Origin of the sequence: Actinomadura mexicana (genome assembly GCF_900188105.1) — a bacterium.
In the GTDB taxonomy this organism is placed as follows: Bacteria; Actinomycetota; Actinomycetes; order Streptosporangiales; family Streptosporangiaceae; genus Spirillospora; species Spirillospora mexicana.
The window spans coordinates 278,320-333,884 of record NZ_FZNP01000007.1 but is presented as its reverse complement, the minus strand read 5'-3'; the positions used below and the strand labels follow the sequence as shown (position 1 = coordinate 333,884).

Genomic DNA, 55,565 nt, shown 5'->3' with positions numbered 1-55,565 from the left:
CGGGCGGCTGGACGACGAGCACCTGTTCTACCTCCAGGCGCGCGGCATCACCTTCGACGCGGCGCGCCGCATGGTGGTCCGGGGCTTCCTCGGCCAGCTCGTCGAGCGCATCGAGGTCGTCGAGGTGCGCGAGAAGGTGCGCGAGGCGATCGAGGCGGAACTGGACCGGGGAGCGGCCAAGTGACCTACGTGAAGGTGTGCGCGCTGGACGAGGTCCCCGCAGACGGGGCGCTCGGCGTCGAGGTCGACGACACGCCCGTCGTCATCGCGCGGAGCGGCGGCGACGTGTTCGCGCTGAACGACATCTGCTCGCACGCCGAGGTCTCGCTCTCCGAGGGCGAGGTCTACAACGGCACCATCGAGTGCTGGCTGCACGGGTCCTGCTTCGACCTGCGCAGCGGCAAGCCCACCAACCCGCCGGCCACGCAGCCGGTCGCCACCTACAAGGTCAGGGTCGAGGGCGGCGAGGTCTACGTCTCGCTCGCCGGCGACGACTGACCGCACGACGAAGGACTACACGCACTATGGCCACGCTTGAGATCCGCGACCTCCACGTCTCCGTCGGCGACGGCTCCGACGGCGCGAAGGAGATCCTGCGCGGGGTCGACCTGACCGTGAAGGCCGGCGAGACCCACGCGATCATGGGGCCGAACGGCTCCGGCAAGTCCACCCTCGCCTACGCGGTCGCCGGCCACCCGAAGTACGAGGTGACGTCCGGCTCCGTCACGCTGGACGGCGAGGACGTCCTCGCCATGTCGGTCGACGAGCGCGCCCGCGCCGGGCTGTTCCTGGCCATGCAATACCCGGTCGAGGTGCCCGGCGTCTCGGTGTCCAACTTCCTGCGTTCGGCGGTCACCGCCGTGCGCGGCGAGGCCCCGAAGCTGCGCGAGTTCTCCAAGGAGATGAAGGCCGCGATGGACGCCCTGTCCATCGATCCGGCGTTCGCGCAGCGCAGCCTGAACGAGGGCTTCTCCGGCGGCGAGAAGAAGCGGCACGAGATCCTGCAGCTGGAGATGCTGAAGCCGAAGGTCGCCGTGCTGGACGAGACCGACTCCGGCCTCGACGTCGACGCGCTGAAGGTCGTCTCCGAGGGCGTCAACCGGTTCGCCTCCGGCGACACCGGCGTCCTGCTCATCACCCACTACACGCGCATCCTGCGCTACGTGAAGCCCGACTTCGTGCACGTGTTCGCCGCCGGCCGGGTCGTCGCCGAGGGCGGGCCCGAGCTGGCCGACGAGCTGGAGAACGAGGGCTACGAGAAGTACGCGAAGGCGGGCGCGACCGCATGAGCGAAGCGGACCGGGGGGCGTGGGGGGTCGCCCCCCCACAGGGACCCGGCATGAGCGAAGCGGACCGGGGGGCGTGGGGGGTCGCCCCCCCACAGGGAGGCGGCATGACGGAAGCGGACCGGGGGGCGGGGGCGGCCGCCTCCGCACGGGGGACGGGAAGCCTTCTCCCCGAGGAGCTGAAGAAGGACTTCCCGCTCCTGCAGCGCACGGTCCGCGGCGGGCGCCCGCTGGTGTACCTCGACTCGGGGGCCACGTCGCAGAAGCCCGTCCGGGTGCTGGACGCCGAGCGGGAGTTCTACGAGCGGCACAACGCGGCGCCGCACCGCGGGGCGCATTTGCTCGCCGAGGAGGCGACGGAGGCCTACGAGAACGCCCGCGCCTCGATCGCCCGGTTCGTCGGCGCGGCGCCCGCAGAGATCGTGTTCACCAAGAACGCCACCGAGGGCATCAACCTGGTCGCCTACGCGATGAGCAACGCGGCCACCGCCGGGCCCGAGGCCGAGCGGTTCGCGGTCGGCCCCGGCGACGAGATCGTCGTCTCGGAGATGGAGCACCACGCCAACCTCGTCCCGTGGCAGCAGCTCTGCCGGCGGACGGGCGCCACCCTGCGCTGGTTCGGCATCACCGACGAGGGCCGCCTGGACCTGGACGACCTCGACGGCATCGTCAACGAGCGCACGAAGATCGTCGCGCTGACGCACCAGTCGAACGTGCTCGGGACCGTCCCGCCGATCGAGCGGATCGTGGAGCGCGCCCGCGCCGTCGGCGCGCTCGTCCTGCTGGACGCCGCGCAGTCGGTGCCGCACCAGCCCGTGGACGTGGCCCGGCTCGGCGCCGACTTCCTGGTGTTCTCCGGCCACAAGATGCTCGGCCCCACCGGCATCGGCGTGCTGTGGGGCCGCGGCGAGCTGCTGGCGGCCATGCCGCCGTTCATCACCGGCGGCTCCATGATCGAGGTCGTCCACATGGAGGAGACCACGTTCATGCCGCCGCCGCAGCGGTTCGAGGCGGGCGTCCCGATGACCGCGCAGGCGGTCGGGCTGGGCGTGGCCTGCGAGTACCTCGCCGATATCGGCATGGCCCGCGTGCACGCCCACGAGGAGGCCCTGGTCGGCTACTCGCTGGAGCGGCTCGGCGAGATCCCCGGCGTCCGCGTCATCGGCCCCGGCACCACCGAGGCCCGCGGCGGCGCCGTGTCGTTCACCGTCGACGGCATCCACCCGCACGACGTCGGGCAGGTCCTGGACGAGCTGGGAGTCGAGGTCCGCGTCGGCCACCACTGCGCGTGGCCGATCTGCCGCCGCTTCGGCATCCCGGCGACCACCCGCGCGACGTTCTACCTCTACAACACCCTCGGCGACGTGGACGCGCTCGCCGACGGGGTGAGGCAGGCGCAGAAGTTCTTCGGCACCGCCTGAGGAACACGCTTTGCCGCGCCCGGGTTGTAGCGAGAAAGGTTTGGAAAGGACGCCATGCAGCTGGAGGCGATGTACCAGGAGGTCATCCTGGACCACTACCGCAACCCCCTGCACAAGGGGCTGCGGGAGCCGTTCGAGGGGGAGGCGCACCACGTCAACCCCACGTGCGGCGACGAGGTGACGCTGCGCGTCCACCTGGAGGGCGGAGGCCAGGACGCCACGGTCGCCGACGTGTCCTACGACGCCATGGGCTGCTCGATCAGCCAGGCCAGCGCCTCGGTGATGTCCGACCTGCTGATCGGCAAGTCCGTCAAGGAGGGGATGGCGGTCGGCGAGGAGTTCCTGGCGCTGATGCAGTCCCGCGGCCAGGACGTCGCGCTCGACGAGGACGTCCTGGAGGACGCCGTCGCCTTCGCCGGGGTCTCCAAGTACCCCGCCCGGATCAAATGCGCCCTGCTCGCCTGGATGGCGTGGAAGGACGCGACCGCCCGCGCACTCGGAGAGGCATCATGACCGACACGCCCGCGACCGACACGCCCGCCCAGGAGGCGCCCGAAAGCGAGGCGCCCGGAACAGAGGCGCCCGCGAGCGCCCCTTCCGCCGCGGAGGAGGAGATCCTCGAGGCCCTCAAGGACGTCGTCGACCCCGAGCTCGGCATCAACGTCGTCGACCTCGGCCTGGTGTACGGCGTCGACCTGTCCGACGAGGTCGCCACCCTGGACATGACGCTCACCAGCGCCGCCTGCCCGCTCACCGACGTGATCGAGGACCAGGCCCACAGCGCGCTGGAGGGCCTCGCCAAGGACGTCAAGATCAACTGGGTGTGGCTCCCGCCGTGGGGCCCCGACAAGATCACCGACGAGGGCCGTGACCAGCTGCGCGCCCTCGGCTTCAACGTCTGACCCGCTCGACGCCGTCCCGCACGACGCCGTCCCGCACGACGCCGTCCCGCACGACGTGGTGAGGCCGCGCCCTGCCCGGGCGCGGCCTCGCGCGTCCGGGAGCCCGGCGCTCCCCGCGTCCCGCCCGCCTTGGCATGGGTCGCCGGTGCGCCCGGCCCCGGCGAGCCGCTGCCGCGGCGTGACTGTCTCGCGCCACGCGGGAGACGGCCGAGCAGGAGTTCGACCTGCCGATCGTCACTCTGGCCGTGCGTGCTCGGCGGGGGCGCGGGTGGCGCCGTCCCGCGGCTTGGGCGGCCAGAGGGTGGTCGTGACCGGCCACAGGAACCAGATCGCCAGGACGACTCCGAGGCGCCCCAGCCATGCGTCGAGGGCCTGCGTGCGGTCGGCGTCGCCGACCAGGGCGATCATCGCCAGGAGCAGCGCGCAGGCGATGGCCGTGGCGAGGGCGGCCTTGCCGAACTCGCGCCACTCGTAGCGGGCGCGCGCCGCCCCGTACCGCGGTCTGCGGGCGGGCGGCGGTCCGCCGGCGAAGCGGTGGGCGAAGCGCTCGTCCGCCCAGCGCATCATGCTGTGGCCGAACGCGACCGAGTAGCCGAGGTAGGCCGCCGACAGCCCGTGGGCGGCGCCGGCGGCGGCGCCGCCGCGCAGGTCGATGGCCGTGGCGGCCAGCAGGACCAGGTCGACCAGCGGGACGCACAGCAGGAGCGCCGCCCCGGCGCGGCGCAGGCGCAGCGCGTAGCGGGCGAGGAGGCCCGCGGCGAGCAGGACCCAGAAGCCGATCTCGCATCCGGCGATCACCGCTAGGAGCACGTGGAATCCCTTCTCGACGGCCGAGATCCCATCGTCCGCCCCGGGACGGGGGCGGATCGTCGTCTGCGGTGAGGTTTCGCGGGTCGTCCGAAGGATGTACGCGCGCTCCTCACCTGGACGGACGAGCCATCCCCGTGGGGATGCTGTGATGGACCCGTGCACAGGCTCCGACGTCTCACCACCCGCCAGGACGCGCTGATCGCCGTCGCCGCGCTCGCGGGCGGTCTCGTGGTGCTCGCGGCGCACGGGCACACCGTGTGGTCCGAGGGCTGGAACCCCTCGTTCGGGCTGCGCCTGCTCCCGCTGATCGGGCTGTGCGCGGCGATGCCGCTGAGGCGGACGGCCCCGCTCACCGGGCTGCTGCTGGCGACGCCGTTCAACTTCGCCGACGTCGCCTTCGGGCCGAGCCTCGCCACCGCGATGATCTACGGGGACGCGCTGTACGCGGCGAGCCTGTACGGGCGGCGCCGGACGGCGGAGTGGCTGCTCGGGGCGACGCTCGCGGCGAGCGCGGCGGTGGCGGTCGCGGCGGCGGTGGCGCTGCGCGGCGTCGCGGTCGGCGTGCTCGGGGCGTCGGTCGCCGGGGTGGTGTGGGTGACGCCGGTGCTGACCGCGATGGCCGTCCGGGAGCACCGGTCCCGGGCCGAGACGGAGCGGGAGCGCGCCGAGCAGGTGGCGCGGCTGGCCGAGATGGACCGGCGGGCCGCCGTGACCGCCGAGCGCGCCCGGATGGCCCGCGAGCTGCACGACGTGATCGCCAACCACCTCAGCGCGGTCGCGCTGCACTCCTCGGCCGTGCTGAAGGTGCGGGGCCTGGACCGGGAGGAGGTGGACCGGGCGATGGAGGTCATCCGGGAGAACAGCGTGCAGGGGCTCGCCGAGATGCGGCGGATGATCGGGCTCCTGCGGGAGGGCGACGACGCGGACCCGGCGGCCCGGCCGCGGCTGGCGGAGCTGGACCGGCTCGTCCGGCACACCGCGCGGTCCGACCTCTCGGCGCGGCTGGAGGTCGCGGGAAGGCAGCCGGAGCTGCCCGCGGCGGTCGAGCTGGCCGCCTACCGGATCGTCCAGGAGGCGCTGACGAACGCGCTGAAGCACGCCGGGTCGGGGTGCGCCGACGTGCGGGTGGAGTACGCGGGCGGGCACGTGGTGATCGACGTGCTGAGCCCGCTCGGCCGGGACGTCTCCCGGCTGCCCGGCACCGGCAGCGGCCTGGTCGGGATGCGCGAGCGCGCCGTGATGCTCGCCGGGAGGTTCGCCGCCGGGCCGGACGGCGGCCGGTGGCGGGTGCACGCCGAGCTGCCCGTCGACTCGCTGGGCGGGGCGGCGTGAGCGCGGGGCGGGGCGGCGTGATCGACGTCCTGGTCGCCGACGACCAGGCGGCCGTGCGGGCGGGGCTGGTGCTGATCCTCGGCGCCGCGCCGGACGTGCGGGTGGTCGGCGAGGCCGCCGACGGGGCGCGGGCGGTGGAGCTGGCCGGGGAGCTGCGGCCCGACGTGGTGCTCATGGACGTCCGCATGCCCCGCCTGGACGGCATCGAGGCCACCCGGCGGATCTCCGCGTTCACCGACGTGCTGGTGCTGACGACGTTCGACATGGACGAGTACGTGTTCGGGGCGCTGCGGGCGGGCGCCGCCGGGTTCCTGCTCAAGGACGTCGACGCCGACAGGCTGGTGGAGGCCGTGCGGACGGTCGCGGCGGGCGAGGGCATCATCGCCCCCCAGGTCACCCGGCGGCTGATCGGCGCCTTCGCCGCCCGGCCCGCGGCCCCGGCGGAGGTGCCGGGGCTGGCGGAGCTGACGCCGCGCGAGCGCGAGGTGTTCGCCTGCCTGGGGGAGGGCCTGTCGAACGGGCAGATCGCGGCCCGGCTCGCCATGGCGGAGACGACCACCAAGACGCACGTGAGCCGCATCCTCGGCAAGCTCGGGTTCGCCAGCCGCGTCCAGGCGGCCATCCTCGCGCAGGAGACGGCCGTTACGGGACTCTCCGGCCTTGATCCACATATGGGATCATCCGGGACGGTCTAGGCCCGCAGCGGCGATCTCAGCGCGAGATGGCCCGGATCGGGTCGGCCGCCCGGCCGTTGCCGAGGCAGCGGCCGACCTCGTCCATCACGACCAGGTCGTCGGACGCGTCGTCATGCCCGGCGCCGGGACGTGCGTCTCCAGCCGGTGCGCCAAGCCGACCCGCAGCTCACCGGCCGGTCGGCGACCGGTCACAGCCCGCGGCCGCCGGCGATCGCCGACAGCAGGTACGTCACGCCGGCGACGGCCGCCAGCCACGCGTAGGCGGTGATGTCGGCGCCGCGCAGCGCCTGCACCACGAGGCCGCCGACGACCGCGACGGTCAGCACGTCCCCCGTCATGGCGGCGGCGCGCAGGTGCGCGCGGGCCCGGGTCCCCGACCCGAACCCCTCACTGAGCGGCAGCGCCGGCTCGTCGCGGCGGTAGGCGAGGTACGCCGCGTACCCGGCCAGCGCGGCCAGCGCGACGAGGGCCGTCCCGGACCGCCCGTCGGCGGCCAGCACGGCCCCGACCACCACACCGGCGCCCAGGACGAGCCCTGGGACGGCCCACCGGGTGAGACTGCGGCGTTCGGGAGCGATCCACATGTGCTCATCCTTCCCGATCGGCGCACCGGGCGGTCCGGCAACGCGCCGGGCTGTATCTTCTCGCTTCGTGGCGCAATTTCGAATGAACGGCTCGAAGATGCTCGCCGTCGACCTCGGCGGCGAGACGATCCGGGCGCTGAACGGCGCGATGGTGGCCTACGAGGGCCAGATGGCGTTCAAGCGGCAGGGCATGACGGGCGGCGAGGGCCTGCGCGGCGCACTCAAGCGCAGGATCGCCGGCGAGGGCATGACCCTCATGGAGATCACCGGGCAGGGGACGGTCTACCTGGCGAGCGAGGCGACGGAGGTGACGCTCGTCCAGCTCACCGGCGACACCCTGTTCGTGGAGTCGGAGAGCCTGCTGGCGCTCGACGGGAACCTGAACACGGGCGTGCAGTTCGTGGGGCTGCGGGGGATGGGCACCGGCCAGGGCCTCGCCACCACCAAGGTCGAGGGGCACGGGACGGTGGCGGTCCTGTCGCAGGGACCGGCCATCGCGCTGGAGGTGACGCCGCAGACGCCGCTGTGCGTCGACCCGCACGCCTACGTCTGCCACCACGGGCAGCTTCAGCAGGACGTGGTCACCGACGTCAACTGGCGGACGGTGATCGGTCAGGGATCGGGGGAGAGCGTGCAGTTCCGGTACCAGGGGCACGGGCTGGTCTACGTCCAACCGGCCGAGCGCGGCGGGATTCTGGAGATCTGATGCCCGGCTACCAGTCGATCAACTCCAAGATGCTCGAGGTCCGGATCGGACCGGGGCAGGAGGTCTACAGCAAGCGCGGCGCCATGCTGGCCTACACCGGCCCCGTGTCGTTCGCCCCGACCACCACGGCGGGGCAGGGCATCGGCGGCACGCTCGGGCGCGCCGTCGCCGGCGAGCACAGCGCGATGATGCACGTGACCGGCCAGGGCAGCGTCATGTTCGGCCACGGCGGGCTGCACGTGTCCGTCGTCGAGCTGAACGGCGCCGACACCCTGTACGCCGAGGCCGACCGGCTGCTGGTGCACGACGCGACCCTGCAGGTCGGCACCATGTTCATGGGCGAGCAGGGCGGCGTGCGCGGCATCGTGCGCGGCGCGGTCACCGGGCAGGGCCTGTTCACCACGACGCTCACCGGGCACGGCGCGTGCGCGCTGCTGTCGCACGGCGGCGTGATGGAGCTGCCGATCACCCCGCAGCGTCCCGTCCACGTCGACCCGCAGGCGTACGTGGCCCACCGCGGCCAGGTGCAGAACAAGCTCACCACGGCGGTGGGGCTGCGCGACCTGATCGGGCGCGGCTCCGGCGAGGGCTTCCAGCTGGAGCTGAGCGGCTCCGGCGTCGTCTACGTCCAGGCCAGCGAGAGGAAGATCTGACCGTGAGCACGTTCGGGACGCGGACCTGGAACCCCACGACGCTGCCGTCCAACGACAACGTCAACCCCTACGCCTTCAGCGTCGACCTCAACGGGCAGTGGTTCGCGCAGAAGGGCAAGATGATCGCCTACTACGGGCAGATCAGGTTCGAGGCGCTGTCGGCCGGCCCGCTGGACTCCCTCGTCGCGCACACCTTCAACTCCCCGCTGTACGCGCAGGACTGGATCGTCGCGCAGGGGCAGGGCAAGCTCGTCCTCGCCGACCGCGGGTTCGACGTCAACTCCTTCGACCTGGAGGAGGGCAACCTCACCGTCCGGGCGGGGAACCTGCTCGCCTTCGAGCCGGGCCTGGAGCTCAAGCAGTCGATCATCCCCGGGTTCCTGACCCTGATCGGCACGGGCCGGTTCGTCGCCGCCTCCAACGGCCCCGTGCACTTCGTCGAACCGCCGATCCGCGTCGACCCGCAGGCGCTGCTCGGCTGGGCCGACTGCCCGTCGCCGTGCCACCACTACGACCACTCCTACATGCGCGGCGCGTTCGGCGCCGCCCGGATGATCTTCGGGATCGGCGGCTCGTCCGGCGAGGAGCACCAGTTCGACTTCACCGGCAAGGGCACCGTGATGATGCAGTCGTCGGAGGTCGTGATGAACGAGGACGTCCTGCTGCGCGACCTCGAAGGCCAGATCGGGCTGGTCGGCACGTCCGGCCTTCAGCGCCTCCAGCACACGATCACGCAGCGGCTCTCCGCCGAGCGCCAGGGCTGACCCCCGGGGGCCGGACGGAGCACGTCCGGCCCCCGGGCCACCGGGTCAGGACTGCGGCTCCTGCGCGGGCTTGATCACGTGGAACGGGACCCCGAAGGGGTCGCGGACCCCCGCCGCCCGCCCGTACGGGGTGTCCTGCGGCTCGGAGTCGATGGTGCCGCCGCCCGCGCGGACCCTTCGGACCGCCTCGTCGGCGTCGTCGACCGCGAAGTACGTCGTCCAGGACGAGGCGGGGCGGTCGCCGCCGCCGAGGGCGATCTGGGATCCGCCGAGGATGCCGCCGACGTAGCGCCCGTCGCCCGCCCGATGCAGGACGGTGTAGTCCATGTCGCCCTCCATCGGCTCCAGCTCGTAGCCGAACACCGCCTTGTAGAACTCCCCGGCCGCGGCCGAGTCGCGCGTGACGAGCTCGTTCCACGCGTACGAGCCCGGGACGTTCACGATCCGCGAGCCGGGGTGTGAGCGGCCCTGCCACAGGCCGAAATGCGCGCCCTGCGGGTCGCGCAGGACCGCCATGCGGCCGAGGTCCATCACGTCCATGGACGGGACGACGACCTCCCCGCCCGCGTCGGTGGCCCGCTTGGCGAGCCCGTCGCAGTCGTCGGCGGCGAAGTAGACGCTCCACCAGTACACGTCCGCCTCGCCCTCGGGGTTCTGCATCATCCCGGCGACGGGCTCGCCGCGCAGGTTGCACATGTTGTAATGCCCCGCCTCCGGTCCGGCGTCCTGGAACTGCCAGCCCATGAGGGTCCCGTAGAACGTCCTGGCCCGGTCGAGATCGGGGACGCCGATGTCCAGCCAGTTGGGCGTCCCGTCCGGCACGTTGCCCGTGACGTGGGTCATCCGACTCACACTCCTTCGTGCTGGGGACCGTGGCCCCGGTGTCGTCCCGCCGCACGCTCGCCACTTCCCATCCTGGCCCCGCCCTGCGCGTCTACACATCGGATCCCGGCGGGCTCCGCCATGGCCGGGACCGGTCCGGCTTCACGTACACTGGGCGAATGGTTCCGCTCCCGAACTGACAGGCCGCCCAGCGCGCCCCGGTCACAGGACCGCGCGGCGCGCTTCTTCGTGCCTGTCCACCCGAGCCGTCCGTCAGGGGAGCCCTGTCACTGTGATCATCGCGAAAGACATCGAGCTGCGCGCCGGGTCCCGGCTGCTGATCGAGGCCGCCAGCTTCCGGGTCAACCCCGGCGACCGGGTCGGCTTCGTCGGCCGCAACGGCGCCGGCAAGACCACGCTCACCAAGGTCCTGGCGGGCGAGGCGCTGCCCGCGCAGGGCGCCGTGACGTCCTCCGGGACCATCGGCTACCTGCCGCAGGACCCCCGCGGCGTCGACCTGGACGAGCTGGCCCGCGACCGGATCCTGTCGGCCCGCGGGCTGGACGAGGTGATCCGCGACCTGCGCGCCGCCGAGGAGGCGATGGCGACCGCGACCGGCGCCGGGCGCGACAAGGCCGTCCGCCGGTACGGGCGGCTGGAGGAGCGCTTGCACGTCCTCGGCGGCTACAGCGCCGAGGCCGAGGCCGCCTCCATCGCCTCCAGCCTCGGCCTGCCGGACCGGGTGATGACCCAGCCGCTCGGCACGCTGTCGGGCGGCCAGCGGCGGCGCGTCGAGCTGGCCCGCATCCTGTTCTCCGGCGCCGACACCCTGCTGCTGGACGAGCCCACCAACCACCTGGACGCCGACTCGATCGTCTGGCTGCGCGACTTCCTGAAGGGCCACCAGGGCGGCCTCGTCGTCATCAGCCACGACGTGGAGCTGCTGGACGCGGTGGTCAACCGGGTGTTCCACCTGGACGCCAACCGCGGCGTGATCGACATCTACAACGTCGGCTGGAAGAAGTACCTCGACCAGCGGGAGACCGACGAGCGGCGCCGCAAGCGCGAGTCGGCGAACGCGCAGCGGCAGGCCTCGACGCTGCTGTCGCAGGCCGACAAGATGCGGGCCAAGGCCACCAAGGCCAAGGCGGCCCAGCAGATGGACCGGCGGGCCCGGCAGCTGCTGGCGGGCGTCGAGGGCGAGCGGCAGGCCGACAAGGTGGCCAAAATTCGCTTCCCGGACCCGGCTCCCTGTGGCAAAACCCCCCTCACCGCGGAGGGTTTGTCGAAATCGTACGGATCTTTGGAGATATTCACCGACGTGGACCTGGCCATCGACCGGGGCAGCCGGGTCGTCATTCTGGGCCTGAACGGCGCCGGGAAAACGACCCTCCTGCGGCTGCTGGCAGGGGTCGACAAGGCCGACACCGGGACGGTCGTGCCCGGGCACGGGCTGCGGATCGGCTACTACGCGCAGGAGCACGAGACGCTGGAGGTCGAGCGGTCCGTCCTGGAGAACATGCAGTCCGCCGCCCCCGGCATGGCACCGGTCGAGGTCCGCAAGATACTCGGCTCGTTCCTGTTCTCCGGGGACGACGTCGACAAGCCCGCCGGGGTGCTGTCCGGCGGCGAGAAGACCCGGCTGGCACTGGCGATGCTCGTGGTCTCCAGCGCCAACGTGCTGCTGCTGGACGAGCCCACCAACAACCTCGACCCGGCGAGCCGCGAGGAGATCCTCGCCGCGCTGCGGACGTTCGCCGGAGCGATCGTCCTGGTGACCCACGACGAGGGCGCGGTCGAGGCGCTCGCACCGGAAAGAGTGATTTTGCTCCCAGATGGTGTGGAAGACATCTGGAGTGACGAGTTTGCCGATCTGGTGGCCCTCGCGTGACCTGCGGAGTGACTTCCGCAGATCTTTTCTGGCCGAGTGGGTAGCCGAACCGGCGGGAATGACTGATCATGGCGGGGGATAACGCAGCGGTCACCACATCACTACGGGAGGTACTCGTGGCCGAGACCCTGAAGAAGGGCACCCGCGTGACCGGTGCCGAGCGCGACAAGCTGGCGGCGGACCTGAAGAAGAGGTACGACTCCGGCGAGAGCATCCGCGCCCTGGCAGCCGCCACCGGCCGCTCGTACGGTTTCATCCACCGGATTCTGACCGAGTCCGGCGTCAACCTGCGCGGTCGCGGTGGCGCGACCCGGGGCAAGAAGTCCTGACCGGACACCGGCCCCCGGATGAGCGCACCGCCTGACCCGGCGCCGCGACCGACCGAGTAAGGTTCGGTCGCGGCGGCGGACAGGATTGCGGGTCCCGCCCCGTGGACGGCGGGGCGGGACCCGAACGCTCATCGGAGGGAAGACCCATGGGGGACGCGACCACGGCCGGCAGGCCGGAAACGGCCACGGCGCCGGAGACGGCGGAGTCCGTCCCGCCCGGCCTCGACGAGGCGGGCCTGCGGCTGGACGTGGACGGCGCGGTCGCGACCGTCACCCTGAACCGGCCCGAGCGGCGCAACGCCATGACGTTCGCGACCTGGCGCGGACTCGCCGCGATCGGGCGCTCCCTGCCCGCGGGCGTGCGCGTCGTCGTCCTGCGGGGCGAGGGACCCTCGTTCTCGGCGGGCATCGACCTCGGCATGTTCTCCGGCGGCGCAGGCGGCGAGGGGTTCACCGGCGGCGCCGACGCCGAGGGCACCGACCGCTTCATCGCCGGGCTGCAGGAGGGCTACACCTGGCTGCGGCGCCCCGACATCGTCTCCGTCGCGGCGGTGCACGGCCACGCCATCGGCGCCGGCTTCCAGCTCGCGCTGGCCTGCGACATCCGGGTGATCGCCGAGGACACCCGGTTCTGCATGAAGGAGCCCGCGCTCGGGCTCGTGCCGGACCTGACCGGCACCAAGCCGCTGGTCGAGATCGTGGGGGTCGGGCGGGCGCTGGAGCTGTGCCTCACCGCCCGGACGGTGCTCGCCGACGAGGCGGCCCGGATCGGGCTCGCCGAGACCGTCGTCCCGCGCGAGGGCCTGGACGGCGCCGTCCGCGACCTGGCGGACGCCCTGCTCGCGGTGAACCCGGGTGCGGCCGCCGCGACCAAGCGGCTGCTGTGGCAGGCCGCGGAGAACACCCTCGACGAGCAGTGCGCCGCCGAGCGCCGCGAGCAGATCGGCCGCCTCCGCGAGGTCTTCGGCTCGTGAGCGGGCGGGCCGGGGGAGGGGCGTCCCCCGGACAGGGCCCGCCGCGCCGCGCTACCGGAGCGACTCCCGGCCGCCCCGCGCCAGCGGCAGCAGCACCCTGCTGACGCCCGGCCGCACGTCGACCCTCGTCCCCGCCGGGTACCGGAGGGTGTAGTCGTAGTCGGTGGACAGCACGATCACGCCGAGCCGGTGGCCGGCCTTCACCGTGTAGTCGGCCGGTTCGAGGTCCCACCGGAAGGTGTAGGTCCGCCCCGCCTCGATCGGCTCGGTCCGGGCGAAGCCGTGCCGGTTCCGCGCGTCCAGCCACCCCCGCGTGATGATCTTGTAGGGGGCGGTCTCGGTGTGCAGCGCCTGCCGGATCGTGCAGCCGGAGTCGCCCGGCACGCCCTGGCCGTAGCAGACCTCCTCGCCGGTGTTGACCCGCGCGCCCGTGGGACGGGTGTCGGTGCCGTAGTCGACCAGCAGTGCGGTCAGGTACGGCGACCGGCCGTCGAGGGAGGCCCGCAGCGACATCGAGGGGACGCCGTCCACCCGGACGGGCTTCGCCAGCGGCCCGGTCAGGTAGGCGAGCCGGTTCGGGTCGGCCAGGTCCTCGCCCACGAGGAGCTGCTCGGCCGTGCGGGTCCTGCCCGCGTCCGTGAACGACTGGGCCGCGCCGGGCCGGGGCTTGGGGCCGAGGACGCCCGGCTGCCCGGACGGGCCCGCGTTGAGGCCGACCGGGACGGTGCGGGTGCCGGGGACGGGCCAGTCCTCCGCCGTCTCCCACGTCCCGTCCGCGTGCTGGACGTCGACGCGCGGCTCGCGCTCGATCCCGTTGCGGACGCCGTACAGGTAGCGGTCGAACCAGTGCAGCGTCTGGCGCAGCCACTCCTCGACCCGCCAGCGGAACGGCGTGGAGTGGTTGCCCTGGTGGAGCCACAGCTTGCGCGGGACGCCCGCCTCCTTCAGCGCGTTCCACCACTGCACGGAGTTCTTGATCTTGACGTTCCAGTCGTTGAGCCCGTGCACCACCATGACGGCGGCCCGCACCCTCCGCGCCTGCCCGACGTAGTCGCGCTCGGCCCACACCGCGGAGTAGTCGCCGGTCTCGCGGTCCTGGGCCGCCTCGATAGCGTCGATGACCTTCGCGCAGACCTCGGGGTCCTCGCGGGTCAGCACGGCCTTGGCCAGGACGTCCAGGTCCTCGCCCTGGTAGCCGCCGGGCGCGACCACGCCGCCGCCCGCGCGGTAGTAGTCGTACCAGCTGGAGATGCCCGCGATCGGCACGACGGCCTTCAGTCCCTCGACTCCGGTGGCGGCGGCCATGTTCGGGAGCGTCCCGTCGTAGGACTGGCCGATCATGCCGACGTTCCCGGTGGACCAGGTCGCCCTCACCGGCGCGCCGTCCGGGGTCCAGCCCCGGGCCCGCCCGTTCAGCCAGTCCACGGCGGCCTTCGCGCCCGCCTGCTCGCTGCGGTCCCCGGAGGTCGGGCAGCCGGTCGAGCCGCCCGTCCCGATGCTGTCCAGGTCGGCGACGGCGTAGCCGCGCGGCAGGAAGTAGTTGTCGTAGTAGCCGGGGAAGACCTCGGCCAGGTCGCGCCGCGTGGTGGTGAGCGAACGGGCCCTGGCGTCGCCGATGTCGACCGGGTGGTTCGGGACGTCGTTGATCCCGGCCCAGTACGGGCTCGGCTCCAGGATCGTCGGGACCCTGAGCCCGGCGGTGTCGGTCTCCCTCGGGCGCATGATCCGCAGCTGCACGCGGTCCCGCACGCCGTCGCGGTCGCTGTCGGCCGTGGTCTCGATGTTCACGGTCTGGGTGACGGCGTCGGCGCGGGAGAACACCGGCTGCGTCTCCCCGTTCCTCACCGTGACCTGAGAGGCGCCCGGCGGCCGGGGCGCCGACCTGGTGGGTCCGGCCGCCGCGGCCGGCAGCGCGGGGGCGGCGGCGAGCGCGGCGGTGAGGGTGATCACGCCGGCGCCGCCGGTGAGGCGTCGTCCCATGGGGGCTCCTGGGGGGTGTGAGCCTGGAAGTGGAGATCACGGTGGCACCCCGGGAGCGGCTTGTCCAGAGGCCTGTTACGCCGTGAGCGGAGCCGGGAAGACCGGCGGGCGCGGGCGCGTTGTCCCCGCCGGATACTGAGATGCTTACTTGATTACGTCCTTGGTCACGTCGAGCTCTACCGGAGGCACTCGTGGGAATGCCGGGAATGCCGGGCAACGGCTGGCAGGTGATGGCGTCCTTCCGCAAGGACAGCTCCGTCACCCGGCAGAAGCTGGCGCCCGGCACGGTGGGGCGGATCGCGGGCTACGCCCGGCCCTACGTCCGCGAGCTGGCGGTCTTCCTCACGCTGAACTCGCTGGCCGCGCTGATCGTCGTCGCCAACCCGCTGCTGCTCAAGGGGATCATCGACCGCGGCATCGTGCCGGGCCGGTCGGGCGTCGTGCTCTGGCTCGCCGGCGCCGTCGCCGGGCTCGCCCTGGTGGAGGCCGTGCTCGGCCTCGCCCAGCGCTGGTACTCGGCGCGCATCGGCGAGGGGCTCATCTACGACCTGCGCAGCCAGGTGTTCGCGCACGTCCAGCGGCAGCCCGTCGCGTTCTTCATGCGGGCGCAGACGGGCTCGCTCGTCAGCCGCCTCAACAACGACGTCATCGGCGCGCAGCGCGCCCTCACCACCACCCTTTCGTCGGTGGTGTCCAACGTGATCAGCCTGGTCCTGGTGGTGGTGACGATGCTCATCCTGTCCTGGCAGGTCACGGTGATCGCGCTGCTGCTGCTCCCGATCTTCATCCTGCCGGCCAAGTGGGTCGGCAAGCGGCTCCAGCGGGTCAGCCGCGAGCAGATGGTGCTGGACGCCGAGATGGGCTCGCTCATGACCGAGCGGTTCAACGTCGCCGGGGCCATGCTCGCCAAGCTCTACGGCCGGCCCGCCGAGGAGGAGGAGAACTTCTCCGGCCGCGCCGCCCGCGTCCGCGACGTCGGCGTCATCGCCGCCATGTACGGGCGGGTCTTCTTCACCGCGCTGACCCTGGTCGCCGCGCTGGCCACCGCCATGGTCTACGGCGTCGGCGGCTACCTTGTGGTGGACGGCACCTTCCAGCTCGGCACGCTCGTCGCGCTGGCCACCCTGCTGACCCGGATGTACGGGCCGCTGACCGCGCTGTCCAACGTGCACGTGGACGTGATGACCGCGCTCGTCAGCTTCGACCGCGTGTTCGAGGTGCTCGACCTGAAGCCGCTGGTCCGCGACCGCGAGGACGCCCGGGAGCTCCCCGAGGCCCGGAAGCCGTCCGGCAACGGCTCGGGCCCGGCGCTCGTGAAGGCGCCGTCGATCGAGTTCGACCACGTCCGGTTCGCCTACCCCTCCGCGGACGAGGTGTCGCTCGCCTCGCTGGAGTCGATCGCCCGCACCGACACCGCGCCCGGCCGGGAGGTGCTGCACGACGTCGACTTCACCGCGGCGCCGGGGCAGCTGGTCGCGCTCGTCGGGCCGTCCGGCGCGGGCAAGTCGACGATCACGCACCTGGTGTCGCGGCTGTACGACGTGTCCGCCGGCGCGGTCCGGATCGGCGGCGTCGACGTCCGCGAGGTCACGCTCGAATCGCTGCGCGCCGAGATCGGCGTCGTCAGCCAGGACGCCCACCTGTTCCACGACTCGATCCGCGAGAACATGCGCTACGCCCGCCCGGACGCCTCCGACGCGGAGATCCTCGCGGCGCTGGAGGCCGCGCACATCGGCGACCTCGTCGCCGACATGTCCGAGGGCCTGGACACCGTCGTCGGCGACCGCGGCTACCGGCTGTCGGGCGGGGAGAAGCAGCGGCTCGCGATCGCCCGGCTGCTGCTCAAGGCGCCGTCGGTGGTCGTTCTGGACGAGGCGACCGCGCACCTGGACTCCGAGTCCGAGGCGGCCGTCCAGCGGGCCCTGCGCACCGCCCTCGCGGGCCGGACGTCGCTGGTGATCGCGCACCGGCTGTCCACGATCCGGGAGGCCGACCAGATCCTGGTGATCGACGGCGGCCGGGTCGCCGAGCGCGGCCGGCACGAGGAGCTGCTCCTGGAGGGCGGCCTGTACGCCGAGCTCTACCGCACGCAGTTCTCGCACCAGCGCGATCCGGGCCCCGAGGGGGAGCGGCGGGCCGAGCCGCTGGGGGCCGAGTAGCGGCTCAGGCCTCGGAGCCGAGCGGGTAGCCGAGGCGCAGCAGCTCCGTACCCGCGATCTTCTCGACCTGGGCCGCCTGCCGCGGGGTGAGGCGCTCGCGCCACTCCCCGACGCCCGGCTCTGCGGCGTCCCGCGCCCCGGCACGCACGAGTCCCGAGAGCGCCGACTTCGACAGCGGCGCGTCCAGGTACTCCGACAGCTCGGCCCCGACGCGGCGCGGCCGGGCCACCAGGTCCTCGTAACGAATCGTGACCAGCTGCTCCTCGGGGACCTGGAGGCGGAGTCTCGCGCTCAACCGCACGGAACCCCGCCACCGCAGGGCGCACTTCACGGCGGTGGCCGCGCGCGGCCACCGGCTCCGGTCCGTGTGGTCCTCGACGCCGAGGAACGGGTTGGGGAACACCGTGTCGAGGTTGGCCAGGCCCGGCTTGAACCAGGCCAGGCAGCGCTCGTCGGCCAGCATGTCGGCGACCACGTCCCGGCCGTCCCGGATCACCTGGACGAGCTGGGCGTCGGGGAAGGCGTCCAGCAGCACGTCGGCGCTGTAGATGAGGTCCGGGGAGGCGTCGGCGTACCGGGCGAGTCCCTGCGTCCGCACGCACGGGCCGGGCAGCTCGGAGCCGGGCGCGGGCCCTTCCGCCCGGCCGGGCGGGCGCGGCGGCAGCCCGCCCATCTCGCGGCACTCGTCCGGGCACTCCCCGCAGGCCCGCGCCGACACCTGCCATGCCTGCGCGTAGGCGTCCCGCAGCACGCGGGCGGCGCCCTCCCCGCGCTCGGCGATGGAGGGCTGCCGGGCGAAAGCGTAGGTGACGCGCAGGACGTCCGGCCGGCCGCTGGTCAGGTGGAAGCCGGGGGAGCGCTTGACCGCGCGCGCCAGCAGCTCCGCACCCGAGTGCGGCGCGCCCAGGATGAACACCGGGCGGCGGACCTTGGTGCCGTTGATCACCAGGATGTGCGGCGTCGACCTCATAACCGGGCCAAGTTTGTCACCTTTTGAGGGCCGGTCGGTCCGTGACCCTCCGTAAGGGCCCGCCCGATACCCATCCGTTAACCGGAGCGGACCGTTCCGTCACCGGACGCTCGGTGCGGCCCTGGACCTACCATGGGGCGGTGGACGCTCCCATCACGCTGGCCCGCCTTCTGCCGGAGGCCGAGGCGATCACGGTGCTCACCGGCGCCGGCATCTCCACCGACAGCGGGATCCCCGACTTCCGCGGCCCGAACGGCGTCTGGACGCGCGACCCGTCGGCGGAGGCGATGTCCACGATCGGCTCCTACCTCGCCGACCCCGAGGTGCGGCGCCGCGCCTGGCGGGCCCGGCGCGACGACCCGGTGTGGGAGGCCGAGCCCAACGCCGCGCACGCCGCGCTGGTCGAGCTGGAGCGGGCGGGCCGGCTCCGCGCCCTGATCACCCAGAACATCGACGGCCTGCACCAGCGCGCCGGATCCTCCGACGGGGCCGTCATCGAGATCCACGGGACCGTGCGCGAGGCCGTGTGCCTGTCCTGCGAGCTGCGCACCCCGATGCGGCAGATCATCGCGCGCGTCGAGGCCGGGGAGGCCGACCCGCCCTGCGCCGAGTGCGGCGGCATCCAGAAATCCGCGACGATCTCCTTCGGCCAGGCCCTCGACCAGGACGTCCTGGACGCGGCGATCGCCGCCGCGCGGTCCTGCGACCTGTTCCTGGCCGTCGGCACCTCGCTCACCGTGCAGCCCGCCGCCGGGCTGTGCCTGGAGGCGGTCGACCACGGCGCCCGCCTGGTGATCATCAACGCGGAGGAGACGCCCTACGATGGGCTGGCCGACGCGGTGCTGCGCCGGCCGATCGGCGAGACGCTGCCGCGCCTCGCGGGCCTCGCGCTCGGCGCGGGGCGATGATCTGTTGGCGGGTCGTGACCGGTCGCCCCTTCCACTGGCGTCCGGATCCTGACAAGCTCTATCCGTCGCGGTGCGAGGAGGGATCGGGTTGAACAGCGGGGGCGCCCGCGCGGTGGCGACCCACGGGTCGCCGGACGCGCCCGCCGTCGGCACGCCCGGCGGTGCGGAGCGCGCGCGGCAGGCCCGCAGGTACGCGCGGTTGCGGCCCGGCGACCGCGTCGCGGTGGTCGCGCCCAGCGGCCCCGCCGAGCCCGCGCGGCTGGAGGCGGGCTGCGCCGTCCTGCGCGACCTCGGCCTTGACGTCGTGGTCGGCAAGCACGCCCTCGACCATGTCAACCTGGGCGCGGCGGGACCGGTGCGCGGCGACTGGCACCGGCTGGCCGGAACCGACGCCGACCGCGCCGCCGACCTCCAGGCCGCCTGGTGCGACCCGAAGGTGCGCGCGGTGGTCTGCGCGCGGGGCGGCTACGGCGCCACCCGCGTCCTGGACCGTCTCGACTGGGACGCCCTGCACGCCGCGACCGAGGCGTCCGCCGCCTCCGGCGGCGGGCCCAAGATCCTGCACGGCTCCAGCGACATCACCGCGCTGCACGGCGCTTTTGGAACGCGCCTGCGGCTCACGACGTCCTTCGGCCCCATGCCCGCGGGAGTGATCGCCGATCTCGACCCGGCGGCGGACGCCTCCCTGGACGCCCTGCGCACCGCCCTGTTCGGCGGCCCTGCCGTGCTCGCCGGGACGCGCACGCTGCGGCCCGGACGGGCGGAGGGCCCGCTGACCGGCGGCACCCTCTCGCTCCTGGCGGCCGTGCTCGGCACCCCGTACGCCCCGCCGCCCGCCGCGGGCCGCATCGTCTTCCTGGAGGACGTGACCGAGGCGCCCTACCGGATCGACCGGATGCTCGTCCAGCTGCTCCAGGCCGGCTGGTTCGACGGGGCCGCCGGGTTCGCGCTCGGCTCCTGGAAGGACTGCGGCGACCCCGCCGAGCTCGACGCGGTGTTCGCCGCCCGGCTCGGCCCGCTCGGCGTCCCGATCCTCGCCGGCCTCCCGGCCGGGCACGGCCCCCGCCAGAACACCCTGGAACTCGGCGCCCCCGCCGTGCTGCACGCCCCGGCCCCGCCGGGCCACGACCCCGCACATCCGCACCCCGCCGTGCCGGACACCGGCGCGCTCACCCTCGAAGCGCCCCCGGGAGGTGCGCGATGAGCGGCCGCCACGCCCGTCCCGATTCATGGGACGACGAAACCCTCGACTCCCTGCTCGTCCTCGTGTCCGAGAGCCTCGGCTACCGGTGCAGCCGTGTGCCCGGTGAGGTCATGCTGCTGGAGGGCGCCAACAGGCTGCACGTCAGCCTGCGCGACCTGCGGCAGCTCGCGCGGCTCGTGCCGCGCGACGACTGGCCCGCGCTGGTCTCCGACCACGTCACCACGATCGTCACCGCGATCGAGGAGCCGCTGGACCTCAGCGACTTCGACCTCGCCCAGCACCTGCTGCGCACCCGCATCTACCCGGCGGAGGCCGACAACGGGGTGCTCGCGGCCCGGCCCTTCGCGCCCGGCCTGATCGAGGTGGTGGTGGTCGACACGCCCACCACCGTCCGCACCGTCACCACCGAGGAGATGGGCGGCTGGCCGGTGTCGGGCGACGCGCTGTTCATGCTCGGCCGCGCCAACGTCCGCGCCGACGGCCCGCTCCAGCTGGACGAGCAGGACCTCGGCGGCGTCCGCGTCTCGGTCCTGCACGGGTGGACGTTCTACGCCGTCACGCACCTGGCGTGGCTGGAGGAGTACCTGCCGATCGGCCCGTACGGCGCGCTGGTCATCGCGCCCAACCGCAGCCTCATCGTCGCCCACCCGCTCCGGATCGCCGATGGCCACCCGAGGGCGCGCTACCGCGAGGCCGTGGCGGCGGCGACCGAGCTCCAGGCGCAGGCGCACCGCGCCTACGAGGAGGGCCCCGGCTCGCTCAGCCCGTACCTGTACTGGTGGCGCGCCGGCGAGCTGACCTGCCTGGAGACCCGCTACGAGGGCGACACGATGGTCCTGCCGGAGGAGTTCGCCTCCGTGCTCGCGACGCTGGCGGCCGAGCACTGATGAAGGTCGTCGTCGCCCCGGACTCGTTCAAGGGCAGCCTGTCCGCCGCGCAGGTGTGCGCGGCCGTCGCCGCGGGCGTCCGGCGCGCCGCGCCTGACGCGCAGGTGGCCGCCGTGCCGATGGCCGACGGCGGCGAGGGCACGCTCGACTGCTTCCTCACCGCCCGCGGCGGCGACGCGGTCGAGGTCGCCGCGACCGACCCGGTGGGGCGCCCGGTCAAGGCGCGCTACGCGCTGTCCGGAGACGAGCGCTCGGCGGTGGTGGAACTGGCCGCGGCGTCCGGCCTGCCGCTGGTCGAGGACGTCCCGCCCGACCCGATGAACGCCGCCACCACCGGCACCGGTGAGCTGATCGCCGACGCGGTGCGGCGCGGCGCCCGCGACGTGCTGGTCTGCATCGGCGGCAGCGCCAGCACCGACGGCGGCGCCGGGCTGCTGCGCGCCCTCGGCGTACGCTTCCTGGACGCCGCCGGCGGGGAGCTTCCGCCGGGCGGCGCCGCGCTCGCCCGCCTGGCGTCGATCGACGACTCGGGGGTACCGGAGGAGGTCCGCGCGACCCGGTTCCGGGTGGCCTGCGACGTGACCAACCCGCTCGTCGGGCCGCACGGCGCCGCCGCCGTGTTCGGCCCGCAGAAGGGCGCGTCCCCGGGCCAGGTCGCCGAGCTGGACGCCGCCCTGGCCGTCTTCGCCGACGCGGTCGCCGCGCGCGGCGGCCCCCGCGTGCACGACCTTCCCGGGGCGGGCGCGGCCGGCGGCACCTGCGGCGGGCTCGTCGGCCTGCTCGGCGCCGAGCCGTCCGGGGGCGCGCTCCTGGTCGCCGAAGCCGTCGGCCTGCCCGCCGCGCTCGACGGCGCCGACCTCGTCGTCACGGGGGAGGGCCGCGTGGACGGGCAGAGCGCCGGCGGCAAGGTGGTGTCCGCGGTCGCGGCGCTCGCCCGGGACCGCGGCGTCCCGTGCGTCGCCCTGGCCGGCGGCGTCGCCGGCCCGCTGGAGGAGCTGCACGCGCTCGGCCTGACCGCCGCGTTCAGCCTCGCCGACGGCCCCCGCACCCTGCAGGAGCTGAAGGCGGGCGCCGCGCCCCTGCTCACCGCCGTCGCCGAGCAGGCGGTCCGCCTGTTCCGCCGCTAGCGGACGCAGGCGGGCTCGGGCTCGGGTTCGGGCGCGGGCGTGCGGGCCCGGACGGTCAGCCGGGGCAGCAGGACGTGGGTCAGCGGCCCGATCGCCACGGCGTACAGGACCGTTCCAACGCCGACGGTGCCGCCGAGCAGCCAGCCGACCGCCAGCACGGCCAGCTCGATCGCCGTCCGGACCACCCGGATCGAGTGGCCGCGCGCAGCGAGGCCGGTCATCAGCCCGTCCCTCGGGCCCGGGCCGAGGCCGGCGCCGATGTAGCAGCCGGTGGCGAAGCCGCCCACGAGCACGGCGGCGATCAGGTAGGCCCAGCGTCCGGCGAGCGCGTCCGGTGCGGGCAGCAGCCACAGGAACAGGTCGGCGAAGACGCCGACGAGGACGACGTTGCTGACGGTCCCGATGCCGGGCCGCTGCCGCATCGGGATCCACGCGAGCATCACGACCGCGCCCGTGATGATGATCCAGGCGCCCATCGACAGGCCGAAGCGCCGCGAGAGCCCCTGGTGGAAGACGTCCCAGGGGTCGTTGCCGAGGCCGGACGACACCTGGAGGGCGATTCCGAGCCCGTACAAGGCCAATCCAGCGTAGAGCTGCATCAGGCGGCGCACCATCAAGGCCATTTTGAGCTTCCCCTCCACTGCCGGCCAGCGTTCCGGACCACTCTGGCGCTCAATGGACTGGTAGTTGTAGAGCCAATGTGCGAAAGTGGCTCGTATGAGCACGCGCTACATGAGCGGTCCGCACCTGGCCCGGCTGCTCGGGGACGTGTCGGGGGAGCGTCCCGTCTACGCGGCGGTGGCCCGGTCGCTGCGCGCCCTAGTCCTGGACGGCAGAATCGCGCTGCGCACCCGGCTGCCCGCCGAACGCGACCTGGCCGCCGCCCTCGGCGTCAGCCGCACCACCGTGACGACCGCCTACGACAGGCTCCGCGACGAGGGCTACGTCCAGAGCAGGCAGGGCGCGGGAAGCTGGACCGCGCTGCCCCCGGTCCGCATGTCCTCGGCCGAGCCGCGCGACGCCGCTCCCGCCGGCCACCGGTACGGCAGGGCCCATCCCGCGCCGGACGACCCGTCGTTCATCGACCTCGGCTGCGCCGCCCCCGGCGCTCCCGCGATCTTCGAGGAGGCCGTCGCCGCGGCCGTCGACGAGCTGCCCCGCCACAGCTCGGGTCCCGGCTACGAGCCCGCGGGGCTGGCGGGCCTGCGGCAGGTCATCGCGGACGGCTACACCGCGCGCGGCGTCGCGACCCGCGCCGACCAGATCGTCGTCACCACCGGCGCGCAGCACGCGTTCACGCTGCTCACCCAGCTGCTGGTGGAGCCGGGCGATGCGGTGATGGTCGAGCGCCCCACCTACCCGCACGCGCTCGGGGCGCTGCGCCGCCGCGGAGCCCGGCTCGTCCCCGTCGGCGTCAACGAGGGCTGGGACGTCGAGCTCGCCGCCGGCGCCATGCGGCAGGCCGCGGTCCGGATGGCGTACCTGATCCCCGACTTCCAGAACCCGACCGGGTATCTGATGCCGGCGCGGGACCGGGCCGGGATCGTCGACGCCGGGCGGCGCGCGGACGCGTTCCTCGTCGCCGACGAGACCTTCGCCGAGCTCGCCCACGACCCCGAGGCGCCGCGCGAGCCGCCGCTGGCCTCCTTCGACGCCGGCGGGCGGGTCGTCACGATCGGGTCGGCCTCCAAGCTGCTGTGGGGCGGGCTGCGGATCGGGTGGATCCGCGCCACCGCCCCGCTCGCCCGCCGCCTGGTGCTGGCCCGCGAGCCGTTCGACATGGCGAGCCCGGTCCTGGACCAGCTGATCGTCCGGGAGCTGCTGCTGCGCGTGCAGGAGGTCCGCGCCGAACGCGCCGCGAACCTGCTGCGCGGCCGCGACGCGCTCGCCGCGGCGCTGCACGAGCTGCTGCCGGGCTGGGAGTTCCGGCTCCCGGACGGGGGCATGTCGCTGTGGGCGAGGCTCGGCGCGCCGATCGCCTCCCGGCTCGCCGAGGCGTCCGAGCGGCGCGGCGTCCGCGTCGTCGCCGGCCCGGTGTTCGGGGCGGACGGCGTGCTTGAGGACTACGTGCGGCTGCCGTACGTGCTGCCGCCGGACACGCTGCGCCTGGCGGTGCAGCGGTTGGCCCTCGCCCAGCGCGAGGCCGAGGCGGCGCCGGCGGCCCGGCCGCTGCCCGCCTACGTCTGACGGGGGCGGGCGCCGCGTCCGGCGGGCGTCAGGGAGCGCGCTGGATGTAGTCGACCAGGTGCCCGCGCTCGCTCTCCAGCTCGTCGATGGCGCTCTTGACGACGTCGCCGATGCTGACGATCCCGACCAGCCGGCCGTCCTCCACGACGGGCACGTGCCGGAACCGGTGCTCGGTCATGGCGTGGCGCAGGTCCTCCACCTGGTCGCCCGGGCCGCAGGTGCGGACCTCGGCGGTCATGATCTCCGAGACGGGACGGTCGAGCAGCGCCGCGCCGTGCTCGTGCAGCCGCCGCACCACGTCCCGCTCGGACACGATGCCGGCGATCGAGGCGCCGTCGGGCGAGACCACCGTCGCCCCGATGTTGTGCTCCGCCAGGACGGCGAGGAACTGCCGCACGGTGGCCTCGGGCCGTACCGTGGCCACCGCGTCTCCCTTCCTCCGCAGGATGTCGCGAATTCGCATGCCTCACGCTCCGGTGCCGTTTTTCGGACCCGGGGGACGGCGGCCGCCGGGGCGGGGGCCGCTGGCCGGGCCTTCTTCCTGCCAAAATCGCATGTTCCGGCCTCCAGGGAAACCCCCCGGCCGTGAACCCTCCCGGTCAGGCGGCCGCATAAAGGCGGCATAAAAGCCGTAGATCGGGAACCAAGGGATCCATGGCGATGACGGCGGAGCGAACCATCGAAACAAAGATCCCGGCAAGGCTCGACCGGTTGCCGTGGTCACGCTGGCACTGGACGGTCCTGATCGGCCTCGGCGCGGTCTGGATCCTGGACGGCCTGGAGGTGACCGTCGTCGGCGTCATCGGCCCGCGGCTCACCGACGCCTCCGGGGGACTCGGACTCACCGACGGGCAGGTCGGGCTGGCCGCGTCCATCTACGTCATCGGCGCCTGCCTGGGCGCCCTGTTCTTCGGGCATCTGACCGACCGGTTCGGGCGCAAGAAGCTCTTCATCGCCACGCTCGTGCTGTATCTGGCGGCGACGGTCGCGACCGCGTTCTCGTTCAACCCGCTGTGGTTCTACGCCTGCCGGTTCCTCACCGGGGCCGGCATCGGCGGCGAGTACGCCGCCATCAACTCGGCGATCGACGAGCTGATCCCGGCGCGGGTGCGGGGCAGGGTGGACGTGGTGGTGAACGGCTCGTTCTGGATCGGCACGTCCATCGCGGCGGCGCTGTCGATCCCGGTGCTGAACGGCGCCCTCATCCCCGAGGACCTCGGCTGGCGGGCCCTGTTCGCGCTCGGCGCCCTCCTCGGCCTCGGCGTGCTGTTCGTCCGCCGGATGGTGCCCGAGAGCCCGCGCTGGCTGTTCATCCACGGGCGCGAGGACGAGGCCGAGCGCGTGGTGGCCGGCATCGAACGGGAGATCACCGAGGAGATCGGCCGGCCCCTGGAGGAGCCCCGCGAGAGCATCCGGGTCCGGCAGCGCCGCGTCGTATCGTTCGGGGAGATCGCCTCGACGGCCGTGCGCCGCTACCCGCGCCGGACGGTCCTCGGCCTCTCGCTGTTCATCGGGCAGGCGTTCCTCTACAACGCCGTCTACTTCACCTACGCGCTCGTGCTCAGCACGTTCTTCGACGTCCCCGACGCGAAGGTCGGCTACTACCTGATCCCGATCGGCATCGGGAACTTCCTGGGCGCGTTCTTCCTCGGCAGGCTGTTCGACACGGTCGGCCGCAAGACGATGATCACGGCGTCGTACGTGGTCTCCGGTGTGCTGCTGATCGGGACCGGGCTGCTGTTCCGCGCGGACCTGCTCGGCGCCTGGACGCTGACGGCCTGCTGGTGCGCGGTGTTCTTCTTCGCCTCCGCCGGGGCGTCGTCGGCCTACCTCACGGTCAGCGAGATCTTCCCGATGGAGACCCGGGCGATGGCGATCGCCGCGTTCTACGCGGTCGGGACGGGCCTCGGCGGCGTGGTCGGGCCCGCGCTGTTCGGCCGCCTGGTGGAGACCGAGAAGGTGGCGAACGTCGTGAACGGCTACTACCTGGGCGCCGGGCTGATGATCGCCGCCGGGCTGGTGGAGCTGGCCGTCGGCGTCGAGGCCGCGCAGCGGTCCCTGGAGGACGTGGCCAAGCCGCTGTCGGCGGAGGAGGCCACGGCGCCCTGACGGCCCCGCCCCGTCGCGCCTTCGCGCCCCGGTCAGGGGGCGAGGAGGCGCGACACCGCGCCGAGCGCCGGGGCGAGCAGGCGGCCGGCGGGGCCGGCGTGGGCGAGGGCGGCCCGGGCCGCGTTGGCGCCGCACGCGCCGTGCACGCCGCCGCCCGGGTGCGCGGAGGCCGACGCCAGGTACAGGCCCGCGACCGGCGTCTCGGCGCGTCCGAGGCCGGGGACCGGACGGAACACCAGTTGCTGGTGCGGCATCGCCGTGCCGCCGTTGAGCGCGCCGCCGCGCAGGTTGGCGTCGTGGTCCTGGAACGCGGGAGGCGGGGTGACGCGGCGGTCGAGGACGCGGGAGCGGAAGCCGGGGGCGAAACGCTCCACGAGGTTCTCGACGCGGTCCGCCATGGCGTCGCGCTCGCGCCCGTCCCAGGCGCCGGTGACGCCGTCCGGGCCCGCGTCGGCCTTCACCCGGTGCGGGACGTGGGTGTACGCCCAGACCGACTCGGTCCCGGCGGGGGAGCGCGCGGGGTCGGCGGTCGTCATCTGGCCGAGGAGCGCGAACGGTTCGGACGGGACGCGCCCGGTGGCGAGCTGCGCGCTGTAGCCGGTCATCGCGTCCAGGCCGGGGGACAGGTGGACGGTCCCGGCGCGCCCGGCGCCGTCCGCCGCCCAGGGGATCGGCCCGGACAGCGCCCAGTCGACCTTGAAGGTGGCGTGGTCCCAGACGAAGCGGCGCATGTCGGCGCGCAGCGAGGACGGCAGGTCCGCCCAGCCGACCAGGCCCCCGTAGAGGGCGGGGGCCGACACGTCGGCGAGGACGGCCTTGGCCGCGCGCACCGGTTCGCCGGACGCGGTGCGCACGCCGAGCGCGCGCCCGTCCCGCACGACGACGGAGGCGACCGGGGTGTCGCAGCGGACGCGCCCGCCGCGCGACTCCAGCCGCCGCACGAGCGCCGCCGTCAGCTCGCCCGCGCCGCCCTCGGGGACGGGCCACCCGTACCGCTGCCCGGCCATGGCGAGCAGCCAGCCGAACAGCGACCCCGCCGTCGACTCGGGGAACATGTCGGTGTGCAGCGCCGACCCGGCGAGGAGCAGCGGGCCGCCGGGTCCGGTGAACTCCTGCTCCCCGAGCGTGCGGACGGGGGCCAGCAGGGTGCGCAGGACGCGGAGCCCGCCCGCCCGGCGCGCCGACCTCAGCAGCGGGAGCGCGGCCCGCACCGGCGGGAACGGGGTGAGCAGGGCGCGCAGGACGTCCTCTCCCATCTCGCCCCACAGGCGGCAGAGCCGCAGCCACGCCTCGCCGTCGCCCGCGCCGAGCGCGTCGAGGCCCGCGGCGGTCGCGTCCCGGTCGCGCTCGAGGACGGCGCAGCGCCCGTCCGGCAGCGGATGGGCGAGGACGGCGGGCGCGTGCCGCCAGCGAAGCCCGTGCCGTTCCAGCTCCAGCGCCCGCATCGCGGGCGACGCGACGCCGAGCGGATAGAACGCGCTGCACAGGTCGCTCACGTAGTCGGGGTGGACGCCCCGGTCGCTGCGCACCGCGCCGCCCGGTTCGGGCTGGGCCTCGAGCACCTCCACGTCCCACCCGGCGTCGGCCAGCATGTTGGCGGCGACGAGGCCGTTGTGCCCCGCGCCGACGACCACGGCGTCGGCCATGCGGCATCCCTCCTCCGGTTCACCTTACGGGCGCCCGCGAGAGGGCCGCGGTCAGCCCACGTCGAGCCGGGCGAGCAGCCGCATCACGCCCGGCGCCACGCGCGACCCGAGGTAGCCCAGGCGTGCCTCCGGCGTCACCGGGACGACCGCGCGGTCGTCGCGGACGGCCGCGACGATCTGCTCCGCCACGCGGTCCGGCCCGTAGTTGCGCCGCGCGTAGGCGCGCGCGGCGCGCTGCCGGCTGCGAGCCTCGTCCTCCTCGCCCTGGCCGACGAAGCGGGACGTGCGGGTGATGTTGGTGTTGACGATCCCCGGGCACACGGCGCTGACCCCGATGCCCCGGCCCTTCAGTTCCGCGCGCAGGCACTCCGACAGCATCAGCACGGCCGCCTTGCTGGTCGCGTAGGCGGGCAGCGCGCGGGACGGCGTGTACGCGGCGGCCGAGGAGGTGTTGACGATGTGGCCGCCCTGCCCCCGCTCCACCATCTGCTTGGCGAAGAGCCGTGAGCCGTGGAGGACGCCCCACAGGTTGACGTCCAGGACCCTGCGCCAGTCGTCGGCGCCATGCTCCAGGAACGGGCCGGCCATGCCGATCCCGGCGTTGTTGACCACGACGTCCGGTACCCCGTGCTCGTGCATGACCGCCTTGGCGAAGTCCTCCATCGCGCCGCGGTCGGACACGTCCACCTGGAAGGCGTGCCCCGCCGGGCCGAGGAGGCCGGCCAGTTCGGCGGTGCGCTCGGCGGCGGCCGCGTCGAGGTCGGCGGCGACCACCTCGGCGCCGCGTTCGGCGAAGGCCAGCACGGTGGCGCGGCCGATCCCGCTCCCCGCGCCCGTGACGACGACGAGGGACCCCTCGAAGGACCTGCGGCCCGGGGTCACCCTGGCCCGCTTGAGCGCGCGCGACTCGGCGGCGGCGAGCGGGCCGCCCTGGACGCCGGCGATGTGCTCGGTGACCCAGCGCGCGACGGCGTCCGGATGGCTGCGCGGCACCCAGTGCCCGGCCTTGAGCGTGCGCAGCGACAGGTTCGGGACGCGCCCGGCCAGCCCGCCGACCAGGTGCGGCGAGACGAACAGGTCCTTGGTCGGGACGATGACCTGCGTCGGGACGTCCGTGCGCCGGTCGCGCGGGCGGCGCAGCCGCTGGAGCATGTTCGCCCGGTACAGCCCGACCCCGGCCGCGGCGTCGCGCGCCATCGTCCTGGCCGGGTGGCCCGGCCGGGGCGGGACGCCCTCGCCCAGTTCCAGGGCCTTGGCGAACGGCTTCGCCATCCCGGCCCGCCAGAGCAGCTCCGGCAGCACCGGCGTCTGGAAGAAGTAGATGTACCAGGAGCGGACGGCCTGCCCGGCCGCCCGCCGCAGGTTGGCCGGGGTGGGGCGCGCCAGGTTCCGCCGCGTCCAGTGCGCGACGTGGTCCAGGCACGGACCGGAGATCGAGGTGAACGAGGCGAAGCGTTCCGGCGTCGTGCAGACCGCCTCCCACGACTGGATGGAGCCCCAGTCGTGCCCCACCAGGTGCACCTTGCGCTCGGGTGCGGTCGCGTCCAGGACGGCCTCCAGGTCGGCCATCAGGTACTCGAACGTGTAGCGCCTGCGCCCGAACGGACGGGACGAGGCGCCCGCGCCGCGCACGTCGTAGCGGACGACGTGGAACCGCTCGGCGAGCCGGGCGGCCACCTCGTCCCAGACGGCGTGGGTGTCGGGGTAGCCGTGGACCAGCAGGACGGTCGGGCGCGACCGGTCGCCCTGCTCGTAGACGGCGAGGTCGACGCCGTCGCCGCGGACGCGCCGCCGGGTGACGGGCGGGGCGGGGTGTGTCATGCGGTCGTCTCCCGTCGGGCCCACCGGTGCACGTGGGGAAGGTCGTCGTCGAGCCAGTACGCGTCGTCCTCGGTGACCGCGAGGGTCTCCTCGAACTTCACACCGACGCCGCGGAACCCGATGTGGGGCTCGACCGCCCGCAGCCCGGGCGTCGGGGAGTGCTGGGACTGCGCGGCCCCGTTCCAGAGAGGGGAGCGCCCCTGCGGGCGCTCCTTGACCAGTTCGCGGCCGATGGTCTGGAGGAACCGTACACCGAATGGGAATCCCACGCGCTTCGGGAGGATCCCGCCGATGACGCCGACCTGGTGGCCGATGACGCGGTCCGGATACTCGCGGTGCCGGCTGTCGTAGCCCTGCCGCTCGATGAGCGCGTCGGCCTCGGCGTAGACGTCGGCGAACGTGCGCCGCCCGCGGACGAGGCCGAGGATCAGCGCCCGGTAGCCCCGGTAGCACAGGCGCTGGGCGGCACGGAATCGCTCGAGCTCCGCCGCGTCGTGCACGCGGGCGAACGCCACTTTATTGGACACGTCGTTAATAAATCGCCGATCCGCGTCCGGGTCAAGGGCGCGCGGAGTGACGCCCGCCACCGCGGCGCGCGAGTTCGGCACCGTGCGGAGCGCGAGGATCCGGCACCGTGCGGAGCGCGAGGATCCGGCACCGTGCGGAGCGCGAGGATCCGGCCGCGCGAGGGTGGGCGGCCGGGGCTAGTAGGGGTCGTAGCCCGCTGACCTGGCGGCGGGCGACTGCGTGAGGTAGTCCAGCGCGCGGGGCGTGGAGCACACCTTGGAGGGGTGGTGGTTCGGCCTGAGGTAGACGGGCGCCTCGCCGATCAGGAGCCGGAAGATGCCGGGCACGTGGCCGAGCCGGACGGACCGCCGGTAGGAGCGGTAGACGCGCAGCGGGGTCACCCGCCGCGTGATCGTCGGGTCCTGTTTGAGCAGGTAGAGCGAGCCGCCGATCAGCGCCCAGTACAGGAAGAACAGCGACACGACCCAGGCGGCGACGCGGGTCGGGTACCGGCCCCCCATGGCCTTGTAGACGTCGAACACGACCGAGCGGTGCTCGACCTCCTCGGCGCCGTGCCAGCGCAGCAGGTCCAGCATCGTCGGGTCCACGCCGGCCTTGTCGAGCCGGTCGTTGTCCATGATCCACTGGCCGAGGACGGCGGTGTAGTGCTCGATCGAGGCGACCGCGGCCAGTTCGAAGCGCAGCCGGCGCCGCCACGCCCGCGGGTTGCGCTCCTTCAGCGCCGCCATCTGGGCGGGGCGCTCGGCGTTGCCCCGGCCCGCCGCGTCGGTGATCCTGGAGACGTCGATGCCGGCGCGTTGCAGGATCTGGTCCAGGACGCCCTGGTGGGAGCGGGCGTGCACCATCTCCTGCCCGATGAAGCCCTTGATCTCCTCCAGCAGCCGCTCGTCCCGGATGTGCGGGCGGGCGTCCTTGACGCACTGGACGAACCACTTCTCGCCCTCGGGCAGGACGATGTGGAACGAGTTGATGATGTGGGTGGCGACCGGGTCGCCCGGGACCCAGTGCAGCGGGGTCTCCGACCAGTCGAAGGAGACGCGCCGCGGCTTGATCGGCGGATGGCGCTCGTCGATGGGCGCCGTTCCGCCGCTCGCCTGGGGCCTCGTCATGCGGTCCTCGCCTTCCACGCGTCCGGGTCGGCCGCGACGTGCCCCCGCGCCGCGCGTATGCCATTGGCAGTGCAGTCAACTCCTGCCGGCACCGCGGTTTCTTGAGGGGAACCCAACAAGTTACCGCTCGGTTTTCGACTCGTGATGACAAGTGGCGCCGCTCAGAGGGCGATACGCTCGGCCCCCGCGTAGACGTTCATGGTCTCGCCGCGCAGGAAGCCGACGAGCGTCATCCCCGCGTCCTCGGCGAGGTCCACCGCCAGGGAGGACGGCGCCGACACCGCCGCCAGCACCGGGACGCCCGCGGTCATCGCCTTCTGCGTCAGCTCGAACGACGCGCGCCCGCTCACCATGAGGACCGTCCCGGTCAGCGGCAGCCGTCCCTGCCGCAGGGCCCACCCGATCACCTTGTCGACGGCGTTGTGGCGGCCGACGTCCTCGCGCAGGGCGAGGAGCCCGCCGCCGGCGTCGAACAGGCCGGCGGCGTGCAGACCGCCCGTCCGGTCGAACACCCGCTGCGCCTCGCGCAGCCGCTCCGGCATGGCCGCCAGCACGTCCGGGGTGAGCCGCACCGGGTCGCCCGCGACCTCGTAGGGCCGGTCGGCGCGCAGCGCCTCGATGCTCGACTTCCCGCACACCCCGCAGGCGCTGGTGGTGGTGAACGCCCGCGTCATGGAGTCGTCCGGCGGCGGCACGCCGGGGGAGAGCACCACGTCCAGGGTGTTCTGCTCCTCGGTGTCGGCGCAGTACCGCATCGTCGCGATGTCGCCGGCCCGCCCGACCACGCCCTCGGCCGCCAGGAACCCGGCGACCAGGTCGAAGTCGTGCCCGGGCGTGCGCATCGTGATCGTGAGCGGCTTGCCGGCGACGCGGATCTCCAGCGGCTCCTCCGCCGCGAGCGTGTCGGGCCGGCGCACCCGCGACCCGGACGCGCTCAGCCTCAGCACGGGCCTGCGCACGGTGATCCGCCCCATGACCGTTGACGGTACCCCGGGAACCCGCCCCAAACGAAGCCCTGGACCGCGCGGGCTAGTCGGTCACCCCGCGGGGGCGGGGTGCCCGCCACCCCTGGCGCATCGCGAGGACGCGCAACCCGAACGCCATCACGGCGGCGCCCGCGGTGACGGCCCCGCCGTGCAGGCCCGCGCTCTCGGCGCCGGCGGTCACGGCCGCGCCGAGCAGCGCGGGCACCGCGTACAGCTGCCGGTCGTACAGCACCGCCGGGATCCGCCCGGCCAGCACGTCGCGCAGGATGCCGCCGCCCACCGCCGTCACGAGGCCGAGCAGCACCGCGTGCACCGGGGAGAGCCCGTATTCGAGCGCCTTGACCGTGCCGGTCGCGCAGAACAGCCCGAGCCCGGCCGCGTCGAACAGCAGCACCGCCGGCAGCAGCCGCGTCACCTGCGGATGCCAGAAGAACACCAGCGCCGACGCCGCCATCGGCACCAGCACGTACCCGAGGTCGGTGAACGCCGCCGGAGGGACGGCTCCGATGATCAGATCGCGCAGGATGCCGCCGCCGAGCGCGGTGATCTCGGCCAGCACCACCATCCCGACGACGTCCAGCCGCTGCCGGACGGCCGCGAGCGCCCCCGACACGGCGAACACGAAGATCCCGGCGAGGTCCAGCAGCCACGCGACCCCGTGGCCGCTCACTCGCGGTGGTCCCTCCGGTCGATGTTCCAGTTCGCCACCACCGCCGCGAACGGCGGGATCACCAGCGCCACCACCGTCATCGCGATCGCCGCGGTGTGCGAGTACAGCCGGACCACCGCCCAGGCCAGCACGAACAGGGTGAGGCACGTGCCCATCATGATCCCGTAGGCCAGCCTGCGACGCCTCATGCCCTCACGTTACGTCGCGCCCGCCTTCCGCCCCGCGCGGGGCGGGGGTGGCGGAGGCGTACGGGAATCGAACCCGCCGTCCCGAGATCCTCGGGACCGTCGGCTTTGAAGGCCGGGGAGGCCACCAGGCACTCACACGCCTCCGGCGGTGATCTTAGCCGGTGTAGAGGGCGTCGATGTCGGCGGCGTACTTGGTGTGCACGACGCGGCGCTTCAGCTTGAGGGTCGGGGTGAGCTCCTCGCTCTCGGCGGTCCACTCGGCGGTGAGCAGGCGCCACCGCTTGACCTGCTGGACGCGGGCGAGCCGGGCGTTGGCGTCCTCGACGGCCCGGGCGACCTCCTCCCGGACGAGGGGGTGGTCGGCGAGGGCGGCGAGGTCGGTGGTGTCGACGCCGTGGGCGGCCGCCCAGACGGGCGCGACCTCGCCGTCGAGGGTGATGAGCGCGACGACGTAGGGGCGGCGGTCGCCGAAGGCGAGGGCCTGGCCGATGAGCGGGTGCTCCTTGAGGCGGTTCTCCACCAGGGACGGGGCGATGTTCTCGCCGCCGGCGGTGATGATCAGCTCCTTCTTGCGCTCGACGACGGTGAGGAAGCCGTCCTCGTCCAGGCGGCCGACGTCGCCGGTGCGCACCCAGCCGTCCGAGTCGATGAGGTCGGCGGTGGCGTCGGGGCGGTTCAGGTAGCCGGGGGTGCAGGTGGCGCCGCGGACGAGGATCTCGCCGTCGCCCGCGAGCCTCAGTTCGACGCCGGGGAACGGGCGCCCGACGGTGCCGAGCTTGAAGGAGTCGGCGAGGTTGGCGGTGACGGCGCCGGTCGTCTCCGTCATCCCGTAGGCGTCGAAGATCTTCAGGCCGAGCCCGGCGAAGAACCGGGCCACCTCGACGGGCAGCGGCGCCGCGGCGCTGGAGGCCTGCCGGACGCGGTCCAGGCCGAGCAGGGCGCGCATGGGCGTGAGGACCGCCTGGTCGGCCCGCTCGAAGGCCTCCGCGATCGGCGTTGTGAGGGTGTTGCCGTGCTCCTGCGCCGTCACGTAAGCGCGGCCGGCCTCCAGGGCGGCGGCGACCGCCCGCTTCTTCGCCTCGTCCTGCTCGGCGGACAGCACCGCCTGGATGCCGGCCATGATCTTCTCCCAGACGCGCGGGACGCCGAAGAAGGAGTGCGGCCGCACCTCGCCGAGGACCGCCGTCAGCTGGGCCGGGTCGGGGCAGAAGTGGACGTGGGAGGCCAGCCGGACCGGCAGGTAGTAGCTGAGCACGCGGTCGGCGATGTGCGCGAACGGCAGGTAGGAGATGCCGGCCGGATGCTCGGGCAGGACGGAGCTGCGCTCGACCATCACCGCCTCGTGCAGCGCCATCGAGTGCGTGATCAGAACGCCCTTGGGATCGCCGGTGGTGCCCGAGGTGTACAGGAGGGTGACGGTGTCCCCGGGCCCGACCGCCTGCCAGCGCCGCTCGACCGCGAGCGGGTCGGCGGCCAGCTCGCGGCGGCCGAGCTCGGTGAAGGCGTCCCAGGTGATGAAGCGGTCGCCGGGCGGGCAGGCGCCGGCGTCCACCACGACGATCTTGCGGAGGTCCGGGAGGCGGTCCAGCACGGGCAGCCAGCGGCCGAGCTGGTCCGCGCCGTCCAGCACGGCGTACCTGGCCGAGCAGTGCCCGGCGACGAACGCGACCTGGTCGGGCGCGAGCGTCGCGTACACGGTGGTGGGGACGCCGCCGGCGTGCACGGCGCCGAGGTCGGCCAGCACGTGCTCGGAGCGGTTCGGCATCATCAGCGCGACGACGTCGCCGGCCTCCAGGCCGAGGGCGGCGAACCCGGCCGCCGTCTCCAGCGCGCGGGTCCGGGTGTCCGCCCAGGTGAGTGTGCTCCACTCGCCGCTGATCCGGTCGGAGTAGGCGGGCCTGCCGCCGTGCCGTGCGGCGGTCGCGGCAAGGGCCGTGCAGATCGTCTGCCCCGCGACGGCCCGGTCGAGGTCGGCCCGCTGTTCCTGGATCCCCATGTCGCCCCTCGTGGTCGGTGACCGTAGTAAGTGATGACTTGCAGAGGGGAGATCGCATCACGCCGAACCGGGTTCGGACAAGGGGGTCCGCGGGTTTTCCGCGCTGGTCGCGGAGCCGGTCGGCGATCGGTGACCGGGTGCGTACCGTCCGTTTGTTGATCATTTGAGGTAGTTGTGCGTTAAATTCAGCGGTGACCCGACTCGCCCCCGTGGCCCGCCTGACGCAGTACGCGCGCGGCGGTGGCTCCAGCAAGATTCCGCCAGGGGAGCTGGAGCGGGTCGTGGCCGGCCTCACCGGCGGGGACGACGCGCTGCTCGTCGGCGGTCCCGACGGCGACGACGCCGCCGTGCTGCGCCTCGATGGCGGCCGGGCCGTGGTCTCCACCGCCGACTTCTGCACCCCCGTCGTCGACGACGCCTACGACTGGGGCCGCATCGCCGCCGCCAACGCGCTCTCCGACGTCTACGCCGTCGGGGGCGTGCCGCTGATGGCCCTGAACCTGCTCGGCTGGCCCGCCGACGCGCTGCCCGCCGAGCTGGCCCGCGAGGTGCTGCGCGGCGGGCGGGACATGGCGGCGCTGGCCGGAGTCGCGATCGCCGGCGGGCACAGCATCGAGGATCCCGAGCCGAAGTACGGCCTCGCGGTCACCGGCACCGCGGACCCGGACCGGCTGCTGCGGCTGGACGCGGGCCGTCCCGGCGTCCCGCTCACGCTGACCAAGCCGCTCGGCGTCGGCGCGCTCAACGCCCGGCACAGGGCGACCGGGGAGGTGTTCCCGCACGCGGTCGCGGCCATGACGGAGCTGAACGCGGCGGCGGGCCTGGCCGCCCTCGAACGCGGCGCCGCGTGCGCCACCGGCGTCTCCGGCTCCGGGCTGCTCGGCCACCTGTACAAGCTGGCGCGGGCGAGCGGCGTCACCGCCGTCGTGGACGCCGCCGCCGTCCCCTACCTCGACGGCGCGCGCGCCGCGGTGCGGGACGGGTTCGTCCCCGGCGGCACCCGCCGCAACCTCGCGTGGGTGTCGCCGCACACCGACTTCCGCCGGATCGCCGAGGAGGAGCGGCTGCTGCTCGCCGACGCGCAGACCTCCGGCGGGCTGCTGGTCGCCGGGGAGATCCCGGGCGCGCCGGTGGTCGGGGAGCTCGTCGGCCGGGGGCGGCGCAGCCTCGTCATCCGCTGACGCCGCCCGCCCGCCGCCCGCCCGTGTCGCCGATCGGCGATGCGGGTAGGTTCCCCGCACGGCCTCATCGGGGCGGGGGAGGCGAGGCATGAGCATCGGCGGACTCGCGGCCGCCGTCGTCCTGGGCGCGGTCATCGGGGCCCTGGGCAGCCGCATCGTGCCGGGCCGCGGGGACATGCCGGTGCCGCTGCTGATGGCGGCCGGCGTCGTCGCGGCGTTCGCCGGCACGGGCCTGGTCCACCTGTGCGGCCTCGGCGAGGGCGGTTGGAACCTGTGGGAGGCGCTCTTCCAGATCCTCCTCCCGGTGGCCGCGGTCGGCCTGGTGGCGGCGTTCTGGCCCCGGCGGACCGGCCGCCGCCCGTGACGCCGGGCCGCTCCCGCGCCGGGACGGCCGTCAGGCCCGGCGCAGGACGGGGCGCAGTGCGTCCAGCACGTCCGGGTCCTCGATGGTGGACGGGACGGGCACCTCCTGCCCGTCGGCGATGCCCCGCATCACGCCCCGCAGGATCTTGCCCGACCGCGTCTTCGGCAGCGCGGGCACGACGGAGATCTCCTTGAGCGCGGCGACGGGCCCGATCTGCTCGCGCACCATCGCGACCAGCTCGGCGCACACCTCGCCCGGCTCGGCCAGGACCCCGCTCTTGAGCACGACCAGCCCGCGCGGCACCTGTCCCTTGAGCGCGTCCTGGACGCCGATGACGGCGCATTCGGCCACGGCCGGGTGGGACGAGACGACCTCCTCCATCGTCCCCGTGGACAGCCGGTGCCCGGCCACGTTGATCACGTCGTCGGTGCGGCCCATCACCCAGACGTAGCCGTCCTCGTCGACGTGCCCGCCGTCGCCGGTCAGGTAGTGGCCGGGGAACTTCGTCAGGTACGACTCGACGAAGCGCTCGTCGTCCTGCCACAGCGTGGGAAGCGTGCCCGGCGGCAGCGGCAGCCGGATCGCGATGTCGCCGTCGGTGCCCGGCGGGACCGGCGAGCCGTCCGGGCCGAGGACCCGCACGTCGTACCCGGGCACCGGCACCGACGGCGACCCCGGCTTGACCGGCATCGGCTCCAGCCCGCGCAGGTTCGCCACGATCGGCCAGCCGGTCTCGGTCTGCCACCAGTGGTCGACCACCGGGCGGTCCAGGACGCGCGAGGCCCACCGGTAGGTGTCGGGGTCGAGCCGCTCGCCGGCGAGGAACAGGGTGTCCAGGGCGGACAGGTCGTGCCCGGCGAGCAGCGCGCCCTCGGGGTCCTCCTTCTTGATCGCCCGGATCGCGGTCGGCGCGGTGAACAGCGCCTTCACCCGGTGCCGCGCGGCGACGCGCCAGAACGCCCCCGCGTCCGGCGTCCCGACCGGCTTGCCCTCGTACAGCACGGTCGTGCAGCCGGTGAGCAGCGGCGCGTACACGATGTAGGAGTGCCCGACGACCCAGCCGACGTCGGAGGCCGCCCAGAACACATCGCCCTGCCCCACGCCGAACACGTTCTCCATCGACCAGCGCAGCGCCACCGCGTGCCCGCCGTTGTCGCGCACGACGCCCTTCGGCAGCCCGGTCGTGCCGGAGGTGTAGAGGATGTAGAGCGGGTCGGTGGCGGCGACGGGAACGCACCCGGCGGGCTCGGCGGCCGCGACCGCCTCGTCCCACTCCACGTCCCGCGGCCGGACGAGGTCGGCGTGCAGCTGCTCGCGCTGCCGGATCACGCACCGCTCGACCTTGTGCCGGGCCAGCTCCAGCGCCCGGTCCAGCAGCGGCTTGTAGGGGACCACCCGGCCCGCCTCGATGCCGCAGGACGCCGACACGACCGCCTTCGGGCGGGCGTGGTCGATGCGCACGGCCAGCTCCCGCGCCGCGAACCCGCCGAAGACCACCGAGTGCACGGCGCCGAGCCGGGCGCACGCCAGCATCGCGATGACGGCCTCGGGCACCATCGGCAGGTAGATGACCACGCGGTCGCCGCGGTCGACGCCCTGCGCGCGCAGCGCCCCGGCGAACCGCGCGACGAGCTCGGTCAGCTCCCGGAAGGTGTAGGTCCGCACGGTCCCGGTGACGGGGCTGTCGTAGATCAGCGCGGCCTGCTCGCCGCGGCCCTCCTCGACGTGCCGGTCCAACGCGTTGTCGCAGGTGTTGAGCTCGCCGCCGGTGAACCACCGGTAGAAGGGCGGCGCCCCGTCGTCCAGCACCCGGTCCGGCGGCACGAGCCACCGCACGTCCCGTGCCGCCAGTCCCCAGAAGCGGGTCGGATCGGCGATGCTGCGTTCGTACGCGGCCGCGTAGGCGCCCATGTCGTCCTCCCGGTGACGGGTCCTGGCCCGGATCTGCGCGGAGGCCCGGACCGGCGTCGCCGCGGTTCGGGCCGCACCCCTATAGGGCACGGCGCGGGGCCGGTTCGTCAAGGGCCCGCGCCGCCGGGCGGGGTCTGCCCGGGGTGGCGCAGGGCGTGCGCGACGGCGATGAGGGCGGCCAGCGCCGCCCCGGCGGAGACCACCCAGAAGCACAGCTCGTAGGCGCCGAGGGAGGGGACGCCGGCGCCCGCCCGTCCGGCCAGGATCGACGCGGTGACGGCACCCGCGACGCTGCCGCCCGTGGTGCGGACGAGCGAGTTGATGCCGCTGGCGATCCCGCTCTGGTCCATCGGGACGTGGCGGACGGCGAGGGTGCCGAGCGCGGCGTAGGCGATCCCGAACCCGATGCCCTGGATGGCGCTGAACGCGAGCATGTCGTACACGTGCGAGTTCGACACCGCGAGCCACGCGTAGCACAGCCCGGCGAAGGCCGACCCGATCGCGAGCGTGCAGGCCGGGCCCAGCCGGGCGGCGATCCGTCCGGCCATCGCCGAGAACACCAGCATCGTCACGGTGCTCGGCAGCATGTAGAGCCCGACGTCCAGGACCGAGCCGCCGAGCCCGTACCCGACCTCCTCCGGCCGCGCCTGGACGAAGCCGGCGATGAGCGTGAACGCGGCGAACATCGAGAAGCCGAGCAGCGCCGAGACGACGTTGGCCGACAGCGACCGGGGGCCGACCAGCAGGTTCAGCCGCACCAGCGGCGCGCGGACCCGCAGCTCGATCACCACCCAGACCGCGCACAGCGCGGCCGCGGCGCCGAACAGGGCGAGGACCCCGCCCGACGTCCAGCCCCACGCGTTGCCCTGGCTGATGCCGAGGAGCAGGCAGACGAGCCAGCAGGCGAGCAGGGCCGCGCCCGGCAGGTCCGGCCGCCCGCCGGCGCGGACGCCGACGTCGCGCGCCGTCGCGGCGACCAGCACCAGCCCGGCCGCCGCGAGCGCGGCGGCGATCCAGAACACCGGGTGGTGGCTGCCGGTGCGGGTGGCGATCAGCCCGGTCACGATCATGCCGGCGCTGCCGCCGACGCCCATGGTGGCGCTGACGATGCCGATCGCCGTGGTCACGCGCTCGGCCGGGAACGTGTCGCGGATCATGCCGATCGCGAGCGGGATCATCGCGGCCGAGACGCCCTGCAGGGCGCGGCCGGCGATCAGCACCGGCAGCGTGCCGGACACCGCGCACACCACCGAGCCGGCCAGCAGCAGCACGAGGGCGAGCAGGATCATCCGCTTCTTGCCGTACATGTCGCCGAACCGCGTCAGCAGCGGGGTGGCGACGGCGCCGGCCAGCAGGGACGCGGTGAACACCCACGTCACGTCCGTGATGGGGGCGTCGAACCGGGCCATGAGCTGCGGCAGCAGCGGCAGCACGAGCGTCTGCTGCACCGACACGACCATCCCGGCGGCGGCGAGCGCGAGCAGGGTGGGGCCGGTGGGCCGGGCGGCCGGGGCGCCGGCTCCGGGCGGCACCGGGGCGCCGGCCCCGCCTGCCGCCGGGGCGCCTGTCCTTCGTGCCGCCGGGGCGCCGGGCATGCGAACCTCCCGCATCGGCCGGTCGCCGGATCCCCGGCGCGCGGCATGTAGTTACTTAACCTAAATAAGTGTAGAGCGAGGGAGTCGCCCCTCGATGTCCGCCGGTACGACGCGACGCGCCAGCGCGTCGGCGTTTTGCGCGGGGCCCGGGCGTCCCTAGGGTTGCCTTTCGTGGACCTTCGTCTGCGCAACCCCCGCACCACGTCCCGCACCGCCACCCCCCGCACGGCCCGCTCCCGCGTGGCCATCGGCGTTCAGGCATGGAAAGGACGCTGATGCACGTCGTCGCCACCGCCGGTCACGGTGGGCACGGCAAGTCGGCGCTCGTGCGCGCCCTCACGGGAAGGCAGCCCGGTGAGACGGGCGCCTGGACGGAGCTGCCCTCGGGACGGCGCGTCGCGTTCGTCGACGCGCCGGGGGACGAGCGGTCCGTTCCGGACTGGCTCGCGGGGGCGGCGCCCGCGGCCGCGGTCCTGCTCGCCGTCGCAGCCGACGAGGGGTGGATGCCGCGGACGCGCGAGCACCTGGAGGCCCTCGGCGCGCTCGGCGTCCGGTTCGGGGTCCTCGCGGTCACCAAGGCCGACGCCGCCGACCCCAAGCCCGCGCTGCGCCAGATCCGCGAGCGGCTGGCCGGGACCGCGCTGCGCGGCGCGGAGGCCGTCGCGGTGAGCGCCGCCACCGGCGCGGGGGTGGTCGAGCTCGCCGCCGCGCTCGACCGCCTCGCCGGCCGGCTGCCGGTGCCCGACCCGGCCGCCCCCGTGCGGCTCTGGGCCGACCGGGCGTTCACCGCCGGGCGCCAGACCGTCATCGCCGGCACCCTCGCCGCCGGGACGGTGGCCGTGGGGGACGAGCTGCTCCTCATGCCCGCGGGCGAGCGGGTCCGCGTCCGGACGCTCGGCTGCGCCGACGAGCCGCGCGAGTCGGTCGGCGGCGTCTCCCGCGTCGTGCTGACGCTGCGCGACGCCGGGCGCGTCGAGGCCGGCATGGCCCTGGTCACCCCCGGCGCCTGGACGCCCACCACCTGCGTCGACGTCCGGACCCGCTTCGGGGAGGCGTCCGGCAGGCTCGCGCGGCGGATGACGCTGCACATCGGGTCGGCCGCCGTCCCGGTCGGGCTGCGGCCCCTCGGCCCCGACACCGCGCGCCTGACCCTGAACACCCGGCTCGCCCTGCACCTCGGCGACACCGGGCTGCTGCGCGACCCCGAGCGCCGCTCGATCGCCGGGGTCAGCGTCCTGGACGTCCGGCCGCCGACCCTCGTGCGGCGCGGTGCGGGCGCCGCCCGCGCCCGGGAGCTGGCGACCTGGCCGGACCGCCCGGACGGCGCCGTCGTGCTCGGCCGGCACGGCGTGCTCCGCCGTTCGGAGCTCTCGCTCATGGGCTGCGCGCCGCCGGCCGACGCCGTCGCCCTGGACGGCGAATGGGTCGCCGACCCGGCGCACTGGCGGTCGCTGTTCGAGCGGCTCGCCGAGCAGACGTCCCGGCACGCCGCCGAGAGCCCCGGCGCCCCCGGGATCCCGCTGGAGGCCGTCCGGCTGCGCCTCGGCCTCCCCTCCCGGCAGCTCGCCGCCGCGCTCGTCCGGCCGCCGCTGCGCCTGGACGCGGGACGCGTCTACGGCCCTCCCCCGGGCCCCGCTCCGGCGCCGGCCGCCGAGCCCGCACCGACGGCGGTCGCCCCGGCACCGCCGCCGCCCTGGGCCGCGGCCGTGGAGCGGCTCCGCGCCGACCTCGAAGGCGCCCCGTTCGAGCCGCCCAGTGCCGAGCGCCTCCAGGAGCTGGGCCTCACGGGCGACACCCTCGCCGGCGCGGAACGCGCGGGCGCGGTCCTGCGGATCGACGACGGCGTCGTGCTGCTCCCGGGCGCCGACCAGGAGGCACTGCGCGTCCTGTCGGGCCTGCCGCAGCCGTTCACGCCCGCCCAGGCCGGCGAGGCACTCGGGACCGGCCGCGACGTCGCCGTCGCCCTGCTGCGCCACCTCGACCGGCTCGGCCTCACCGAGCGCCGCCAGGGCGAAAACCGGTTGAACCGGGACGGGTGACTCTGGCGTCATAGATCGCGGTCCGGTTCCGTCGATCGAGGAGTGCGAATGCCGTACCAGACCCTGAAGGGCGGCCGCGTCCCGATCCGGATGTGGACCGACCCCGAGACCGTCGAGGACCTCGCCCTCGACCAGCTGCGCAACGTCTCCGCCCTGCCGTGGGTGGAGGGCCTCGCGGTGATGCCCGACGTCCACTACGGCAAGGGCGCCACCGTCGGCTCGGTGATCGCGATGAGGAACGCGGTGTCCCCGGCCGCCGTCGGCGTCGACATCGGCTGCGGGATGACCGCCGTCAGGTCGTCCCTCACCGCCGAGGACATGCCGGACGACCTGGCCGGGCTGCGCGGCCGCCTGGAGAAGGCGATCCCCGTCGGGCGCGGCTCGCACAGGAGCGCCGTCGACCCGTCCGCGCTGCCGGGCCTCCGGGAACGCGGCTGGTACGACTTCTGGAAGGGCTTCGACGACCTGCATCCGGCCGTCCGGTCCCGCCTCGGCCGCGCCCGCTCCCAGATGGGCACGCTCGGCGGCGGCAACCACTTCCTGGAGCTGTGCGCGGACGACGACGGCGCGATCTGGCTCGTCCTGCACTCGGGGTCGCGCAACATCGGCAACGAGCTGGCCGAGCAGCACATCGAGGCCGCCCGCAAGCTGCCCCACAACCAGGACCTGCCGGACGGCGACCTCGCCGTCTTCCTCAAGGGCACCGTGAAGATGGACGCCTACCGCCACGACCTGTTCTGGGCGCAGGAGTACGCGCGCCGCAACCGCGCCGTCATGACCGCGCTCGCGCAGAACGTCGTCACCAGGCAGTTCGGCGAGAAGCGCTGCCGGTGGGGCGAGGTCATCTCCTGCCACCACAACTACGTGGCGGAGGAGGAGTACGGCGGCGTGGAGCTGCTCGTCACCCGCAAGGGCGCGATCCGCGCCGGCCGCGGCGACCTCGGGATCATCCCGGGATCCATGGCGACCGGCACCTACATCGTCCGCGGCCTCGGCAACGAGACCGCCTACAACTCCGCCTCCCACGGCGCGGGCCGCAGGATGAGCCGCACCAAGGCCCGCAAGCACTTCACCGTCGAGGACCTGGTCGAGCAGACCAGGGGCGTCGAGTGCCGCAAGGACAGCGGCGTCGTGGACGAGATCCCCGGCGCCTACAAGGACCTGGACGCGGTGATCGAGGCCCAGTCCGACCTCGTCGAGGTGGTCGCGCACCTCCGCCAGCTCATCTGCGTGAAGGGCTGACCTCGACGAGGGCCGGCCGAGCCCCGGCGACCCGCTCCGCGCGGGGCGCCGGGACGCGGCCGGCCCTCGTCCGCGTCACGAGCCGGAACCCGGCGCCCCCGGCAGGACGCGGTCGATGAAGGCGGTGACGTCGGCGAGGACCTCGTCGCGGTTGGTCTCGTTGAAGACCTCGTGGCGGGCGTCCGGGTAGATGCGCTCGGTCAGGTCGTCTCCGCGGATCGCGTCGATGCCGGCGCGGGTGTCCCGCGGGCGGACGAGCTCGTCGGCCCCGCCGTGGACGTAGAAGGTCGGCAGCGCGCCCAGCGAGCCGTGCTCGTCGACGCGGCGAAGGGCGGTGTCCAGCGCCCGGACGGTGGGCTTCTTGAACGGGCCGTGCCAGATCAGCGGGTCCTCGGTGTAGGCCCTGCCGACGGCCGGGTCGCGCGAGAGCGTGGCGGTGTCGATCGGCTCGTCCGGCATCGCGTCGAGGGGCAGCAGCTCCTCGACGACGTGCCAGCGGCCGAGGACCGGGCCGGACAGCACGAGCGCGGCGAGGGCGTCGCCGTGCAGCTGGGCGTACCGGGTGGCGATCAGCCCGCCCATGGAATGGCCGATCATGACCACGGGCAGGCCCGGGTGGTCGCCGCGGGCCGCCTCCACCACCGTGTGCAGGTCGGCGGCGACGTCCTCGAAGTCCTCGACCAGCACGCGGTCGCCGGCCGAGCGGCCGTGGCCCGCGTGGTCGGGGCCGCAGACGACGGCCCCGTGCCGGACCAGGACGTCGGCGACGTGGTCGTAGCGGCCGAGGTGCTCGCCGTAGCCGTGCACGAGCACCGCGACGTAGCGGGGCTCGCCGTCCGCCCAGATCCGGGCCGTGACCGCTCCCCGCGTGCCCGCGAACTCCCACTCCCGCGACGTCGCCACTCCGGCCTCCCCGCTCCTCGGCGCAAGATCACCGTCTCCCGCGGGGAACGGATCGTCAACCGCCGCAATAGGCTGGAAGTCCAGACCGCGACAGGAAGGGGTGCCCGTGCTGGTCGACACCTTCGGCCGTACCGCGACGGACCTGCGGGTCTCCCTCACCGACCGGTGCAACCTGCGGTGCTCGTACTGCATGCCGCCGGAGGGGCTGGACTGGCTGCCCAAACCGGAACTGCTCACCGACGACGAGGTCGTCCGGCTGGTCGGGCTCGCCGTGCGCGACCTCGGCGTCACCGAGGTCCGCTACACCGGCGGGGAGCCGCTGCTGCGGCGCGGCCTCGCCGGCATCGTGCGGCGGACGGCCGAGCAGGCGCCGCGTCCGCAGATCTCGCTGACCACCAACGGGATCGGGCTGGACCGGCTGGCCGCACCGCTGGCCGAGGCCGGGCTCGACCGGGTGAACGTCTCCCTCGACACCCTCGACCGCGAGATCTTCCGCCGCCTCGCGCACCGCGACCGGCTCGCCGACGTACTGGAGGGGCTGGCGGCGGCAGGGCGGGCGGGCCTCGCGCCGGTCAAGATCAACACGGTGCTGATGCGCGGGGTCAACGACCACGAGGCGGTCCCGCTCCTGCGCTACAGCCTGGAGCACGGCTACCGGCTGCGGTTCATCGAGCAGATGCCGCTGGACGCCCAGCACGGCTGGACCCGCGAGAACATGATCACCGCGGACGAGATCCTGGACCGGCTGTCCGCCGAGTTCGACCTGGTGCCCGACACCGGGCACGAGCGCGGCAGCGCCCCCGCCGAGTCGTTCCTGGTCGACGGCGGCCCCGAGACGGTCGGCGTGATCGGCTCGGTGACCCGGCCGTTCTGCGGCGCCTGCGACCGGGTGCGGCTCACCGCCGACGGTCAGGTCCGCAACTGCCTGTTCGCCACCGAGGAGTCCAACCTGCGGGACGCGATGCGCGACGGCGCCGCCGACGCCGAGCTGGCCGACCGCTGGCGCAGGGCCGTGCGGACCAAGCGCGCCGGGCACGGCATCGACGACCCGGCGTTCCTCCAGCCCGCCCGGCCCATGTCGGCGATCGGCGGCTGAGCCGCGTGGACGCCGGCACGTCCTACGACGCCGTGCTGCTCGCGGGCGGGCGCGCACGGCGGTTCGGCGCCGACAAGCCCGCCGCCCCCGCGGGGGGACGCCGGCTGATCGAATGGGCGGCGGCGGCCGCGTCCGGAGCGTCCCGGCTGATCGTGGTGGGGCCGCGCCGCGACGTCCTGCCGGGCGCCGTCGTCGTCCGCGAGGACCCGCCCGGCGCCGGGCCGGTGCCCGCGCTGCGCGCCGGGCTCGCCGAGGTCCGCGCGCCGAGGCTGGCGCTGCTGGCCGCCGACCTGCCGTTCCTGCGCCCCGCCCACGTCGCGGCGCTGCTGGAGGCGGCGGGGGAGCGGGACGGGGCCGTCCTGGTGGACGGGGACGGCCGCGAGCAGTGGCTGGCGGGCTGCTGGCGCGCGGGCGCGCTGCGGGCGGCGCTGGCCGCCTACGAGGGCGCGTCCCTGCGCGGCCTCCTCGGCCCCCTGGACCCCGTGCCGGTCGCGCTGCCGCCCGACGACCGCCCAGCATGGTACGACTGCGACACCCCCGAACAGCTGGCCGCCGCCGAGCGCCTGCTTTGATCGTGGGAGAGTGGGCACACCACCAGGACCAATGCTCGAAGGGGGAACCCATGTCTGCCCTTGAGGACTGGATCAACGCGGCGAGCCTCGAACTGGGCCTGGAGCGCGGGGCCGTCGACCAGGGCCTGGTACTCGACCTCGCCCGCGACGTCGCCCACAACGTCGCGCGGCCCGGAGCGCCGCTGACGGCCTACCTGCTCGGCCTCGCGGTCGGCCGCGGCGTGCCCGCGCGGGACGCCGCCGCGCGGCTGACCGAGATGGCCGAGGGCTGGCGGGCCGAGGTGCCCGAGCAGGCCGGCGAGCCGGTCCTGGACGACGTCTAACCGCCCCCGGCGGGCTCGTCGCGGTCGGCGACCGGCACCACGTCCTTCAGGAAGTCGCGGCGGGACAGGAACGCCGACAGGCTCTCGCGGTGCTCGTCGCAGGCGAGCCAGACCTTCCGCCGCTCCGGCGTGTGGATCTTCGGGTTGTTCCACCGCAGCGCCCACACGGCGTCGGCGCGGCAGCCCTTGGCGGAGCACCGCGGTTCCTCGGGGCCGGTCCCCGGGTCGGAGTCGGTCATGCTGTGACTTTATTGCAGTGCCCTCCTCCTTCGGGCCTGGCGGCCCTCCATCGTCGGGTACTGCGGGCGATCGCCGGCATCGCTCCGGCTCGCCTTGCGGCTCGCTGCGCGATCAGGTTCTCGCAAGCTCGAACCTGCCTTCGGACGCGATCGCGTCGGTGGGGTCGTTGCGGGGGGCCTCGGTCCGCCGGCCGGCCGTGCGGTCCGGTGCGGCTGGGGCGCGTTTGGTTCCGGTGCTCTTCGGATAGGACCCCGCCGTGCGAACAGAGGGCGACGCCCGGACCCCGGCGGAGCAGCGGCGGCGCTGGCAGGCGCTCTCGGTCTGCCTCGTCGCGGCGTTCATGACGCTGCTGGACGTCAGCATCGTCAACGTGGCGCTGCCGTCGATCCGGGCGGGCCTGGACGCGTCCGACGCGCAGCTCCAGTGGATCCTGTCGGGGTACGCGCTGACGTTCGGGCTCGTCCTGGTCCCGGCGGGGCGGCTCGGCGACGCCCGCAGCCGCCGGGCCGTGTTCATGTCCGGGCTCGCCCTGTTCACGGCGGCGAGCGCGGGGGCGGGCATCGCCCCGACGATCCTGCTGCTCGTCCTCGCCCGGCTCGTGCAGGGCGTCGCGGGCGGCATCCTCAACCCGCAGGTCGCCGGGCTCATCCAGCAGCTGTTCCGGGGCGCCGAGCGGGGACGGGCGTTCGGGGCGCTCGGCGCCGTCATCGGAATCGCCACCGCCGTCGGCCCGCTGCTCGGCGGCGGGCTGATCGCGGTCGCCGGCCCGGCCGAGGGCTGGCGGTGGGTGTTCTACGTCAACATCCCGGTCGGGATCGCGGCGCTGTTCCTGGCGTGGCGGCTGCTGCCCGCCCCGATCTACGGGCAGCGGCAGGGCCTGGACCCGCTCGGGGTGCTGTTGCTGGGCGCGGGCGTCCTGTGCCTGCTGCTGCCGCTCGTCCAGGAGCAGCAGTGGCACAGCGACCTGAAGTGGCTGCTGATCCTCGCGGGCGCCGCGCTGCTGGCGGCCTTCGCGGCCTGGGAGCGGCGGGCGCGGACGCCGATGGTCGTCCTCGCGCTGTTCCGGCTCCGCTCCTACACGCTGGGCTCGGCGATCGCGCTGCTGTACTTCGCCGGGTTCACCGCGGTCTTCTTCATCTTCACCCTCTACCTCCAGAACGGCCTCGGCTACAGCGCGCTCGGCGCGGGGCTGGCCATCACCCCGTTCGCGGTCGGGTCCGGTGTCGCGTCCGCGCTCGGCGGCCGGATCGTCTCCCGCTACGGCCGCCCCCTCGTCGCCGTCGGCCTGTGCCTGGTGCTGGCCGGGCTCGGCGCGGCGTGGCTCGCCGTCGAGCTGAGGCCCGGCGGCGGCGTGGCCTGGGCGACCGCGGCGCCGCTGCTGCTGGCCGGGATCGGCAGCGGCCTGGTGATCTCGCCGAACCAGACGATCACGCTGTCGGAGGTGGACTACACCGAGGGCGGCAGCGCGGCGGGCGTCCTGCAGACCGGACAGCGGGTCGGCACCGCGATGGGCGTCGCCGCGGTCGGGGCGGTGTTCTTCGCCACGATCGCCGGGACGGGCGGGGACTGGGCGGCCGCGTTCCGGCACGGGCTGATCGTCGTGCTGGTGTTCGTGCTGGCGGCGCTGGCGGCGGCCGTCGCCGACCTGCTCGCCGGCCGCCGCCCGGCCTCAGCGCCGCCGGGCTAGGGCGCGCAGGCCCAGTCCGAGGGCGGCCGCGGAGCCGAGGGCGGCCGCGGCCAGCACCCGGTTCTGCCGTCTGATCCGCGCCGGGATCCGCGCGTACGGGATCGTCGAGAACGACACCAGTTCGTAGCGGGAGACGTAGCGTCCGGCCAGGCGGCGCTCCAGCGCGTGCGTCGCCGCCTGCTTCGCCCGGTAGACCGGCGAGGACACCCGGTCGCGCATCTCGACGAAGTTGTCCAGCGCCATCTCGGCGATCGCGTCGGTGTTGGCCTTGCGCCGCTCCTGGTAGAGCGACAGCGCGCGGGCCCAGTCGCCGCCGGTCTCGGTCAGGCACCGGTCGATCTCGATGCAGTCCTCGAACGCGCAGTTGGCGCCCTGCCCGAAGAACGGCACGATCGCGTGTGCGGCGTCGCCCAGCAGCGCCACCAGGGCGCCCTTGCCGCAGCGCGTCCACGGCCAGCACCGGACGGTCACCAGCGACCCGACCGGGTTGCGCTCGTAGTCGCCGGTCAGGTCGGGCATCAGGCCCGCCACGTCGGGATAGTGCCGCTCGAAGTGGGCGGTGATCTTCCCGGGGGTGTCGAGGGCGGCGAAGTCCTCCTTCGGCCAGAACAGCGTGCAGGTGAACGAGCGGTCCAGGTTCGGCAGCGCGATCATCATCGAGGTGCCGCGCGGCCAGATGTGCAGCGCGTCCGGGTCGAGCGCGAACCCGCCGTCCTTCGGCGGGACGGTCAGCTCCTTGTAGCCGTGCTCCAGGAAGTCGGCGTCCTCGTCCAGGCGCAGCGACCGGCGGACCGCGCTGTAGGCGCCGTCCCCGGCCAGGACGACGTCGGCGGGCTCGGGGTCCGCGTCCTCCAGCAGGAGGGCGCCGGCCTCGACGTCCACGCCGGTGACGCGTTGGGAGAACCGCAGCGTGACCCCCGGCGTGCTCTCGGCGGTGTCCAGCAGCGACCGGTTCAGCTCGGCGCGGCTGATGGAGTTGATGGCGCGCTCGCCGTCGGCGCTGTAGGGCTGGAAGTTCTGCGCGCCCGGCAGGGGATGCACCATCCGCCCGTGCATGGGCAGCGCCTGCTCGAGCGACCGGTCGCGCAGGCCGACCTGCTCCAGCGCGGCCAGGCCCCGGGCCGAGACCGCCAGGTTGATCGAACGGCCGCGCTCGGCGCCCGCGACGCGCGGGTCGGGGCGCCGCTCGTACACCGTCACGGGGATGCCGCGGCGGCCGAGCAGCACCGCGAGCAGGCAGCCCGCCAGGCCCGCGCCGACGATCGCGACCCGCTCGCCTCCCTCAGCCGCCATGGAGGGGGGCCTCCCCGGTCTGGGAGCGGACCTCCCACAGGTCGGGGAAGGCCGGGGCGAACAGGGTGCTGCGCAGGTAGTCGGCGCCGGCCGACCCGCCCGTGCCGATCTTCGCGCCGATCGTCCGCTCGACCATCTTCAGGTGCCGGTACCGCCACTCCTGGATGCCCTCGTCCATGTCGACGAGCGCCTCGCAGACCTCGGCGGCCGGCCCGGTCTCGTCCGCGTAGACGGCGAGCAGGACCTGCTGCACCCCCGGGTCGGGCTCCCACGGCCGGAGGAGGTCCCGCTCCAGGGCCTCGCGCGGGACGGGGTGGCCGCGGCCGGCGAGGTAGCGCAGCAGCGAGTCGAACACCGACGGGCGGGACACGGCCGCCTGGAGCCGCTCGTCGCCGCGCAGGTCGGACGCGGGGAAGGAGCGCCGCCCGAGGACGGCCTCGATCTCGCGGAACTGCTCGCTCTGGAAGCCGCTGGAGTTGCCGAGCGCGTCGCGGAACGCGGCGAACTGCCGGGGCGTCATCGTCTCCAGCACGTCCAGCTGCCCGACGACGGTCTTGAGGATCTTGGCGATGCGGCGGGCGGTGTGCAGCGACCCGGCGCTGTTGCCCTCCTCCAGCCGGCTCTGCAGCAGCGCGGCCTCGTGCAGGATCTGCTTGAACCACAGCTCGTAGACCTGATGGATGATCACGAAGAGCAGCTCGTCGTGCGCGCGGGTCTTCGGCTCCTGGCACGAAAGCAGGTCGTCGAGCCTCAGATAGCCGCCGTACGTCATCGTCGGCGAATCCGCCATCACGCCTCCTTGCGACACAACGGATGTGATCCGCAGCATAAGGGATGGACCAGCACGTCCAGGCGGTGGGTGGCCGTGCGGCGGCCATATCCCCCTTCGCTCAGAACCTGATTCGGGATCGGGCCGGGAGGCGCCGGAAGGACGCCGTCGGGGACCTGTTCGTCGCGCTCGCCTCAGCGTCCCGTCCCGGGTGCACGCCACGGCGGACGAGGGCGCGCGACGGCGACGCCCGCGCGATCTTCGGTGCCCTCGCCGCGTCGGACAGGACCCTTCACCGCCTCAGGGGCGCTCACTGCCTGCCGGACTCCCGGCCGGAGCTCGACGCCCGGTCCGCCCGCGTCGGGTCACCACAGCCGCAGCGACCGCGAGAAGATCCCGGCCACGGCCTCCTCGTCCACCGGGCGCGGCGAGGTCGCCAGCAGCCGCTGCTGCTTCATCGCGCCCTCCACCAGCGCGGGGACGTCGCCCTCCCCGTACCCGACGCCGCTGATCCCGTCCGGGATGCCGATGTCGCGCATCAGCCGCAGCACCGCCAGCGGCAGGTGCTCGGCCGGGTCGTCCGGCCGCTCCATCCGCGGGTCGAGCAGCTCCGCGGCCCGGACGTGCCGCTCGGGGCGCGCCTCGAAGGTGAACCGGAACGCCTCGGGCGCGGTCAGCGACACCGACATGCCGTGCGGGACCATCGCCTCCCCGTCCGGGTAGCCGTCCGGCCGGAAGTCCCTGACCTGCCCGGCGATGGGGTAGGCGTTGGCGTGCGGGATGTGCACCCCGGCGTTGCCGAATCCGAGTCCCGCGAACGTCGCCGCCAGCGCCATGTCGGTGCGCGCCTCCCGGTCCTCCCCGTCCGCGACGGCCCGGCGGAAGGACCGCGACAGCAGGCTCAGCGACTTCTCCGCCCACATGTCCGACACCGGGTTGGCTCCGCAGTACGGCACCCTCTCCTCGGGCCTCTTGCGCTCGTACCGGTCGTAGGGCCGCGCGGTGTAGCTCTCCAGGGCGTGGCACAGGATGTCCATCCCCGCCGACGCGGTCACGCCGGGCGGCTGCGACATCGTCAGGTCCGGGTCCACCACGGCCAGCTCAGGCCGCAGCCGCGGGTGGCTGATGCCGGTCTTGACCCGCAGGTCCAGGACGTCCAGGACGCAGACCGTCGTGCTCTCCGCGCCCGTGCCCGTCGTGGTGGGGACGGCCACCAGCGGCAGCAGCGGCCGCTCCGGCGCCCGCCCCGCCCCGACCGGCGGGTTCAGGTACTCCGCGAGATCGCCCTCGTTGGTCGTGAGGAGGTTGACCGCCTTCGCGGTGTCGATGCTCGACCCGCCGCCGACCGCCACGTAGGCGTCGTAGGGTCCGGTCTCCCGGGCGTGCCCGGCCGCTTCGCGCATGCTCGCGTCCGTCGGTTCGACGCGCACGCCGTCGAACACCGCGGCCTCGATGCCGTACGCCTTCATCGCGTCCGCGATCCGCCGCGGCCCGCCCGTGGCCGCGATCCCGGCATCGGTGACGACCAGCACCCGCCGCGCCCCGAACTGCGCCAGATCGAACCCGATCTCGTCCGCCGCCCCGCTCCCGAACTTCAGCTGCGGCGCCCCGTAAGTGAAGACCGTCTCGCTCGTCATCCCCCCAAGGTGCCACACCCCTGCGGCCCTCCCGGAGGCGCCGGCTCCTCGAACTGGTCGAGATCGCCGGTGGCCAGGCGGACGCGGCGAAGGGCGGTGGTGATGTCGGCGGCCTCGGCGGCGGGGAGGCCGGCGATGCCGAAGCCGGACTCGTTGAGGGCCAGCGTGGCCTCCTCGGCGAGGTCGCGGCCCGCGGGGGTGATGGCGGCGAGGACGACGCGGCGGTCGTCGGGGGAGGGCCGGCGGCCGACCAGGCCCCGCTGCTCCAGGCGGCCGATCACGTTGGTCACGGACGCGGGGTGCACCATGAGGCGGGCGCCCATCTTGCCCATGGGAAGGGTCCCGGTGCGGGCGAAGGCGAGCAGGCGCAGGGCCTCGTAGGCGGCGAACGTCAGCCCGTAGGGTTTGAGGACGGCCTCGATCCGGCTCAGCAGGAGCTGCTGGGCCCGCATCACCGAGGTGACGGCCGCCATGCGGTCGGCGTGCTCGGGCCAGCGGCCGCTCCACTGGCGGTGGGCCTCGGCGATGGGATCGGGCATGTCGGGCACCGGCCCACCGTATGCGGTCTTGACTGCGTCGCGCACGGAAACTATTTTAACTTCCAAATATTGGATGTCCAAGGTTTGGGGTGGGGACGGTGACGGGGGAGCTGCACTCGCCGGTGCACCCGGTGCGCTTCGTGACGGCGGCGGCGCTGTTCGACGGGCATGACGCGGCCATCAACATCATGCGGCGCATCCTGCAGTCCCAGGGCGCCGAGGTGGTGCACCTCGGGCACGACCGCTCCGTCCGCGAGGTCGTCGACGCCGTCCTGGAGGAGGACGCGCAGGGCGTGGCGATCAGCTCCTACCAGGGCGGCCACGTCGAGTACTTCGAGTACCTGTCCCGCAGCCTCAAGGAGGCCGGCGCCGAGCACGTGAAGGTGTTCGGCGGTGGCGGCGGCGTCATCGTGCACGAGGAGATCGCGCGGCTGTCGGGGGCGGGCGTGCGGATCTTCTCCCCGGAGGACGGGCAGCGGCTCGGCCTGCCCGGCATGATCAACGAGCTGGTCCGCGAGTGCGACGTCGACCTGGCCGCCGAGCCCGTTCCGGCCGGCGCCGTGGTGGCGGGGGAGCGGCGCGCCCTCGCCCGGACCATCACCTGCCTCCAGGCCGGGAGCCTGCCCGAGGACGCCCGCGCGCGGCTCGCCGAGGCGGCGGCCGGGCGCCGGGTCCCCGTGCTGGGGATCACCGGGACGGGCGGATCCGGGAAGTCGTCACTCACCGACGAGCTGGTGCGGCGGCTGCGCGTCGACCAGGGCGACCGGCTGCGCGTCGCGGTGCTCGCCGTGGACCCGACGCGGCGGCGCGGCGGCGGCGCGCTGCTGGGCGACCGGATCAGGATGAACTCGCTCGACGGCGACCGCGTGTTCTTCCGCTCGCTGGCCACCCGGGGCGCGCGGGAGCTGCCGGAGAACGTCGGGGACATCGTCACCGCCTACAAGGCCGCCGGCTACGACCTGGTGATCCTGGAGACGCCCGGAATCGGGCAGGGCGACGCCGCGATCGTGCCGCTGGTGGACGTGTCGCTCTACGTGATGACGCCGGAGTTCGGCGCCGCGTCCCAGCTCGAGAAGATCGACATGCTCGACTTCGCGGACGTGGTCGCGATCAACAAGTTCGAGCGGCGCGGCGCGGCCGACGCGCTGCGGGACGTCGGCCGCCAGCTCGTGCGCAACCGGGAGGCGTTCGGGCGGCGGCCCGACGACATGCCGGTGTTCGGCACGAGCGCCGCCACGTTCGACGACGACGGCGTCACCGCGCTCTACCAGCACCTCGGCGGGCTGCTGGGCGAGCACGGCCTGCACCTGGAGGACGGCGCCCTCCCCAGGGTCGCGACCAAGGTGTCGACCGGCGCCGCGACCGTCATCCCGCCGAACCGCGTGCGGTACCTGTCCGACATCGCCGAGACCGTGCGGGGCTACCACGCCGACACGCTGAGGCAGATGGAGGCGGTGCGGCGCGTCCAGCGGCTGGACGAGGTGCGCGCCGAGCTGACGGACGCCTCCGAGGTCGAGGGCCTGCTGGAGAAGGCGCGCCGGGACGTGGAGCCCGGGAACGCCGGACTGGTCGAGAACTGGCCCGCCGTCATGGAGTCCTACTCCGGCGACGAGCAGGTCGTGAAGATCCGCGACAGGGAGCTGCGCACCAGGCTCACGCGCGAGTCCCTGTCGGGCAGCCGGATCCCCCGCGTTGCGCTGCCGCGCTACACCGACCACGGCGAGCTGCTGCGGTTCCTGCGCAACGAGAACCTGCCCGGCCGGTTCCCGTTCACCGCCGGGGTGTTCCCGTTCAAGCGCGACAACGAGGATCCCGCCCGCATGTTCGCGGGGGAGGGCGACCCCTTCCGCACCAACCGCCGCTTCAAGCTGCTGTCGGAGGGCCAGCCCGCGACACGCCTGTCCACCGCGTTCGACTCGGTCACCCTCTACGGGCGCGACCCCGACGAGCGCCCCGACGTGTACGGCAAGGTCGGCACGTCCGGGGTCTCGATCGCCACGCTGGACGACATGAAGGCGCTCTACGACGGGTTCGACCTGGCGTCCCCGACCACCTCGGTGTCGATGACCATCAACGGTCCCGCGCCCACGATCCTGGCGTTCTTCCTCAACACGGCCATCGACCAGGGGATGGACGCCTTCTCCGAGGAGAACGGCCGCGAGCCGTCCGAGGAGGAGGCCGCGCAGATACGCGCGCGCGTGCTGGCCACCGTGCGCGGCACCGTGCAGGCCGACATCCTCAAGGAGGACCAGGGGCAGAACACCTGCATCTTCTCCACCGAGTTCTCGCTGCGGATGATGGGCGACATCCAGGAGTGGTTCATCGCCAACAAGGTCCGCAACTTCTACTCGGTGTCCATCTCCGGCTACCACATCGCCGAGGCCGGGGCCAACCCGCTCAGCCAGCTCGCGTTCACCCTCGCCAACGGCTTCACCTATGTCGAGTCCTATCTGGCCCGGGGCATGGACATCGACGACTTCGCGCCCAACCTGTCGTTCTTCTTCTCCAACGGGATGGACCCCGAGTACAG

53 protein-coding genes and 1 tRNA gene (2 of these 54 only partly in view) are annotated in these 55,565 nt (G+C 74.1%); 30 read left to right on the top strand and 24 right to left on the bottom strand.

The genetic code is table 11. The annotated features are described in order from the left end of the window. The 6 genes from sufD to CHC11_RS20325 form a co-directional block, all read left to right on the top strand. Nucleotides 1-184 carry the end of a Fe-S cluster assembly protein SufD gene (gene sufD / locus CHC11_RS20350; RefSeq protein ID WP_089313327.1) on the top strand. Its footprint begins 953 nt before the window's first position, so 184 of the gene's 1,137 nt are visible here — the last part of the coding sequence; its start codon lies off the left edge, out of view; it ends in the stop codon at nt 182-184. Beyond that, complete coding sequence (locus CHC11_RS20345) at nt 181-498, top strand: non-heme iron oxygenase ferredoxin subunit (RefSeq protein ID WP_089313326.1); 318 nt, start codon at nt 181-183, stop codon at nt 496-498. Before sufD ends, CHC11_RS20345 begins: the two co-directional genes overlap by 4 nt. Before the next feature lie 26 nt (nt 499-524). Beyond that, nucleotides 525-1,289: a Fe-S cluster assembly ATPase SufC gene (sufC, locus tag CHC11_RS20340; RefSeq protein WP_089313325.1), complete on the top strand. Its 765-nt coding sequence runs from the start codon at nt 525-527 to the stop codon at nt 1,287-1,289. Nucleotides 1,290-1,393: 104 nt separating this feature from the next. Beyond that, complete coding sequence (locus CHC11_RS20335; protein ID WP_089313324.1) at nt 1,394-2,707, top strand: cysteine desulfurase; 1,314 nt, start codon at nt 1,394-1,396, stop codon at nt 2,705-2,707. A 54-nt stretch (nt 2,708-2,761) separates the two neighbouring features. After that, on the top strand, nt 2,762-3,220 hold the full coding sequence (sufU, locus tag CHC11_RS20330) for a Fe-S cluster assembly sulfur transfer protein SufU (RefSeq protein ID WP_089313323.1): 459 nt from the start codon (nt 2,762-2,764) through the stop codon (nt 3,218-3,220). Then, nucleotides 3,217-3,609: a metal-sulfur cluster assembly factor gene (locus CHC11_RS20325; RefSeq protein ID WP_089313322.1), complete on the top strand. Its 393-nt coding sequence runs from the start codon at nt 3,217-3,219 to the stop codon at nt 3,607-3,609. The genes sufU and CHC11_RS20325 overlap by 4 nt, the downstream gene beginning before the upstream one ends. 234 nt (nt 3,610-3,843) lie before the next feature. On the opposite strand, the gene CHC11_RS20320 is transcribed toward CHC11_RS20325, so the two are convergent. Further along, a complete protein-coding gene (locus tag CHC11_RS20320) occupies nt 3,844-4,419 on the bottom strand; it encodes a hypothetical protein (protein ID WP_089313468.1) in 576 nt (191 codons plus the stop codon). A gap of 156 nt (nt 4,420-4,575) precedes the next feature. Between CHC11_RS20320 and CHC11_RS20315 the strand changes: the two genes are divergently transcribed. Both CHC11_RS20315 and CHC11_RS20310 read left to right on the top strand, forming a co-directional pair. Further along, nucleotides 4,576-5,751, top strand: coding sequence for a sensor histidine kinase (locus CHC11_RS20315; RefSeq protein WP_089313321.1), 1,176 nt, complete (start codon nt 4,576-4,578; stop codon nt 5,749-5,751). Nucleotides 5,752-5,768: 17 nt separating this feature from the next. Continuing rightward, nucleotides 5,769-6,446 carry a response regulator gene (locus CHC11_RS20310; RefSeq protein ID WP_089313467.1) on the top strand — a complete coding sequence of 226 codons (678 nt, stop codon included), beginning with the start codon at nt 5,769-5,771 and terminating at the stop codon, nt 6,444-6,446. Between the two features lie 188 nt (nt 6,447-6,634). Here the strand turns inward: CHC11_RS20310 and CHC11_RS20305 are convergent, their stop codons facing one another. Beyond that, a complete protein-coding gene (locus tag CHC11_RS20305; RefSeq protein WP_089313320.1) occupies nt 6,635-7,030 on the bottom strand; it encodes an ABC transporter permease in 396 nt (131 codons plus the stop codon). 67 nt (nt 7,031-7,097) lie between these two features. Here CHC11_RS20305 and CHC11_RS20300 point away from each other — a divergent pair, with 67 nt between their 5' ends. The 3 genes from CHC11_RS20300 to CHC11_RS20290 are packed head-to-tail and all read left to right on the top strand — an operon-like array spanning nt 7,098 to nt 9,153. Further along, nucleotides 7,098-7,736 (top strand): AIM24 family protein, encoded by a 639-nt coding sequence (locus CHC11_RS20300; protein ID WP_245919486.1) that lies wholly within the window; start codon nt 7,098-7,100, stop codon nt 7,734-7,736. Next, nucleotides 7,736-8,389, top strand: a complete 654-nt coding sequence (locus CHC11_RS20295) for an AIM24 family protein (protein WP_089313318.1) — start codon at nt 7,736-7,738, stop codon at nt 8,387-8,389. The genes CHC11_RS20300 and CHC11_RS20295 overlap by 1 nt, the downstream gene beginning before the upstream one ends. 2 nt (nt 8,390-8,391) lie before the next feature. Next, entirely contained in the window at nt 8,392-9,153 is a 762-nt protein-coding gene (locus CHC11_RS20290) for an AIM24 family protein (protein WP_089313317.1), read from the top strand. A 45-nt stretch (nt 9,154-9,198) separates the two neighbouring features. On the opposite strand, the gene CHC11_RS20285 is transcribed toward CHC11_RS20290, so the two are convergent. After that, entirely contained in the window at nt 9,199-9,996 is a 798-nt protein-coding gene (locus tag CHC11_RS20285) for a VOC family protein (RefSeq protein ID WP_089313316.1), read from the bottom strand. 271 nt (nt 9,997-10,267) lie between these two features. Here CHC11_RS20285 and CHC11_RS20280 point away from each other — a divergent pair, with 271 nt between their 5' ends. The 3 genes from CHC11_RS20280 (at nt 10,268) to CHC11_RS20270 (ending at nt 13,169) form a co-directional block, all read left to right on the top strand. Next, on the top strand, nt 10,268-11,866 hold the full coding sequence (locus CHC11_RS20280) for an ABC-F family ATP-binding cassette domain-containing protein (RefSeq protein WP_089313315.1): 1,599 nt from the start codon (nt 10,268-10,270) through the stop codon (nt 11,864-11,866). A gap of 116 nt (nt 11,867-11,982) precedes the next feature. Then, a complete protein-coding gene (locus CHC11_RS20275; RefSeq protein ID WP_021596738.1) occupies nt 11,983-12,195 on the top strand; it encodes a helix-turn-helix domain-containing protein in 213 nt (70 codons plus the stop codon). 146 nt (nt 12,196-12,341) lie between these two features. Further along, complete coding sequence (locus CHC11_RS20270; protein ID WP_089313314.1) at nt 12,342-13,169, top strand: enoyl-CoA hydratase/isomerase family protein; 828 nt, start codon at nt 12,342-12,344, stop codon at nt 13,167-13,169. Nucleotides 13,170-13,220: 51 nt separating this feature from the next. Here the strand turns inward: CHC11_RS20270 and CHC11_RS20265 are convergent, their stop codons facing one another. After that, a complete protein-coding gene (locus CHC11_RS20265; protein WP_089313313.1) occupies nt 13,221-15,149 on the bottom strand; it encodes a Xaa-Pro dipeptidyl-peptidase in 1,929 nt (642 codons plus the stop codon). Between the two features lie 197 nt (nt 15,150-15,346). Here CHC11_RS20265 and CHC11_RS20260 point away from each other — a divergent pair, with 197 nt between their 5' ends. After that, nucleotides 15,347-17,308, top strand: coding sequence for an ABC transporter ATP-binding protein (locus tag CHC11_RS20260; RefSeq protein WP_425427333.1), 1,962 nt, complete (start codon nt 15,347-15,349; stop codon nt 17,306-17,308). A 4-nt stretch (nt 17,309-17,312) separates the two neighbouring features. Here the strand turns inward: CHC11_RS20260 and CHC11_RS20255 are convergent, their stop codons facing one another. Further along, on the bottom strand, nt 17,313-18,278 hold the full coding sequence (locus tag CHC11_RS20255; protein ID WP_089313311.1) for a sulfotransferase family protein: 966 nt from the start codon (nt 18,276-18,278) through the stop codon (nt 17,313-17,315). A gap of 140 nt (nt 18,279-18,418) precedes the next feature. Between CHC11_RS20255 and CHC11_RS20250 the strand changes: the two genes are divergently transcribed. The 4 genes from CHC11_RS20250 to CHC11_RS20235 all read left to right on the top strand — a co-directional run bounded on the left by CHC11_RS20250 (nt 18,419) and on the right by CHC11_RS20235 (nt 22,404). Continuing rightward, entirely contained in the window at nt 18,419-19,186 is a 768-nt protein-coding gene (locus tag CHC11_RS20250; RefSeq protein WP_089313310.1) for an SIR2 family NAD-dependent protein deacylase, read from the top strand. Between the two features lie 88 nt (nt 19,187-19,274). Further along, nucleotides 19,275-20,390: a S66 peptidase family protein gene (locus CHC11_RS20245; protein WP_245919483.1), complete on the top strand. Its 1,116-nt coding sequence runs from the start codon at nt 19,275-19,277 to the stop codon at nt 20,388-20,390. Further along, nucleotides 20,387-21,277, top strand: coding sequence for a hypothetical protein (locus CHC11_RS20240; protein ID WP_089313309.1), 891 nt, complete (start codon nt 20,387-20,389; stop codon nt 21,275-21,277). The genes CHC11_RS20245 and CHC11_RS20240 overlap by 4 nt, the downstream gene beginning before the upstream one ends. Beyond that, on the top strand, nt 21,277-22,404 hold the full coding sequence (locus tag CHC11_RS20235; RefSeq protein ID WP_089313308.1) for a glycerate kinase: 1,128 nt from the start codon (nt 21,277-21,279) through the stop codon (nt 22,402-22,404). Before CHC11_RS20240 ends, CHC11_RS20235 begins: the two co-directional genes overlap by 1 nt. Here CHC11_RS20235 and yczE read toward each other — a convergent pair. Beyond that, the gene (yczE, locus tag CHC11_RS20230) at nt 22,401-23,027 is read right to left on the bottom strand and encodes a membrane protein YczE (protein ID WP_089313307.1); all 627 of its coding nucleotides are present in this window, start codon (nt 23,025-23,027) and stop codon (nt 22,401-22,403) included. The two genes, CHC11_RS20235 and yczE, sit on opposite strands and share 4 nt — an antisense overlap. Nucleotides 23,028-23,121: 94 nt before the next feature. On the opposite strand from yczE, the gene yczR reads away from it, so the two are divergent. Beyond that, a complete protein-coding gene (gene yczR / locus CHC11_RS20225; RefSeq protein WP_089313306.1) occupies nt 23,122-24,591 on the top strand; it encodes a MocR-like transcription factor YczR in 1,470 nt (489 codons plus the stop codon). A gap of 28 nt (nt 24,592-24,619) precedes the next feature. On the opposite strand, the gene CHC11_RS20220 is transcribed toward yczR, so the two are convergent. Continuing rightward, nucleotides 24,620-25,054: a CBS domain-containing protein gene (locus CHC11_RS20220; RefSeq protein ID WP_089313305.1), complete on the bottom strand. Its 435-nt coding sequence runs from the start codon at nt 25,052-25,054 to the stop codon at nt 24,620-24,622. Nucleotides 25,055-25,251: 197 nt separating this feature from the next. On the opposite strand from CHC11_RS20220, the gene CHC11_RS20215 reads away from it, so the two are divergent. After that, on the top strand, nt 25,252-26,700 hold the full coding sequence (locus CHC11_RS20215) for an MFS transporter (protein WP_245919481.1): 1,449 nt from the start codon (nt 25,252-25,254) through the stop codon (nt 26,698-26,700). A 32-nt stretch (nt 26,701-26,732) separates the two neighbouring features. Here CHC11_RS20215 and CHC11_RS20210 read toward each other — a convergent pair whose 3' ends face one another. The 9 genes from CHC11_RS20210 to CHC11_RS20170 form a co-directional block, all read right to left on the bottom strand. Then, entirely contained in the window at nt 26,733-28,346 is a 1,614-nt protein-coding gene (locus tag CHC11_RS20210) for a phytoene desaturase family protein (RefSeq protein WP_089313303.1), read from the bottom strand. Between the two features lie 51 nt (nt 28,347-28,397). After that, nucleotides 28,398-30,167, bottom strand: coding sequence for an SDR family oxidoreductase (locus CHC11_RS20205; RefSeq protein ID WP_089313465.1), 1,770 nt, complete (start codon nt 30,165-30,167; stop codon nt 28,398-28,400). Next, nucleotides 30,164-30,775: a M24 family metallopeptidase gene (locus CHC11_RS20200; RefSeq protein WP_245919479.1), complete on the bottom strand. Its 612-nt coding sequence runs from the start codon at nt 30,773-30,775 to the stop codon at nt 30,164-30,166. The genes CHC11_RS20205 and CHC11_RS20200 overlap by 4 nt, the downstream gene beginning before the upstream one ends. A gap of 96 nt (nt 30,776-30,871) precedes the next feature. Then, nucleotides 30,872-31,804, bottom strand: a complete 933-nt coding sequence (locus CHC11_RS20195) for a metal-dependent hydrolase (RefSeq protein WP_089313302.1) — start codon at nt 31,802-31,804, stop codon at nt 30,872-30,874. A gap of 161 nt (nt 31,805-31,965) precedes the next feature. Beyond that, nucleotides 31,966-32,778: a formate dehydrogenase accessory sulfurtransferase FdhD gene (fdhD, locus tag CHC11_RS20190; RefSeq protein ID WP_089313301.1), complete on the bottom strand. Its 813-nt coding sequence runs from the start codon at nt 32,776-32,778 to the stop codon at nt 31,966-31,968. A gap of 55 nt (nt 32,779-32,833) precedes the next feature. Then, the gene (locus CHC11_RS20185; protein WP_089313300.1) at nt 32,834-33,460 is read right to left on the bottom strand and encodes a trimeric intracellular cation channel family protein; all 627 of its coding nucleotides are present in this window, start codon (nt 33,458-33,460) and stop codon (nt 32,834-32,836) included. Further along, the gene (locus tag CHC11_RS20180) at nt 33,457-33,648 is read right to left on the bottom strand and encodes a DUF3099 domain-containing protein (RefSeq protein WP_089313299.1); all 192 of its coding nucleotides are present in this window, start codon (nt 33,646-33,648) and stop codon (nt 33,457-33,459) included. Before CHC11_RS20180 ends, CHC11_RS20185 begins: the two co-directional genes overlap by 4 nt. A 48-nt stretch (nt 33,649-33,696) precedes the next feature. Further along, a tRNA-Sec gene (locus tag CHC11_RS20175) sits at nt 33,697-33,792 on the bottom strand. A gap of 10 nt (nt 33,793-33,802) precedes the next feature. Further along, nucleotides 33,803-35,644 (bottom strand): AMP-dependent synthetase/ligase, encoded by a 1,842-nt coding sequence (locus CHC11_RS20170; RefSeq protein ID WP_089313298.1) that lies wholly within the window; start codon nt 35,642-35,644, stop codon nt 33,803-33,805. Between the two features lie 191 nt (nt 35,645-35,835). On the opposite strand from CHC11_RS20170, the gene selD reads away from it, so the two are divergent. After that, the gene (selD, locus tag CHC11_RS20165) at nt 35,836-36,825 is read left to right on the top strand and encodes a selenide, water dikinase SelD (protein ID WP_089313297.1); all 990 of its coding nucleotides are present in this window, start codon (nt 35,836-35,838) and stop codon (nt 36,823-36,825) included. 88 nt (nt 36,826-36,913) lie between these two features. Next, nucleotides 36,914-37,189 (top strand): hypothetical protein, encoded by a 276-nt coding sequence (locus tag CHC11_RS20160; protein WP_089313296.1) that lies wholly within the window; start codon nt 36,914-36,916, stop codon nt 37,187-37,189. A gap of 30 nt (nt 37,190-37,219) precedes the next feature. Here the strand turns inward: CHC11_RS20160 and CHC11_RS20155 are convergent, their stop codons facing one another. Both CHC11_RS20155 and CHC11_RS20150 read right to left on the bottom strand, forming a co-directional pair. Next, a complete protein-coding gene (locus CHC11_RS20155; RefSeq protein ID WP_425427331.1) occupies nt 37,220-39,313 on the bottom strand; it encodes a propionyl-CoA synthetase in 2,094 nt (697 codons plus the stop codon). Further along, a complete protein-coding gene (locus tag CHC11_RS20150; RefSeq protein WP_089313294.1) occupies nt 39,208-40,695 on the bottom strand; it encodes an MFS transporter in 1,488 nt (495 codons plus the stop codon). The genes CHC11_RS20155 and CHC11_RS20150 overlap by 106 nt, the downstream gene beginning before the upstream one ends. A 260-nt stretch (nt 40,696-40,955) precedes the next feature. Here CHC11_RS20150 and CHC11_RS20145 point away from each other — a divergent pair, with 260 nt between their 5' ends. Together CHC11_RS20145 and CHC11_RS20140 are read left to right on the top strand one after the other, a co-directional pair. Continuing rightward, nucleotides 40,956-42,734 carry a selenocysteine-specific translation elongation factor gene (locus CHC11_RS20145; RefSeq protein WP_245919477.1) on the top strand — a complete coding sequence of 593 codons (1,779 nt, stop codon included), beginning with the start codon at nt 40,956-40,958 and terminating at the stop codon, nt 42,732-42,734. A 48-nt stretch (nt 42,735-42,782) separates the two neighbouring features. Then, nucleotides 42,783-43,976: an RtcB family protein gene (locus tag CHC11_RS20140; protein WP_089313292.1), complete on the top strand. Its 1,194-nt coding sequence runs from the start codon at nt 42,783-42,785 to the stop codon at nt 43,974-43,976. Nucleotides 43,977-44,051: 75 nt separating this feature from the next. On the opposite strand, the gene CHC11_RS20135 is transcribed toward CHC11_RS20140, so the two are convergent. Next, nucleotides 44,052-44,879, bottom strand: a complete 828-nt coding sequence (locus tag CHC11_RS20135; RefSeq protein ID WP_089313291.1) for an alpha/beta hydrolase — start codon at nt 44,877-44,879, stop codon at nt 44,052-44,054. A gap of 106 nt (nt 44,880-44,985) precedes the next feature. Between CHC11_RS20135 and moaA the strand changes: the two genes are divergently transcribed. The 3 genes from moaA to CHC11_RS20120 are packed head-to-tail and all read left to right on the top strand — an operon-like array spanning nt 44,986 to nt 46,870. Next, nucleotides 44,986-45,975, top strand: coding sequence for a GTP 3',8-cyclase MoaA (gene moaA, locus CHC11_RS20130; RefSeq protein WP_218826166.1), 990 nt, complete (start codon nt 44,986-44,988; stop codon nt 45,973-45,975). 5 nt (nt 45,976-45,980) lie between these two features. Beyond that, entirely contained in the window at nt 45,981-46,547 is a 567-nt protein-coding gene (mobA, locus tag CHC11_RS20125) for a molybdenum cofactor guanylyltransferase (RefSeq protein WP_089313289.1), read from the top strand. A gap of 50 nt (nt 46,548-46,597) precedes the next feature. Continuing rightward, a complete protein-coding gene (locus CHC11_RS20120) occupies nt 46,598-46,870 on the top strand; it encodes a DUF6457 domain-containing protein (RefSeq protein ID WP_089313288.1) in 273 nt (90 codons plus the stop codon). On the opposite strand, the gene CHC11_RS20115 is transcribed toward CHC11_RS20120, so the two are convergent. Next, nucleotides 46,867-47,109 (bottom strand): hypothetical protein, encoded by a 243-nt coding sequence (locus tag CHC11_RS20115; RefSeq protein WP_089313287.1) that lies wholly within the window; start codon nt 47,107-47,109, stop codon nt 46,867-46,869. The genes CHC11_RS20120 and CHC11_RS20115 overlap by 4 nt on opposite strands. A gap of 257 nt (nt 47,110-47,366) precedes the next feature. Here CHC11_RS20115 and CHC11_RS20110 point away from each other — a divergent pair, with 257 nt between their 5' ends. Continuing rightward, nucleotides 47,367-48,797 carry an MFS transporter gene (locus tag CHC11_RS20110; RefSeq protein WP_245919475.1) on the top strand — a complete coding sequence of 477 codons (1,431 nt, stop codon included), beginning with the start codon at nt 47,367-47,369 and terminating at the stop codon, nt 48,795-48,797. Here the strand turns inward: CHC11_RS20110 and CHC11_RS20105 are convergent. The 4 genes from CHC11_RS20105 to CHC11_RS20090 form a co-directional block, all read right to left on the bottom strand. Then, complete coding sequence (locus CHC11_RS20105; RefSeq protein WP_089313286.1) at nt 48,780-50,090, bottom strand: FAD-dependent oxidoreductase; 1,311 nt, start codon at nt 50,088-50,090, stop codon at nt 48,780-48,782. The genes CHC11_RS20110 and CHC11_RS20105 overlap by 18 nt on opposite strands. Next, entirely contained in the window at nt 50,080-50,880 is an 801-nt protein-coding gene (locus tag CHC11_RS20100; RefSeq protein ID WP_089313285.1) for a tryptophan 2,3-dioxygenase, read from the bottom strand. Before CHC11_RS20100 ends, CHC11_RS20105 begins: the two co-directional genes overlap by 11 nt. 344 nt (nt 50,881-51,224) lie before the next feature. Then, nucleotides 51,225-52,496 carry a hydroxyacid-oxoacid transhydrogenase gene (locus tag CHC11_RS20095; protein ID WP_089313284.1) on the bottom strand — a complete coding sequence of 424 codons (1,272 nt, stop codon included), beginning with the start codon at nt 52,494-52,496 and terminating at the stop codon, nt 51,225-51,227. Then, nucleotides 52,493-53,035, bottom strand: a complete 543-nt coding sequence (locus tag CHC11_RS20090; RefSeq protein WP_089313463.1) for a MarR family winged helix-turn-helix transcriptional regulator — start codon at nt 53,033-53,035, stop codon at nt 52,493-52,495. The genes CHC11_RS20095 and CHC11_RS20090 overlap by 4 nt, the downstream gene beginning before the upstream one ends. A gap of 89 nt (nt 53,036-53,124) precedes the next feature. Between CHC11_RS20090 and icmF the strand changes: the two genes are divergently transcribed. Beyond that, nucleotides 53,125-55,565, top strand: the 5' portion of a protein-coding gene (icmF, locus tag CHC11_RS20085; RefSeq protein ID WP_245919473.1) for a fused isobutyryl-CoA mutase/GTPase IcmF. Its footprint extends 787 nt past the window's final position; the window shows 2,441 of its 3,228 coding nt (coding positions 1-2,441); the start codon lies at nt 53,125-53,127; the stop codon falls past the right edge of the window.

Bases quoted from the DNA above. Each gene is read 5' to 3' on its own strand.
- sufC (WP_089313325.1), top strand. From the start codon at position 525: ATGGCCACGCTTGAGATCCGCGACCTCCACGTCTCCGTCGGCGACGGC.
- CHC11_RS20335 (WP_089313324.1), top strand. From the start codon at position 1,394: ATGACGGAAGCGGACCGGGGGGCGGGGGCGGCCGCCTCCGCACGGGGG.
- sufU (WP_089313323.1), top strand. From the start codon at position 2,762: ATGCAGCTGGAGGCGATGTACCAGGAGGTCATCCTGGACCACTACCGC.
- CHC11_RS20325 (WP_089313322.1), top strand. From the start codon at position 3,217: ATGACCGACACGCCCGCGACCGACACGCCCGCCCAGGAGGCGCCCGAA.
- CHC11_RS20305 (WP_089313320.1), bottom strand. From the start codon at position 7,030: ATGTGGATCGCTCCCGAACGCCGCAGTCTCACCCGGTGGGCCGTCCCA.
- CHC11_RS20295 (WP_089313318.1), top strand. From the start codon at position 7,736: ATGCCCGGCTACCAGTCGATCAACTCCAAGATGCTCGAGGTCCGGATC.
- CHC11_RS20285 (WP_089313316.1), bottom strand. From the start codon at position 9,996: ATGACCCACGTCACGGGCAACGTGCCGGACGGGACGCCCAACTGGCTG.
- CHC11_RS20270 (WP_089313314.1), top strand. From the start codon at position 12,342: ATGGGGGACGCGACCACGGCCGGCAGGCCGGAAACGGCCACGGCGCCG.
- CHC11_RS20265 (WP_089313313.1), bottom strand. From the start codon at position 15,149: ATGGGACGACGCCTCACCGGCGGCGCCGGCGTGATCACCCTCACCGCC.
- CHC11_RS20260 (WP_425427333.1), top strand. From the start codon at position 15,347: ATGCCGGGAATGCCGGGCAACGGCTGGCAGGTGATGGCGTCCTTCCGC.
- CHC11_RS20255 (WP_089313311.1), bottom strand. From the start codon at position 18,278: ATGAGGTCGACGCCGCACATCCTGGTGATCAACGGCACCAAGGTCCGC.
- CHC11_RS20240 (WP_089313309.1), top strand. From the start codon at position 20,387: ATGAGCGGCCGCCACGCCCGTCCCGATTCATGGGACGACGAAACCCTC.
- CHC11_RS20235 (WP_089313308.1), top strand. From the start codon at position 21,277: ATGAAGGTCGTCGTCGCCCCGGACTCGTTCAAGGGCAGCCTGTCCGCC.
- yczE (WP_089313307.1), bottom strand. From the start codon at position 23,027: ATGGCCTTGATGGTGCGCCGCCTGATGCAGCTCTACGCTGGATTGGCC.
- yczR (WP_089313306.1), top strand. From the start codon at position 23,122: ATGAGCACGCGCTACATGAGCGGTCCGCACCTGGCCCGGCTGCTCGGG.
- CHC11_RS20220 (WP_089313305.1), bottom strand. From the start codon at position 25,054: ATGCGAATTCGCGACATCCTGCGGAGGAAGGGAGACGCGGTGGCCACG.
- CHC11_RS20215 (WP_245919481.1), top strand. From the start codon at position 25,252: ATGACGGCGGAGCGAACCATCGAAACAAAGATCCCGGCAAGGCTCGAC.
- CHC11_RS20210 (WP_089313303.1), bottom strand. From the start codon at position 28,346: ATGGCCGACGCCGTGGTCGTCGGCGCGGGGCACAACGGCCTCGTCGCC.
- CHC11_RS20205 (WP_089313465.1), bottom strand. From the start codon at position 30,167: ATGACACACCCCGCCCCGCCCGTCACCCGGCGGCGCGTCCGCGGCGAC.
- CHC11_RS20195 (WP_089313302.1), bottom strand. From the start codon at position 31,804: ATGACGAGGCCCCAGGCGAGCGGCGGAACGGCGCCCATCGACGAGCGC.
- fdhD (WP_089313301.1), bottom strand. From the start codon at position 32,778: ATGGGGCGGATCACCGTGCGCAGGCCCGTGCTGAGGCTGAGCGCGTCC.
- CHC11_RS20180 (WP_089313299.1), bottom strand. From the start codon at position 33,648: ATGAGGCGTCGCAGGCTGGCCTACGGGATCATGATGGGCACGTGCCTC.
- CHC11_RS20170 (WP_089313298.1), bottom strand. From the start codon at position 35,644: ATGGGGATCCAGGAACAGCGGGCCGACCTCGACCGGGCCGTCGCGGGG.
- CHC11_RS20160 (WP_089313296.1), top strand. From the start codon at position 36,914: ATGAGCATCGGCGGACTCGCGGCCGCCGTCGTCCTGGGCGCGGTCATC.
- CHC11_RS20150 (WP_089313294.1), bottom strand. From the start codon at position 40,695: ATGCCCGGCGCCCCGGCGGCACGAAGGACAGGCGCCCCGGCGGCAGGC.
- CHC11_RS20145 (WP_245919477.1), top strand. From the start codon at position 40,956: ATGGAAAGGACGCTGATGCACGTCGTCGCCACCGCCGGTCACGGTGGG.
- CHC11_RS20140 (WP_089313292.1), top strand. From the start codon at position 42,783: ATGCCGTACCAGACCCTGAAGGGCGGCCGCGTCCCGATCCGGATGTGG.
- CHC11_RS20120 (WP_089313288.1), top strand. From the start codon at position 46,598: ATGTCTGCCCTTGAGGACTGGATCAACGCGGCGAGCCTCGAACTGGGC.
- CHC11_RS20115 (WP_089313287.1), bottom strand. From the start codon at position 47,109: ATGACCGACTCCGACCCGGGGACCGGCCCCGAGGAACCGCGGTGCTCC.
- CHC11_RS20105 (WP_089313286.1), bottom strand. From the start codon at position 50,090: ATGGCGGCTGAGGGAGGCGAGCGGGTCGCGATCGTCGGCGCGGGCCTG.
- CHC11_RS20100 (WP_089313285.1), bottom strand. From the start codon at position 50,880: ATGGCGGATTCGCCGACGATGACGTACGGCGGCTATCTGAGGCTCGAC.
- CHC11_RS20095 (WP_089313284.1), bottom strand. From the start codon at position 52,496: ATGACGAGCGAGACGGTCTTCACTTACGGGGCGCCGCAGCTGAAGTTC.
- CHC11_RS20090 (WP_089313463.1), bottom strand. From the start codon at position 53,035: ATGCCCGATCCCATCGCCGAGGCCCACCGCCAGTGGAGCGGCCGCTGG.